This window comes from Arthrobacter sp. Y3225209 (assembly GCF_059090685.1).
In genome coordinates this window covers 56,006-111,706 of sequence record NZ_JBNHFW010000005.1, presented here as the reverse complement: position 1 = coordinate 111,706, position 55,701 = coordinate 56,006, and the positions used below count along the sequence as shown (strand labels likewise).

Genomic DNA, 55,701 nt, shown 5'->3' with positions numbered 1-55,701 from the left:
CTCCCGGTTGCAGGGCCGGCGCCAGCAGGCGTGGGATGAACTTTCGGACCGCTTCGTGGTGGACGTGCCGCGTGATGAAGCAGACACCTCCGTGCACCCGGACTATGTCTTCGACGCCACGGCCGAGTTTGGCCGCACCGCTCCCCTCGTCGTCGAGATCGGGTCCGGCCTTGGCGAGGCAGTCACGCACGCTGCCGAGGCAAATCCGGACAAGGACTTCCTGGCCGTGGAGGTCTATCTGCCGGGTCTGGCGCAGACGCTGCAGCGGATCGGGCAGAAGGGCCTGACCAACGTGCGGGTGGTCCAGGCCAACGCGCCGGAGGTGCTGACCACCATGCTGCCCGCCGGGTCCGTTGACGAGGTCTGGGTATTCTTCCCGGACCCCTGGCACAAGACCCGCCACCACAAGCGGCGCCTGGTCAAGGAATCCTTCGCCGAACTGGTGGCGCGGGTCCTGGTTCCCGGTGGCACGTGGCGCCTGGCCACGGACTGGTCCGACTACGCCGTGCAGATGCGCGAGGTCCTCGATGCCTCTTCCCTGTTCGGGAACCTGCACGCCGGTGAGCGGGCCGGGGCGGACAGCCCGCTGACGCGGGTCCGCCGGGAAGGTCTGGAAAACAAGGCCCCGGAGGACGACGTCGATGAGCGCGGTGGGTGGGCCCCCCGCTTTGAGGGCCGCACGCTCACCAGCTTCGAGAACAAGGCGCACCAGGCAGGCCGGCTCATCTTCGACCTCGCCTACCGGCGCGTCTAGCGGCGCCTAGCCCGGCTCCCCCGCGGGTACGGCCGGGTTTACGGCGGCCACCGCGTCCGCATAGCGTCCCTCCGTTTCGGCAAAACGAAGGAATTTCACGGCGTCGACCAGGATTTCCCGGGCGTCGGGCTGTGCCTCGAGCAGGGCCATGACTTCGTCGGCGAAATCGTCGAGCGGGAGGTAGCGCTCGTTCACCGACCCGCCGGGCATCAACTCGGTCTGCACCGCCGGCGGCACCAGCTCAATCACCTGGACCGGGGTATCTGCCAGCTGCAGGCGGATGGTTTCGGTGAACCGGTGGATAAAGGCCTTCGTGCCGTTGTAGGTGGGCGTGGACATCAGCGGTGTGTGGGCCAGACCTGACGAAACAGTAATGATCGCGGCCTCCTCCCGGGTCTGCAGCTGCCCGATGAATGCTGCCATCAGGTGCAGGGGTCCGTTGATGTTCGTGTTCACCATCCGCTCGGCGCGGGCCAGGAACCCACCGTCGTGGACGTCCTCCGGTGCCATGATTCCCGCCATGGCGATCAGGACATTCAGCTCCGGATACCGTTCCAGCACCGCATCCCGGGCCGCCGGCACGGAGTCCGGGTCCGTGGTGTCAATAACCACGGTACCGAAGCCGTGATCGGCAGCGAGCTCTGCCAGGACGTCGGTCCGCCGCCCGCCGATGATGACTTTGTTGCCGGCAGCCTGCAGGCGGAGGGCCAGCGCGAGGCCGATGCCGGAGGTGGCGCCGGGAATGAAGATGGTGTTTCCGTAAATGTTCATGCTCCAAGTCTTGGCCGGGCGGCCGACGGGCGGCAGAGGAGCGTTTGTCGTAGGATTCCCGGTCCCTGTATGGAACGGCTGCGGTGGATCATGATGGAGCCATGGACCGCGCCGCACTCGCCGATTTCCTGAAGTCCCGCCGGGACGCACTGCTGCCCGAAGACGTGGGACTCTCCCCCGGCCTGCGGCGCCGGGTCTCCGGGCTGCGCCGGGATGAGGTTGCCCTCCTGGCGGGCATGTCGGTTGATTACTACACCCGGTTGGAGCAGGCACGCGGCCCCCAGCCGTCGGAGCAGCTGCTGGGCTCCCTGGCACGGGCCCTGCGGCTCAGTTATGACGAGCGGGACTACGTGTTCCGTCTGGCGGATCGGAATCCTCCGCTTCGGACCTTCCCGGATACCCACGTGACGCCCGCCCTCCTGCGGGTGCTGGACCGGCTGGAGGATACGCCGGCCCTCATCCTTTCCGCGCTTGGGGAAACGCTGGCCCAGAACCGGCTCGCCAAGTTGCTGTTGGGCGACCATTCGCGGTTTACCGGCCACGCCCGCAGCAGCGTTTACCGCTGGTTTACGGACCCCGCCGAACGCAGCATCTATCCGGCAGGTGACCAGGAACGGCAGGGCCGGGCGCAGGTTGCCGGGTTGCGGGTCGCCGTTTCCGGCAACACTGCGGGAGCACGGGACGTGGTTGAGGCGCTGCTGCACCGCTCCCGGGAGTTTGACCGGATCTGGAAGTCCCACGCGGTGGCCACCCGTTTCGCCGACCATAAAACACTCCTGCATCCTGAGCTGGGCGAAATCGAGGTGGACTGCCAGACGCTGTACAGCGAGGATCGCGGGCAGGCGCTGCTGGTGCTGACCGCGCCCCCACGCAGTGAAGGGGCACAAAAGCTCGGCCTGCTCGCCGTCATTGGCCAGCAGCGGTTCACGCCGGATCGCTGATACCCTGCCCGGCCCCGCTGGTGTCTCCGGGTGGCCTGCTGTGCAAGGGTGACGGCTTTTACCGCCGGCTCTGCCGACGCCGGTTTGCCCCAGCCGTACCGGCCGCAGGAAACTGGGGGTACGGGCGGCAGCAAGCCGTCCGCCGTCCAGAAGGAATTCCCCCATGCATGAACCGAGCGATCCGCGCGTCGGCCTGTACATCGACTTCGACAACATTGTGATCTCCCGCTACCAGCAGCTGCACGGCCGCAACGCGTTCCAACGTGACGGGATCCGCAACTTCGACAAGACCAGCAGGGACGCGGATCCGGAGGTCGCTGCCCGGCTCGCCGCGGCCACCGTGGACTTCAACGCCATCATCGACTTCGCCGCGTCCTTCGGCACCCTGGTGGTTAACCGTGCCTACGCGGACTGGTCCGTGCCGGTCAATGCCAGCTACCAGCGCCAGCTGATGTCCCGGGCCGTGGACCTCACGCAGCTTTTTACCACCACCACCCGGGGCACCAAGAACGGCGCCGACATCCGCCTCGCCGTGGACGTCGTCGAGGACCTTTTCCGCCTGCCTGACCTCACGCACATCATTATTGTGGCCGGGGATTCGGACTACATTGCCCTGGCACAGAAGTCGAAGCGCCTTGGCCGGTTTGTTGTAGGCATTGGTGTCGCCGGGTCCACCAGCACCTCCCTGGCCGCGGCCTGTGACGAATTCGAAGACTATGATTCCCTGCCCGGCATTGTGAAGGCGGAGGCAGCACAGGCCGCTCCGGGATCATCACCATCCCCGGCTGAGGCCGCGATGGACCAGACCCCCAGCAAGGCGCGCAAGCTCACCGTAGTGCCCATGTTCTCGCACACCGAGGATGCCCGTTTCGAGGAACCGGACGTCGCCGAGGACATTGATCCGCGGACGCTCGCCACGGAACTGCTGGTCCGGGCGCTGAAGATCGGCCATGCCAAGGGCGATGACGAATGGCTGAACACCGGCACGGTGAAGAACCAGATGCGGCGGATGGACCCGTCCTTCAACGAGAAGCCGCTTGGCTTCCGTTCCTTTACCGACTTCCTTTCCTCACACAGTGACCTGGTGGAACTGGACGACGACGGCCCGCAGCGGCTCATCCGGCTTCGGCCGGACGCCGGCGCCCGGGAATAGCAGCCGGCCCGGCCGGGGTGGGCCTGCAGCCTTTGCCGGTCCGGCAACGGGGTTTGCAGCCCGGCCTCCGGGCGACGCATGCTTCAAGGTATGGAACCGACTCAAGATCCCGCCGCCACACCGGACCCGGCAACCGTTCAGGAAGACTGGGACCAGCGATACGCCGGCCGGGATGCGCTGTGGAGCGGTGAGCCCAATGGCGCACTTCTCACCGAGGTTGCCGGCATGGCTCCGGGGCGGGTGCTCGACGTGGGCTGCGGCGAGGGCGCGGATGCGCTGTGGCTGGCGGCCCGGGGCTGGGACGTCACTGCACTGGACGTTTCACGTGTAGCGCTGGACCGGGCCGCCCGTCAGGCCGCCCAGCGGTCCCTGCAGGTGACGTGGCTGCACTCAGGCCTGGTTGAAGCGGACCTTCCGGCCGGAGGCTTCGATCTGGTCTCGGCCCAGTATCCGGCGCTGCTGCGCACGGGGAATAATGCCGCCGAGCAGGCGCTGTTGCATGCGGTCGCCCCCGGCGGTGTCCTTCTGGTGGTGCATCATGCGATGCCCGCCGTTCATGAACCGCAGGACCAGGCTCCCGTCGACATGCGCGCCTACGTCCTGCCCGGCGATATTGCTGCCGCCCTGGACGGGGACTGGGCGGTGGAGGTGAATGAGACCCGCCCCCGGAGCGTCACGGCCGGCGCCGGAGCGCACCACGTCGAGGATGTGGTCCTGCGGGCACGGCGCCTGCGCTGACCCGTCGGCCCGCTACGCCCTGGCGGTCACCTCACAGCAGGGACATGCTGCCCTTCAGGCAGCACCGGACCCAAGGTGCAGGGTTACGGTGTCACCGGCCCGCAGCATCCCGGTGCGCAGCACATGGGCCTGCAGGCCGAGTTCGGCCCGGTGATGCGCACCCAGCACCTTCAGTGCCTTCGCCCCCGCATCGACGCCGGCCTGGGGCTGGTCGACCATAACGCAGCGCGGCATGCCCGGCCCCAGCTGCAGGAGCACCTCCGGGCCCAGGGCCAGTTCGGCACCTATCCAGGCGTCCTCGGTGAATACCCGCTCCGGACCGGTATCAATGATGATGTTGGCCCGGAAGCGGCGCTCGTCCACCTGTGCGCCGGTGAGGTCGTCCAGGGCGGCAAGGGAAGATGTGGTTAGCAGGTGCAGCGGAGTTTCGTCATGGTGCTGCACCGTGGTTTCAGGCTGCACGCGAAGCTCGCGGCCCAGGGCTGAGCTCAGGGCAGTGGATGCCGCCGGCTCATCGACCCGGTAGGACCGCCCATCGGGGCCGGTCAGCAGCGGCACGCCGTCCTCCGCGGTGCTGGAGGACCATTGCATCAGACCGGGCACCAGCCGGAAGCGGCGGGTGCGCTTGCCGCTGGCAATCCCGCCGTCGTTCGTATAAACCGCCCAGCGGCGGTCATCACGCAGGCCTCGCCGGGTGACCTCGACGGCGGCCAGCGCCTCGCCTGCGGTTGATTTGACCGGGTAGCGGTACAGCGCGCGCACGGTACCGACCGGACTTCCCATCTGTCGCATCCGGGCATCATCTCATGCCGCGCGGGGTGGTGCTGCGAACGTGCTGCAGGCCCTCAGAGCGACTGGATGTAGCCTTCTTCGGCGTAGTTCCGGTCCGCAGACTTGCCGGCCGGCAGTGCGCGGAGCCTGCCGCTGCGCTGCATCAGGGACACAAGCCCCAGCTGCTGCACCGAGCCCGGAGCCGCCGGCGGCCGCTGCCCGCGGCTCAGGGTCACCACATCGCCGGCCCGGCCGGCCGCGAAGACACGGCTGCGGTCCGAGGTGTGGCGGCGGGCAGTCTCCAGCTCGGAGGAAAGCTCGCTGACCCGCTGCCGCAGCCCGGTGACCTGGTTCTGCAGCTCCATGATCCGTTTGATTCCCTCCAGCGAGACACCCTCCTGGGAGAGTTTCTGGACCTCGCGGAGCAACTCGATATCCCGTTGGGAATACCGGCGCGACCGCCCGGGCGCCCGGCTGGGCCGGACTATTCCGAGCCGGTCATATTGCCGGAGGGTCTGCGGATGCATCTCCGCGAGCTCAGCGGCAACGGAGATCACAAAAATAGGCGCGTTGACGTCTATGCCCATTGTTCCTCCTTCACTGCTGGTTGAAATCCTAACCCCGGCGGGTCAATCCGCCGGGGAGCCGGCTAGAGCCGCGCCTTGGCGGCGAGCCCGGCCCGGGGGTCCTCACCCTTGGTGGCCTCGGCAAACGCCTCCACCGCGGCCTGGGCCTCTTTGTTCAGCCGTGAGGGCACGGCGACGTCCACGGTGACCAGCAGGTCGCCGTTGCCCTTGGACGTGTGCACGCCGCGGCCCTTGACCCTCAGTGTCCGGCCGGACGGCGTACCGGCGGGTACCTTCAGGCGCACGGTATCTGAGGTCAGCGTGGGTACCTCAATGGTGGCGCCCAGTGCGGCCTCCGGGAAGGACACCGGAACGTGGATCCGGATGTTGTTGCCGTCGCGGACAAAAAAGTCGTGCGGGGTGACATGCACGGTGACCATCAGGTCCCCGGCACCGGCGGCGCCGGGCTGTCCCTTGCCGCGCACACGGATCTTCTGTCCGTCCTTGACGCCGGCCGGAACCCGGACCTCCACTACTTCTCCGCTGGGTTCGCGGAGGCCGATCACGGTGCCGTTAATGGACCCCGCGAAGGAGATGGTGGTGCTGGCTGTCCGGTCCGCGCCTTTGCTGGGCGGCGGGGCGCCGAAGCCTCCGCCACCGAAACCGCCGCCGCCGAAGAGGTCGGCGAACTCCGGCGGGATGTTGCTGCCGCCGGCGTTGAACGTGGTCCGCCGGCCGCCGCCGCGGGCGGTCTGGCCGAACAGGTCCCCGAAGATATCCTCGAATCCTGCGCCGCCTGCTCCGCCGCCGCCCGGGGCACCGCCTGCAGAGAATCTGGCACCGCTGCCCATTGCGCGGATGGCATCATACTGCTGGCGTTCCTCTGCGTCGGAGAGCACCGAGTATGCCTCGGAGAGATCCTTGAACATCCGCTCCGCGTTGGCGTCACCCTGGTTCTGATCAGGATGGTATTTCCGTGCCAGCTTGCGGTAGGCCTTTTTGATGTCGGCGTCTGACGCATCCTTGGGAACACCCAGAATCTTGTAGAAGTCCTTATCGACCCAATCCTGACTAGCCAATTGGCGTCCCCTTTCTTGTGCACTGATCCCGCGTCGCTGCCGTTTGAGCCGGCCGACGGGCTTACTGCCGGCCCTGCTGCGGGACCTGCCTATGGAAATGTCCGGGGCTGCCTTCAAGGGCAGCCCCGGACACTGTGGAACTACTGTTCCGGAACCGAAACAATCACCTGCGCGGCACGCAGGACCCGGTCGCCGGACTTGTAGCCGGCGCGCAGGATCTGTGTGACCGTATCAAACGTGACATCGGCGCTCTGCTGCTGGATGAGTGCCTCGTGGATATTCGGATCGAACTCCACTCCGGTCTCGTCGATGCGGCTGAGTCCGTACGTCTTCAGCGAGTTTTCCAGCTTGGTGGCGATGGCGGCGAACGGTCCCTCCGCCAGGTCACCGTGCTGGCGTGCGGCATCGATGTCATCCAGGACGGGCATCAGCGTGTTCAGCACACCGATGACTGCCATTTCCCGGGCAACGTCGCGGTCCCGCTCCACCCGCTTGCGGTAGTTCACGTACTCGGCCTGCAGGCGCAGCAGGTCATTGCGCAGTTCCGCGGCTTCGGGCGAACCCGTATCCGCAGGCTGTGCCGGTACGTCAGCGTTGTTCAGGATCTGCTCGGCCTGGGACAGTGCGTCGCCGTCCGGCCCGGCGGCCGGGGAGGAAACGCCCTCCCCGGCTGCCGCTGCATCCTGCTGTGCTGCTTCATCCGGCGCGGACTGGTCCTGGCCGCTGATCGGCTCCTCGCCTTCGGGGGTGTTCCCGTGCTCGTTTCCAGCAGCCATGGTTACTTCTTCTCTTCGTCGTCGACAACCTCGGCGTCAACGATGTCTTCATCGCCTGCACCGCCGGCTGCCGCGCCGTCGCCTGCTGTGCCGTCGGCCGCACCCGGAGCGCCTTCGGCACCCGCAGCGGAAGCCGAAGCGTAGATCGCTTCGCCGAGCTTGGTCTGGGAAGCCTGCAGCTTCTCAAACGCGCTCTTGACCTCGTCGTCGTTCTCGGTGCCTTCGAGCGCCTTCTTCAGCGCGTCGACGTCGCCGCGGACCTCGGTCTTGACGTCTTCGGGCAGCTTGTCGTCATTGTCGGTGAGGAGCTTGTCCACCGAGTAGGCGAGCTGCTCTGCCGAGTTGCGGACGTCGGCTGCCTCGCGGCGCTTCTTGTCCTCCGCAGCGTGCTCTTCGGCTTCACGGACCATCCGGTCAATGTCGTCCTTGGAGAGCGAGGAGCCGCCGGTGATGGTCATCGACTGCTCGGCGCCGGTGCCCTTGTCCTTGGCGGACACGTGCACAATGCCGTTGGCGTCGATGTCGAAGGTGACCTCGATCTGCGGGACACCGCGCGGAGCCGGTGCAATACCGGTCAGCTCGAAGGTGCCCAGCGGCTTGTTGTCCCGGGTGAACTCACGCTCGCCCTGGAAGACCTGGATGGCCACCGAGGGCTGGTTGTCATCAGCCGTGGTGAAGGTTTCGCTCCGCTTGGTGGGGATGGCCGTGTTGCGCTCAATCAGCTTGGTCATCACTCCGCCCTTGGTTTCGATACCCAGGGACAGCGGGGTGACGTCGATGAGGAGCACATCCTTGCGCTCGCCCTTCAGCACACCGGCCTGCAGTGCAGCGCCCACGGCGACGACCTCGTCCGGGTTGACGCCCTTGTTCGGCTCCTTGCCGCCTGCCAGTTCCTTCACCAGTTCGGAAACGGCGGGCATACGGGTGGAACCGCCCACGAGGATGATGTGGTCGATGTCGGAAACCTTGATGCCGGCTTCGGCGATGACGTCATTGAACGGCTTCTTGGTGCGGTCCAGCAGGTCCTTGGTCAGGTCCTGGAACTTGGCACGGGAGAGGTGCTCATCCAGGTGGACCGGGCCTTCGGGAGTGACCGAGAGGTACTGCAGGGAGATGTTGGTGGAGGTGGCGGAGGAGAGTTCCTTCTTGGCCTGCTCCGCGGCTTCCTTCAGGCGCTGCAGGGCGATCTTGTCCTTGGACAGATCCGCACCCTTGGCCTTGGCCTGGCCCAGCAGGTAATCAACAATGCGCTGATCCCAGTCATCGCCACCGAGGCGGTTGTCACCGGAGGTGGCGCGGACCTGGATGGTGGAGAACTCGTCCTCATCCTTGCCGACTTCGAGCAGGGAGACGTCGAACGTACCGCCGCCGAGGTCGAAGACGAGGATCAGTTCATCTTCCTTGCCCTTGTCCAGGCCGTAGGCCAGGGCTGCAGCGGTGGGCTCGTTGACGATGCGCAGCACGTTGAGGCCGGCAATTTCGCCGGCTTCCTTGGTGGCCTGGCGCTCTGCGTCGTTGAAGTAGGCCGGAACGGTGACCACGGCGTCCGTGACCTTTTCACCCAGGTAGGACTCGGCGTCGTTCTTCAGCTTCATCAGGATACGGGCGGAAATTTCCTGGGCGGTGTACTTCTTGCCGTCCACGTCCACGTTCCAGTCAGTGCCCATGTGGCGCTTGACCGAAGCGATGGTGCGGTCAATGTTGTTGACGGCCTGGCGCTTGGCGATTTCACCGACCAGAACCTCGCCGGACTTGGCGAAGGCAACAACGGAGGGTGTGGTGCGGCCGCCTTCGGCGTTGGCGATGACCGTGGGCTCGCCGCCTTCCAGGACCGAGACAACCGAGTTGGTGGTTCCGAGGTCAATACCTACTGCACGTGACATATTTGCTTCCTCTTTCCTTGGAAAAACCCGCATCTTCCGTGACGTCAGCGGACCGGACCCCAGGCGGGGAGCCCCTTCCGACATCGCGGCAGTGCAATTGAGCGTTCTGGACTCAACTCTACTCAGCCCTGATTCTTTGTCAACAAACTTGAGCCTTCCGCACTCAACTTCGCCCGGGGGTCTTGCGTGACACGGTATGACGCCTGCATACCGGCCGTCCGGCGCGGGCGGTAAGGTCCTGCTATGGGTCCCGAAACGTACTCCCACGGCCATCACCGCAGCGTGGTTGCTGCCCACGCGGTCCGCACCGCGAAGGACTGCGCCGCGTACCTGCTGCCCGAACTCCAGCCGGGCATGAGCGTGCTCGACGTCGGCTGCGGGCCGGGAAGCATCACCGCGGATTTCGCGGCATTCACCGCTCCGGGACCCGTGACGGGCCTGGACCAGTCCGAAGACGTGCTGACACAGGCCCGCACCCTGGCTGCCGAACGGGGATTGCAGAACACCACCTTTACGGCCGGAAACGTGTATGACCTGGACTTCCCGGATGAAACCTTTGACGTGGTTCATGCCCACCAGGTGCTGCAGCACCTGATGGACCCGGTGGCAGCCCTGCGCGAAATGCGCCGGGTCACCAAACCGGGCGGCCTGGTGGCAGTGCGAGACGCCGATTTCCACGGCATGAGCTGGTATCCCGCCTCGCCCGCCCTGACGGAATGGATGCAGACCTACCAGCAGATTGCCCGCGGCAACCAGGCCGAACCCGATGCCGGCCGGCACCTGCTCTCCTGGGCGCTGGAGGCCGGGTTCACCGACATCACCCCGTCCTCCTCCAACTGGCTTTACGCCACACCGGAACAGCGTGCGTGGCATGCCGGTTCCTGGTCCGAGCGGGTCCTTCAGTCCGCGTTCGCCGAACAGGCGCTGGAACGCGGTTTGGCGGATCAGGCGGCGCTGGAACGCATCTCGGCCGGCTGGCAGGCGTGGGCGGAGGCGCCGGACGGCTGGTTCCTGATGCCCTGCGGCGAGTTGCTGGCGCGCGCCTAGCCCGCACGTCCATCCGGCTGGGCCCGCGGTTTGTGCGTAGGGTTTAAGCCATGTTCCGCATCCAGACCGTCTGCACGGGAAACATCTGCCGCTCCCCCATGGCCCAGTTCGCCCTCGACCGCGCCCTCACCGGCGCCGGCGCCAGGGTGGCCGTGGATTCCTCCGGCCTCACCGGATGGGAAGCAGGCAAGCCCATGGACACCCGGGCAGCCGCGGAACTGCGGCGGCACGGCTACCCCGACGCCGGGATCTCAGCATTCCGTGCCCGGGAGTTCCAGCCCGAATGGTTCAGCAGCCTCGACCTCATCCTGGCCATGGACTACGGGCATTACCTGGAACTCTCGCTGCAGGCACCCACCGCGGCGGACCGCGCCAAGGTGATGATGCTGCGGGCCTTCGATCCCGCCCTGCAGACCTCCGCGGGCCGCCCCGAACCCTCGCCCGGGCTCAGTATCGAGGACCCCTGGTACGGGAACCGGAAGGACTTTGAAACCGCGTACGCGCTGATCGACGCCGCAGTTCCGGGCGTAGTGGACTACGTGGCGTCCCTGCATGCGCACCGGCCCGAAAGCCGTGATGAGCACTGAGTCTTCGCTACGCACAGCCCCTTCCCCCCTGCTCATCGCCGTTGACGGCTTCTCGGGGGCCGGCAAAACCACCCTGGCCACCGAAGTGGCCGCTGCCCTCAGCAGCCGCGGCTCCGTTCGCCTGTTCCACCTGGAGGACATTTATCCCGGTTGGGACGGGCTGGAATCCGGTATGGCCTATTACCGGGAGCGCATCCTGCGCCCGCTCTCCCGCGGGCTGCCGGCACACTGGCAGGCGTGGGACTGGGATACCGGCCGGCCCGGCGCCGCGCGGGTCACCGAGCCCGCCGACGCCGTCGTTCTCGAAGGCGTCGGGGCAGCCCACCGCGAGGCCCGCGCCCTCCTGGACACCGTTGTGTGGGTGGACGGCGAGGAAGCCGTCCGCAAGCGGTACGCCCTTGACCGCGACGGCAGCACGTATGCCCCGCATTGGGAGCGGTGGGCGGCGCAGGAACGCCGCTGGGCCGCCACCGATGATGTGCCTGCCGCTGCTTCCCTGACCGTGCGGATGGTTGGCGCAGGCGCAAACCCCGCGGCCGCACTCGGCCAGGTGCTGGCACAGCTGTCCGGCGCCGACCCGGCGGGCGCCGCCGGATAGGGTCCGCGCAGACACCCGGAAGGGTTACTGCAGTGTCGCGGTCAGGCGGGCAACGTTGTCGATGTAGCGCTGCCAGACGGGACGGCCCACCCAGTTCTCCAGCAGCAGTTCCTTGGACAAGGCACGGTAAGTGTCCTCGATCCGGCGCATCTGCTCCACGATGGTGCCGTCAAACATCATCACGGATACCTCAAGGTTCAGGGAGAAAGACCGCATGTCCATGTTGCTGGAGCCCAGGACAGCCACCTCGTTGTCGATGGTGAAGTGTTTGGCATGGAGCACCAGCGGCTTGGGGTACTGGTAGATCCGCACCCCCGCTTCCAGCAGCGCCTCGTAGTAGGAGCGCTGGGCGTGGTCCACCAGGAACTGGTCGCCCTGTTCGGAAACGAACAGTTCCACGGCCACTCCGCGCTGGGCAGCCGTGGTCACGGCATACAGCAGGGTGTCGTCGGGGACGAAGTAGGGGCTGGTGATGGAGATCCGGTCGGAGGCCGAATAGATCAGGGAGGCGAAGAGGCGCAGGTTGTTTTCCGTGCTGAAACCGGGACCGCTGGGGACCACCTGGCAGGTGACGTCACCGGGATCGAACGTCCACTCGTACAGGCTCAGTTCCCGTTCCAGGTTCTCATCCGTTTCGGCGTTCCAGTCCGTGGCGAAGACAACGTTGAGTTCATCCACCACCGGCCCTTCCACGCGGGCCATCAGTTCCACCCAGTTGCGTCCGGAACGGCGGTTTTTGGCTTTGTGGTAGGCCGGCTCCACCAGGTTCTGGGACCCGGTGAACCCCACCGCGCCGTCCACCACCAGCAGTTTCCGGTGGTTGCGCAGGTCCGGGCGGCGCCAGTGTCCGCGGAAAGGTTCAATGGGCAGCATCCGCCGCCACTGGATGTCGCTGCTGCGCAGCTCCTTCAGGAGCTTCCGGTAGCCCTTGACCCGCAGCGTGCCGATGTGGTCGAAGAGGAGCCGGACGGTCACCCCGCGGCCCGCTGCCTCTTTCAGTGCATGGAAGAAGTCCCGGGTCACGGCGTCGTACCCCATGATGTAGAACTCCACATGTACGTAGCGGACAGCCTTCTCCACTGCGCGGGTCATCTCCTCGATGGACGCGTGGTAGTCCCGCTGCAGTTCCACCTTGTTGCCGTCCAGCGTGGGGAAGGAGCCCAGCCGGCGGTTGAGCTCGGCGGCGTTGAGCACCCATTCAGGCCCGGCATAGGTGCTGACTTCGGTTTCCAGTTCCTTGGTGTTTTCTCGGACGGCACGGTTGATTTCGGCCTGCCGGCGCACCCGCTGTTCGGAAAGCCGGTGGTTGCCGAACAGGGAGAACAGAATGATTCCGGGAATGGGAAGGAAGAAGATACACAGCAGCCAGGCCATGGCCGTGGTGGGGCGGCGGTTGCCGGGAACCACACCCAGCGCAATGATCCGGATGGCATAATCCACCACGGTCAGTACGACCGTTATCCACCCGGACGGGTCCAGGCCGGTCAGAGACCAGTACACACTCAAGCTCCTCCCAGCAGCCGCACCTGTGAACAGCCTATCTGTACGGCGGCCCGGCCGGGTCTTTGTGGCTAGGCTGGTGGCATGACTGTTCTGGTTTTCCTGGATCCTGCCTACCCTGACGGACGCCCGGCCGACGCCGGTGTCCCGGCGCTGATGATCAATGACCTCGGCGTCACGCGCGGCGACGGGATCTTCGAATCCCTGCTGGCGGTGGACGGCGTACCGCGCAAACCCGATGCCCACTTGGACCGCCTGGGTTCCTCCGCGGACCTGCTGGACCTGCGGATTCCGGAGCGTGCCGCCTGGGAGCGGGCCATTGCCACCGCGTTGGCGCTGCATGCCGGGGATGCGGGTCCCACGGGACGGGCCGCGGTGAAGCTGGTGGCCACCAGGGGTGTTGAAGGCGCCGGGGAAGCTACCGCATGGGTTCAGGTCACGTCCGCACCGGACAATGCGGCGCAGCAGAAGGACGGCATTCGCGTGCTGCTGCTGGACCGCGGCTATGACAGTCTGGCCGCATCCCGGGCGCCATGGCTGCTGCTGGGAGCCAAAACCCTGTCCTACGCGGTAAACATGGCCGCTTTGCGGTATGCCAGGGCCAACGGTGCGGATGACGCCATCTTCACGTCCTCCGACGGCAAGGTCCTGGAAGGTCCAACCTCCACGGTGGTCCTGGCTACCGAACGCAACGGGGTGCGGACGCTGCTCACGCCCGAGCGCCGCTCCGGCATCCTGGCCGGAACCACTCAGGATGCACTGTTCAGGGCGGCTGAGGCTGCCGGCTGGGAGCTGGGCTACGGTCCGCTGGTCCCCGAGGACCTGTTCCAGGCCGACGGCGTCTGGCTGGCTTCCAGCATCCGGATGCTGGTGCCGGTCCGTTCCATCGACGGACGCGGGCTGCCCTTCTCCGAAACACTGAACGCCGAACTGGTGAAACTGGCGGACGCAGCACTGTAGCCGCGTCCGCCGGCGTCCCGGCTCCGCGGCGCTAGGTCAGGATGAAATTGAAGGTCCCTGCCGCCACGGCGGCCGCGACAGCTCCCGCTGACACGGCCAGGCCGGCACCGAAAACCGCCGCATCCACCCCGCTGAATGTGGAAGACCTAGCCCAGGTCCGTTCCGCTGCCCCGAATCCGCGGGCCTCCATGGCCACGGCCAGACGGGTGGCACGGCGGATGGCCTGGACCAGCAGGGCCACCGACTGCCCGCCGAAACCCTTGAGCCGGGCGGCGGCACCGGTATCCGGTCCGGCCCCGCGGGCATGCCGGGCGAGTCCGAGCGTGCGCCACTCCTCCACCAGCAACCCCACCAGCCGCATCGCTGCCAGGGCTCCCAGGACAAAGCGGTGCGGCAGCTTCAGCTTTTGCGCCAGCGCATCCGCCAGGTCCGTGGGATCCGTGGTGGTCAGCAGGTAAATACCGGGCAGGGCAATGGCCAGGCCGCGCAGTCCGATCGCTATTCCGGCGGCCACGGACCCGGAAGTGAAGACCAGCGGGCCGGCCTCCAACAGCACCGTGCCGGTCTTTTCCGCCAGCAGGGCCGTACCCCACGCGCCGATGAGCGCGGCCACCAGCAGGGGCCAGGTCCTCCGGATCAGGGTGGCGATCCGGATGTGCAGCAGCGGCAGCAGGGCAAGCTCGGCCGCCAGGACCACGGTGGAACTTACCCAGTCCACGGTGACGAGGACAGCCAGGGTCAGCAGCAACGCGGAGGCCAGTTTGGACAGCGGATTTGCGCGTTTCAGCAAGCTGCCGCCCGGCCGTGCGGGTGCCGCGGCGGTGCCGTCCGGCCGTACCTGCACCCCGCTCACGGGTTCACCTGCACTGCGGCAGCCGGTGTCGAAGGAAGCTCGGTCACAGCGCCGTCCGCCACGCGCAGCGTCCGGGACGCGAGTGCCTGGACGAACTCAGCATCATGCGTCACGGAGACCACGCACTGTCCCTGTGCCAGCTGACCACGCAGCAGCGCCACCAGCTCGGCCCAGGTGCGGGCATCCTGCCCGAACGTCGGTTCATCCAGCAACAGGATCCGCGGCGCGGTGGCGAGCATGGTGGCCACCGACAGCCGGCGTTTCTCCCCGCCCGAAAGCGTGAAGGGGTTTGCCTGCAGCAGGTGGTCCAGCCGCAGGCGCTGCGCCAGTTCATGCACCCGGTCCAGCGTTTTCCCGTCGGTTTCCCTGCCTACGCGCCGCGGACCGAACGCCAGTTCATCCAGCACAGTGGCCGTAAGGAACTGGTGCTCCGGTTCCTGGAATACCGTTCCGATCCGTTCCACCAGTTCCCCTGATTTCCAGCGGAAAGGTTCGCGCCGGGCGGCGCCGGCCAGCTCCGCTGCCGCCTCGAGCGTGCCGGTATGCGGCCGGAGCAGGCCGCCCAGTGTCAGGGCCAGGGTGGATTTTCCCGCGCCGTTGGGCCCGGTGATCCCTACCGCGGTGCCGGCCGCCAGGCTCAGATCCGCCCCGGTGAGCACGGGCGGCCCGGTATTCGTCCGGCTCACTGCCAGCCCGCGCGCTGAAAGCAGCAGGCTTCCGTCACCACGGCCGGGATGCCAGGAGGCCCCCGAGTCCTCCGGTATCTCCGGCGCGGTCCCGGGCAGCCAGATGCCGGCCGCGGCAAGGGTTTCGCGGTGCCCGGGATCACCCAGCACCTGGCCGGGCGGGCCGTCCGCCAAAACCCCGCCACCTGCGGCCAGCACCACCACGCGGTCCACCAGCTCGGCCCACACCTGGACCCGGTGTTCCACCACAATGAGTGTGGCCCCGGTGCGGTCCAGTACCCGGCCTACGGCGTCGCGGATCTCCACAACGCCCGCGGGGTCAAGGTTGGCCGTGGGCTCGTCCAGAAGCAGCAGTCCCGGTTCCATGGCCATCACCGAGGCCAGGGCAAGGCGCTGCTTCTGTCCGCCGGACAGGGCCGCCGTCGAGCTTTCCAGCGGCACCTCCAAACCGACGTCGGCCAGCGCCGCACGCACGCGCGGCCAGATCTCCCCGGCGGGCACGGCCAGGTTTTCCGCCCCGAAAGCCACCTCATCCCCCACCCGGGACAGCACGGTCTGGCTGTCCGGGTCCTGCAGGACCAGTCCGGTCCGGCCACGGGAGGCAGGATCGGACGGATGCGCGCCGTCCACCGCGAGCGTGCCGTGCTCCACGCCGCCGGTATCCGGTCCGAGAACCCCTGCCAGGGCGTGCAGGACAGTGGATTTCCCCGCACCGGAAGCACCAAGCAGCAGCACCCGTTCGCCGGGGGAAATGGTCAGGTCCAGTCCGGACACCGCCGAGGCGTTGCGGCCGCCATGCCGCCAGCCCCAGCCGCGGGCAGTGACAGCGGCCGGCCGGGCCCGGGAACCGGACGGCGCAGGGGAACCGGACGGCGCAGGGCTGCGAAGGGCAGCCCGGCTCCGTCCGGCTTTTCTGCCAAACAGCACGGCTACGCCTTTCCGGTCTGTCCCGACGCGAAGGGGGCCAACGCACCCGTCCTGGCCAGCGCCCGCACCGCGAGCCAGGAGAGTCCGCCGGCAATCACCGCACCCGAGACCGCAGTCAGGATGACGTAGAGCAGCTGCCACTGCGCTGCCCATTCCAGGTTGTAAAGGATGTTTTCACTCAGTCCCAGGAACACACCGGAGCCGAGGCCCGCCAGCAGCGCCACGGGCAGCGTGAACCGACGGTAAAGGAAGATCAGGAACACGAGTTCGGCACCCAGTCCCTGGATAAAACCGGAGAGCAGCACGGAGAGGCCGAACTGCGTGCCCAATACACCGGAGACGGCTGCGGCCAGCATTTCACAGTAAATCGCCGCGCCCGGTTTGCGGATGATCAGCGCGCCAAGCACCCCGGCAATCAGCCAGCCGCCGGTATAAAGTCCGGCCAGCGGCGGAAACGCCGCCGTCAGTGCGCTGACCCCGGCATAGCCGAGGGACCATGCCCAGAAAATAACGCCTACCGCCACGGCGAGGACGGAGGCCACAACAATGTCCACCACCCGCCAGCGACGGTTGGACGCGGCAGGGCGTGCCGGGGGGAGCTGGTTGGCGGACGGTGCCGCTGCTGAATAACGGTCTTTCAATGGATATCCTCCTGTGAATCAGGAGGGGAGGGACGGCCGGTATACCGGCACAGCTTCCCGCCCGCACCGGCGGCTGCCGGCCCGTTGCGGGAAGATTCCCTGAGCTCTCGACTCCCTTCGCCGGTACTAACCGGATCAGGTTCGAGGGTCTGCGGATGTCCGCACTCTCAGCGCCCGTCACCCAGATCCGTTGGACCTGCTGCGGGACGGCGCTCCCCTGTCGTATGTTTGCGGTTCCACTCTACACACGGGCTCCGGATCTACACAGGCATCAGCAGATCCGCGTGTTCCACCGGTACCGTAGGGTTAGGGAAATCGCCCGAAGCTAGGAGTTACTCATGAACCTGATCCTCAAACTGCTGGGAACCGGCGCCAGCATTCTGTCCGGAATCGTCGCCGCCAAGGCACTTGATTTCATCTGGACCAAGGCCACGGGCAACGAGCCGCCCAAGGATGCCGAAGGAAGCCTGGAAAACAGCCTGCGTTCGGCCGTGGCGTTTGCCCTTGTCTCCGGTGCGGTCAGCTCCGTCATCCGGGTGCTCACCAACCGCGGTACACAGCGTGCCATCCAGCGTTACAAGAAGACGCCGGAAGTCGTCTAACCCGGTTTGCCGCCAGGCCGGCGGAACCGCGGCGCTCAGCCCTCGGGGTTTTTCCCCGGGCGCTGGGCGTCTGTGGTTAAGTCGCCCGCAGCTGCGCCGTCGCGGGCCCGCAACAGTTCATCGTCGTCGAGCTCTCCGGTGTACATGTCCGCTTCGGCGGCGGTCCCGTCCGGATCGTCATCCACCAGCGGGTCATCCTCGTCATTTTCAAGAGCCTGCTCCTCCTCCGCCTCTTTCAGCAGCCGCTGGGCGCGTTCGACGACGTCGTCAAGCTCGTCGATCACCAGCAGTTCCGGGCGCAGGTGCTTGGTCCGGTAGCCTGCCCGGCCCACCATGTGGGCGGATACAGGTGCGGTCAGGAGCATAAAGATCCAGGCGACGGCGAGGACCGGTAGGAGTTTCCAGCTGCGGAATTCCACGGCCATGGCCAGCAGGAACAGCAGCAGGCCCAGCACCTGCGGCTTGGACGCAGCGTGCATCCGGCTCAGCAGGTCCGGGAAGCGCATCAGGCCGATGGCCGCAGCCAGGGACATCAGGGCACCGCCGAGCATCAGCACGGCGACAATCACGTCATACACGGTCTCTTCCATTGCCTACCTCCTGTCCGTGACAAAGCGGGCAACGGTTACGGAGCCGATAAAGCCGACCAGTGAAATGGCCACCAGCAGCGCCAGGTAATCAAGGTTGCGGTAAACAATCATGTCGGTGGCTAGGGCTGCGCCGACTATGGCCAGCAGAACGTCAGCCGCCAGCACACGGTCCAGGATCGAGGGACCCTTGGCGATGCGGTAAATGGCTCCTGCACCGGCCACGGCCAGCATGAGGCTCACGGCCACCACTGCTGCGGTCATCATGCCTGTCCTCCGATCTTGCGCTGCCGCGCCTCTGCCGTCTCGGCACGCAGTGCTTCGAGTTCCTTCTTGGTGCCCATTGTGCGGATCAGCCACGCCTCGGCATTGAGCACCTCGGTACGCGCTTTCTCTGCCTGTTCCGGGGTGGAAACGTCCAGTGCGTGCAGGTACAGCGTGGATGTGGAGCGGTCGACGTCGACAATCAGCGAGCCCGGGATCAGCGACAGGGCGTGGCCGGTGGCGGTGACCAGCAGGTCGGAGCGGCTGCGCAGCTTCACCCCGATCACCCCGTTGCGGATCCGCGGCCCGCGGACCAGCGCAAGCCAGAACACGTGGAAACTGGCATGCACGAGTTTGTAGAAGAAACGGCCGGCAAAGACCAGCGCGTACAGCGGGTTGAACCGTCCGCTGAGCTCAACCGGCGGCAGGTAGAAGATGTTCGCCACGATAAAGGCGATCACCGCCCCGAAGATCAGGTTTCCGGCACTGAAGTCCTGCCACAACGCGCCCCACAGGAACACCAGCCAGATCAGCAGCGGCAGTTCCTTCAGGAGCGGAACGCGGGCGCGGTTGCGCATGGGCGCTTCCTTCGTCATTCTGCGGCCCCCTCTCCCAGCACTGCTTCGATATAGGGCGTGCGGTCCAGCAGGTCCCGGGCCGCATTGTCGCTGAGCGAGAACAGCGGTCCGGCGAGGACGGTCAGCGACACTCCAAGCGCCACGAGTCCGACGGTGGGGTACACCATGGTCCGCGGCAGCAGGTCCACGGAATCGCGGGAGGAGAACCGGCCGCTGGTGATCTCGCTGACGTCTTCCGAGTTCCGCAGCCGTGATCCGTCCGGGCCGGTAGCCAGCAGGATCGGGTCCGGGTGGACCGCGTCCTCGGGGGTCCGCCAGAATGCCCGGTTCCAGACCCGTGCCATCACCAGCAGCGTCAGCAGGCTCGTTGCGGCACCGGCAGCCACCAGCAGATAGGCCAGCGGGGTGCCCAGCTCAACGCCGGCCTGCATCAGGCCAAGCTTGCCGAGGAAGCCGGAGAACGGCGGGATGCCGGCGAGGTTGATGGCCGGGATGAAGTACAGCACGGCCAGCAGCGGTGAGAGCTTGGCGAGTCCGCCCAGGCGGTCCATGTTGGCCGTGCCACCGCGCCGTTCAATCAGGCCGGTGACCAGGAACAGCGAGGTCTGCACGGTGATGTGGTGGACCACGTAGAACACGGCGGACCCGATGCCAACAACCGAAGCGACCGCCAGACCGAACACCATGTAGCCGATGTGGCTGACCAGGGTGAAGGAGAGCATACGTTTGATGTCCGTTTGCGCCAGTGCACCGAGGATGCCCACCAGCATGGTCAGGCCCGCCACCACCATCAGCAGCGTGTTGATCCGGTCCCCCGGGAACAGCAGGGTTTCGGTGCGGACCATGGCGTAGACCCCTACTTTGGTCAGCAGCCCGGCGAACACGGCGGTCACCGGGGCCGGCGCGGTGGGATAGGAGTCCGGCAGCCAGAAGGAGAGCGGGAAGACCGCCGCCTTGATGCCGAAGGCCACCAGCAGCATCAGATGGAGCATCATCTGTGTGGCGGGATCCAGCTCGCCCAGCTTCAGTGCAAGGTCCGCCATGTTCACCGTCCCGGTGGACGCGTAAATCATGGCAATGGCAATCAGGAAGAGCAGCGAGGAGACAACACTGACCACCACGTAGGTCACGCCGGCCCGGATCCGCGGAGTTGTTCCGCCCAGGGTCATCAGGACATAACTGGCGGTGAGCAGGATTTCGAATCCGACGTACAGGTTGAACAGGTCACCGGCAAGGAAGGCATTGGAAACGCCGGCCACCAGAATCAGGTACGTCGGGTGGAAGATCGAGATGGGTCCGTCTTCGTCGCCGTCGGCCATGCCCTGGCCCGCGGCGTAAATCAGGACGGCCAGGCTGATCGCGGAGGAGACTACGAGCATCAGTGCCGAGAACTGGTCCACCACCATGGTGATGCCGAACGGTGGCAGCCAGCCGCCGAGGTTTACGGCCACCGCGCCGGTGTTCCAGACGGAGAGCAGCAGGATCACTTCCAGCACCAGGGTCACAGCCAGGATGCTGACACTGACCACCCGCTGGGAGCGCTGGTGCCGGATCAGGATGAAGGCCAGGGCTGCGCCGAAGAACGGCAGCACCACGGCCAGTGGGGCAAGGCTTGCTGTGTTCATCGGTTCACCTCCGGTCCGTTCGTTGTTGTGTTTCCCCGTTGCGAGCCTGCGGCCTCTTCCGCCTCGTCCGGCGGAGTGAATTCCGTGGTGTCCTCGGGGACGTCCGCGTCATCCTCGGCGTCAAAACTGCTCTGGCTGGCCACGCGGCGGTCCTCAATATCGTCCTGGACCTCGTCCTGGCGGCCCAGCACCCAGGACCGGTAGATGATGCCAAGCATGAAGGCAGTCACCGAGAAGGAAATGACAATCGAGGTGAGGATAAAGGCCTGGGGCAGCGGATCATTGTAGGCGTCCGCCGGCAGATCCTTGTTGAACATGGGGGCCAGCCCCGCCGGACCACCGGTCGCCAGCAGCAGGATGTTGGTGGCATTGGTCAGCATGGTCAGGCCCAGCACCACGCGGGTAAGGCTGCGTTCCAGCAGCAGGTAGATCCCGGCTGCGTAGAGGGCGCCCATGACCAGAAGGAGGGTGAGGTTGACCGTCACCGTGCCACCTCCTCTTCGCCGGCCCGTGTTCCGGTGGTGTCGCCGGCGTTTTCGTCCGCACTAATGATCTGGGGTTCCTCCACTATGGTGTCCTCGTCATCCCTGTCACCTTCGCTGCGCTCGTCGATCTCCGAGCCCAGGCTGCGCAGGACGTCCAGCACGAGTCCCACCACAATGAGGTAGACGCCGATGTCGAAGATCGTGGAGGTGACGAACTTGACCTCCCCGAAAATCGGCCAGGTGAACTTGATGATGGCGCTTTGCAGGACCTGTCCGCCGAAGAACAGCGGCGCTGCGGCGGACAGGGCGGCGAGGCCGAGGCCACCGCCGAGCAGGGTTCCGGCGCTGACGGGGCTGGCTTCCGCCAACTCGAACCGGCCGCCGGCCAGGTAGCGGATGGTCAGGGCGAGCCCTGCCATCAGGCCGCCCGCGAATCCGCCACCGGGGGCATTGTGGCCCGCGATAAGCAAGTAGACCGAGAAGATGATGACGGAGTGGAACAGCAGCCGCGTGATCACCTCGAAGATGATGGAGCGCCGTTCCGGGGCAAGCGTCCGGCCTGCCACCAGCCAGGCCTCGCGGCCAACGTTGGAGAACTTGCGGGCCAGAGCCAGGGTGGCCTGGCGCCGGCCCGTGGAGGCAAAGTGCTCCCGGCCGCGGTCCACCGAGCCGCTGGCAACCCCTTCAGCCCGGCGCCGCTTGTCGCCGCGGCCGCGGACAAAGATCAGGGAGGCCAGCCCGGTGGCGGCAATGGCCAGCACGGAGATCTCCCCGAAGGTGTCCCAGGCGCGGATGTCTACCAGCGTGACGTTAACAATGTTGTTCCCGCCACCGATTTCGTAGGCCAGCTTGGGGAAGTCCAGGGAGATGGGCGTGGCCACCCGGGACGCCATGGCGGTCATCGCGAAAATCACCATGCTGGCACCGAAGGCAATACCCAGGACGGCCCGCAGCAGCCGGTGCCGCTTCGGTTCGCGCTTCCACAGGCGTGCCGGCAGGGACCGCAGGGCCAGCACAAAGGCCACCAGCACAATGGTTTCGACCAGCATCTGGGTGAGGGCCAGGTCCGGGGCCCCCTGCAGCGCGAAGATCAGCGCAATGCCGTATCCGCTGACGGAGACCATCAGCACGGCGAGGAAGCGTTTGCTGGCCCGGGCGGCGGCAACGGCGCCGAGGATCACTGCTGCGCCGATCACGGCCTGAAGGGGATTGTCGTACAGCCGGAAATCCTGCGGCATGGGTGCGGCACGAACCAGCAGCGCCGACAGCGGCGTCACAATCGCCATGGACAGGATGACGAAGAGGTAGAAGGACAGCGAGCCTCGCTGGGTGCGTCCGGTGACCCAGACGGCGACGTCGTCGAGCACGCCGATGGTGCCGCGGTAGGAACGCTCCGCGTCCAGCGGGAAGGCAATGTCCCGCTGGAAGGACTCCACGTTCCGGCGCAGCAGGAACAGTGCAACGCCGGCAGCAATGGTCAGTCCGGTCAGCCCGAGGGCCGGCGTCAGCCCGTGCCAGAGGGCCAGGTGCGTGGGCGGGCCGTCAGCCGGGAACAGGTCGGCGTAGGAGGCAATCGCGGTATCCAGCGGTCCCGGCCAGAGACCAAAAACCACGGTGGCCGCGGCGAGGATGGCCGGCGCGGCGAGGAAGGACCAGGAAACCGCTTTGAACGGGGTAGGTGCGCATCCGCCCTTGGTGGCGAAGGCACCCCAGATGAAGCGCGCACTGTAGGCGAAGGTAAGGACGGAACCGATAACGACGCCGGCCAGCAGGATCCAGCCCGCGAAGGTGCCTTGCTCCTCGCCATAGTGCACGTAGGTCTCGTACACGGATTCCTTCGCCACGAAGCCCAGGAACGGCGGGATGCCTGCCATGGAGGCGGCGCCGATGACGGCAACCACCGCCAGTTTCGGCGCAGCGCGGAAGATGCCGGAGAGTTTGCGGATGTCACGCGTTCCGGCCTGATGGTCAATGATTCCCACCACCAGGAACAGGGTGGCCTTGAAGAACCCGTGGGCAAGCAGCAGGCCCATTCCGGCCACCGCCGCTTCACGGTTGCCCAGGCCCACCACCAGGGTCAGGAAACCGAGCTGGCTCACAGTCCCGTAAGCAAGGATCAGTTTGATGTCGAACTGCCTCAGCGCGCGCCAGCCCCCCAGCAGCATGGTGAGCAGGCCCAGGATCAGCACGATCGGGTGCCACAGCAGGGTCTCGGAGAAGCCGGGGGCCAGCCGGGCAATCAGGTAGATACCGGCTTTAACCATGGCGGCGGCGTGCAGGTACGCACTGACCGGGGTAGGTGCGGCCATGGCGGCCGGCAGCCAGAAGTGGAACGGCACCAGCGCGGACTTCGAAACGGCACCCACCAGCATCAGTGCGATGGCCACGTTGACGAGCGTGCCCTGGGAGACCAGCTCCGGGGCCTGCGCCAGGATCTCGGAAATCCGGTAGGTCTGTGCCGCCGAGCCGAGCATGATCATGCCCACCAGCATCGTCAGCCCGCCGAAGGTCGTCACGATCAGTGCCTGCAGTGCCGCGCGGCGCGCTGACAGGCGGTGCGCCGCGTAGCCGATCAGCAGGTAGGACAGGATGGTGGTCAGTTCCCAGAAGATGAACAGCAGGATGAGGTCATCTGCCGTAACAAGGCCGAACATCGTCGCTGCGAAAGCCAGCAGCTGCGCGCCAAAGGAACCCATCTTCGGATCATTGGGCCGGAAATACCGGGCGCAGTAGAACAGGACCAGCGCGCCAACGCCGAGGATAAGGATGGAAAGAACCGCGGAAAGCGTGTCCATCCTGAACGCCAGCTCTACCCTGAGGTCAGGGATCCACGGAATAGTGACTGACGGGGGTGCGTTCGGGGCACCCGAGGCAAGCGTCTGGTCAGCACCTGTGTACCGGGGGAAGGTGGCCACCAGCCAGATGAAGGCGGCGGCAGGGAAGGCCGCAAGAACGTAGAACGCCGACCGGCCCACCTTCCGGAACAATAAGGGCGCAACCAGTGCCACCGTAAACAGAACGGTGAGCACAAATAGCACGATGATCTCCCGGACTCTCTTGTCGATGTTGCAGCGTTACAGAGCTGTAGTTATCAGGCTGTACTTATCAAGGGGCGGTCAAGGTCGGTCTATACATTCTACCCATGGCATAGACGCCACTTCCTATTCGGGCTCTTCCGCACCCGGGGGCACACATCCGCGCGGCGGCGTGGAATACACGGGAAAACCCCGGTTGCGGTTAGGCTCTGCGCATGAGTCTCAGCACACACAAGGAGCCCGCGGTGGCGGCGCCCTCCCCGCAACCGGCACGCTGGAAGCAGGTGCTCGCCTGGGCCTCCTGGGACTGGGGATCCGCTGCCTTCAACGCGGTGATGACCACCTTTGTGTTCACCGTCTACCTCACCTCCTCCTCCTTTGGCGATACGGACGAGAACTCGGCAGTGCTCGGCGCCGCCCTGGCTATCGCCGGTGTGGCCGTCGCCCTGTTTGCCCCCGTTACCGGACAGCGCTCCGACGCCGGCGGCCGGCGCCGCAAATGGCTGACCATCAACACGCTGCTCACCTGCGCCCTGATGGCCGGGTGCTGGTTTGTCCTCCCCTCCCCCAATTACCTGATCCTCGGCGTGACGCTCATTGCCCTCGCAAACCTGTTCTTCGAATTTGCGGGCGTGAACTACAACGCCATGCTCCGCCAGATCTCCACCCCGGCATCCGTGGGCAGAATCAGCGGGCTCGGCTGGGCCATGGGTTATGTGGGCGGCATCGCCGCCCTGGCACTGGTTCTGGTGGGCTTTGTCCAGCCCGACGTCGGCTGGTTCGGTGTCACATCCGAAGACGGACTGAACCTGCGGTCCGTGGCCCTGTTCTCAGCCGTCTGGTTCCTGCTTTTCGCCCTGCCGCTGATGTTCGCGGTCCCCGAGGTGCCGCGCCAGGAAGCAGTGGCCCGGCTGGGTATCATTGCCTCCTACAAACTGCTCTTCAAGCGCATCCGGTCCCTGCTCAAAAGCAGCCCCCACACCATCTACTTCCTGCTCGCCAGCGCCGTCTTCCGTGACGGACTGGCCGCAGTGTTCACTTTCGGCGGAGTCATCGCGGCCGGCACCTTCGGATGGGAACTGTCCGAGGTGATTATGTTCGCCATCTTCGGCAATGTGGTGGCAGCAGTGGGATCCGTGATCGGCGGATTCCTGGACGACCGTGCCGGCCCGAAGGCCGTTATTGTGGGCTCGCTGATCGGACTTATCCTGGCCGGCACCGCCGTCGTGGTGCTGGGACCGGGCGACCAGGACATGCTTGGCCTGCAGTGGACAGGGGACACGACCTTCTGGATCTTCGGCCTGCTGCTCTGCCTGTTTGTGGGGCCTGCGCAGTCAGCGTCGCGGGCGTTCCTTGCCCGGCTTGCCCCGGAGGGTGAGGAAGGCGAACTCTTCGGCCTCTATGCAACCACCGGCCGTGCCGTCAGCTTCCTGGCACCCACGCTGTTCTCCGCCTGCATCGTGATCTTCGGCGCGCAGCGCTACGGAATCATCGGCATTATTGCCGTGCTGCTGGCCGGCCTGCTCGTGCTGCTGCCGGTGCGCTCCCCGGCCGCCGTCGGACACCCCGGCAAGGGCTCCGACGGCGCCCGGCATAAAGGCAACCGCTAGGAGGAAGCGCGGACTTCCGTCTGGCCGGCGGCGCTGACCGCGGCGTCGTCGGCCACATTGGTGCGGTGGAAGTTCAGGTGGCTGCGCGACGCCGTCGGACCACGCTGGCCCTGGTACCGGTTGCCGTACTGCCCCGAACCGTAGGCAAACTCCGCCGGCGAGCTCAGCCGGAAGAAGCACAGCTGGCCGATCTTCGACCCGGGCCAGAGCTTGATCGGCAGCGTGGCCATGTTCGACAGCTCCAGGGTGACATGCCCCGAGAAGCCCGGGTCGATAAAGCCTGCGGTGGAGTGCGTCAGCAGCCCCAACCGGCCCAGCGAGGATTTCCCCTCCAGCCGTGCGGCGATATCGTCCGGCAGCGTGACCTGTTCGTAGGTCGAACCCAGCACAAACTCGCCGGGGTGGAGGATGAACGGCTCGTCCGGTTCCACCTCCACAAGGCGGGTCAGCTCCGACTGGTCCTGCGACGGATCAATGTGGGCGTATTTGTGGTTATCGAAGAGCCGGAAGAACCGGTCGATGCGCACATCGACGCTGGAAGGCTGGACCATTGCGGGGTCATACGGGTCCAGGGCGATCCGGTTTTCGGCAATCTCGGCTCGGATGTCACGATCAGATATCAGCACTCTTCAAAAATAGCGCATACCCCTAGCGCCCGATCTCCGTACGGACGGCATAAAGCTCCGGGAAGAACGTGAGGTCCAGTGCCCGCCGGAGGAAGCCCGCACCGCTGGAACCGCCGGTGCCGCGCTTCATGCCGATAGTGCGTTCCACGGTCTTGAGGTGTCGGAAACGCCACAGCTGGAAATTGTCCTCCAGGTCCACCAGCTCCTCGCAGGCCTCATAAACATCCCAGTTCGCCTCGTGGTTCTCATAGACGTATTTGTAGACCTCCAGCAGCGACTGGTCGTAGACATGGGCCTTGCGCACATCCCGCTGAAGCAGGGCAGCGTCCACCGCGTAGCCGCGGCGGTGCAGATACCGGATGAACTCGTCATAGATACTGGTCTCCCCCAGCAGCCCCGACAGCAGTGCCTGCGCCTGCGGGTCAGCGGAGAATACTGCGATCATTGACTCGTTCTTGTTCCCCAGCAGGAACTCCACGGCACGGTACTGGTAGGACTGGAACCCGCTGGAAGCCCCGAGATCTCCGCGGAACTGCGCATATTCGGAGGGGGTCAGGGTTGCCAGTACGGACCACTGCTCGGTCAGCGAGCGCTGGATGTGCTTGATCCGGGCAATCCCCTTCATTGCTGAACGAAGGTCATCCTCCTGCAGCCGGGACCGCACGGCCAGCAGCTCATGCAGGACCAGCTTCAACCACAGCTCCGAGGTCTGGTGCTGGATGATGAACAGCATCTCGTCGTGGTGCTCGGGCCGGCTGACCGGATGCTGCGCAGAAAGCAGTTCATCCAGTGCAAGGTAGGACCCGTAGCTCATCTTGTCGCTGAAATCCCGTTCAATACCAGCTTCAAGGCTGCGGGTGTTCTCGTTGGCTTCCATGCCCACCACGGTATCCGCTGGGTATGCCAGACTTGGGGTTTTGACCCCGATCTTTCCAAGGAGTCCCAGATGGAACCGGACAATACTCCCGACGTCCCCGCAATGCCGCTGGCCAACGAGGACGCACCCGCCCCAGGCGCAGCCCTCGAGGAAGCCGTCAAAGCCGGCCGCGAGGGACGCCTCTCCAACCGTGAGGTCATGTCCGTGATCTGGACGTCCGAGCTGCTCAGCGTGGGCCGGCTGGCAAAGGAGGACGATTCCTCCTCCTTCCAGGCACTGGTGCTCAAGGCCCCCGATTCCGAGTATTCCGTGGCCGCCGTGTTCTCCACTGCAGACCGGATCCCCCAGCAGCTGCGCGAGGCGGCACCGGTGGTCGTCAAGGCTACCGGCGAGGCCACCATCCGCAGCATCGCACCCGGCTACGGCATGGCACTGAACCCCGGGCACGACGTCGGCATGGAGATCGGCCCGGACGTGGTGGCGTCGCTGACCGCCGCCTATGACCAGGCTGCCGAGCAGGCGGCACAGGAAAATTCAGTGCGTCCGGAACGCCCCGGGACGGACGGCTAATCCACCCCGATAAGGACCGAATCGGGCAGGTTGGGTTGCGTTATGGCCATTTGATGGCATTTTGCGGTCTCAGCCCTTGAAGTGTCAGTGACGGGGCCTACGCTGGTGATCCTCACCAGGAGGGCTGACAAATGACCAACTCACGCGTGACACATTCAATCTGTTCCATCGTTCCGCCGTATCTGCTGACCCGTCTCGCCGCCGCGGAAGACCCGGGCCGGGCTGCAGCAGCCGCCGCCGCGCGTCGCACCCTGACCACCCTCGGAACCGTCGAAGCGGCCCGGTCCCTGCCGCACCCGCCCCCGTCCCGCAGCACGGGGACCGCGTTCACTCCCACTCTGCGACGCATCGTCTCGGATGCCCTTGGCCAGGAGGAGCTGCCCGGCACCCCGGTGCGGTCCGAGGGGCAGCCCGCAACCGGAGACGCCGCGGTCGACGAAACGTATGAGGGGCTCGGTGCCACGTACCACCTGTTCAGCGATGCCTACGGCCGCTCCTCTGTGGACGGCGCCGGGCGGACGCTGGAAGCCACGGTGCACTACGGCCGCGACTACGACAATGCCTTCTGGGACGGGTCCCGCATGGTCCTCGGGGACGGCGACGGCGAGGTCTTTGAGCGCTTCAGCAAATCCCTCACCGTAATCGGCCATGAACTTGCACATGGATTCATCCAGTACACCGCGCAACTGGAATACCGGGACCAGTCAGGTGCCCTGAACGAGTCCATCGCCGATGTCTTCGGCGTACTGGTGGAGCAGAAGCTGCTGGGCCAGGAAGCCGGCCAGGCGAGCTGGCTGGTGGGCGAGGGCCTGTTCACCGACCATGTGGGCGGGCAGGCCCTGCGCTCACTCAAAGCACCCGGAACGGCGTACGACGACGACGTGCTGGGCAAGGACCCGCAGCCCGGATCCATGGACGACTACGTCCGCACGGCAGCGGACAACGGCGGCGTGCACATCAACTCGGGCATCCCCAACCGCGCCTTCTACCTGGTCGCAGCCGCACTGGGCGGGTATGCCTGGGAACGCGCAGGACAGATCTGGTACGACACCATTACCGAGCCCAATTTCCCGGCCGACGCCACGTTCGCAGTCTTCGCGGCTGCCACCCTGACGGCCGCCGAAAAACGCTACGGAGCGGGAACCGAGGAAAGTTCTGCTGTTCAGTCCGCATGGAAAGAGGTTAACGTCATGGTATGAGACTGGTAGTAGTGCGCAGCGGCGGCTTCGCGGGAATGCAGCGTGAGTGGAGCACACAGGTCAGCCCCGAGGAAGCACGGGACCAGTGGCTGCCCCTCCTGAGCGAGCCGCCGGAGACTGCGGATGACGAACCGGACCGCTTTACCTACGAGATTTCCGTCGGTCCCGCAGCGGTGACCATTCCCGAGCGCCAGGTCAAAGGCCGGTGGCGCGAGCTTGTGGAACGTGCCCGCAGCGGGGCACCCGTTGACGCGGCTGCGGCGGAGGAGCCTTCTGACGCCTCCCCCGAAGGAAACACACACCGTGCCGGCCCGGACACCGGCGGGAATAAGGGGTAAGTGACCGGGCGGGCCGCTCCGCCCAACGCGTAAACGGATCAGCCCGGCGCGTAAGTTCGGCAACCGCCCGCTTCCATGTAAAGTAGGGAACTGTGCCGGAAATCTCCGGCGCTGCGGGCGTAGCTCAATGGTAGAGCGCTAGCTTCCCAAGCTTGATACGCGGGTTCGATTCCCGTCGCCCGCTCCACAGCACCGGCCGGGGTCCCCGCAGAGCCGGCTCCCTCCCCCGCCAATCCCACGGCAGCCTGTCAAGAGCGGGGCTCGAACTCTCCTGTGATCGGCGTAGACTTGTCCGCGATGAACCGGAAAATGTTTAAGTCCAAGATTCACCGTGCAACGGTGACCCATGCAGACCTGCACTATGTTGGGTCCGTAACGGTTGACCTCGACCTGCTCGAAGCCGCGGATATCCTCCCCGGCGAGCTCGTCTCCATTGTCGACGTCGACAACGGCGCCCGGCTGGAAACCTATACCATCGCCGGTGAGCGTGGCTCCGGGGTGCTGGGCATCAACGGCGCCGCCGCCCACCTGGTGCATGTCGGCGACACAGTCATCCTGATTACCTACGCGGACATGACCACCGACGAAGCCCGCTCCTTTGTGCCGACAGTGGTCCACGTGGATTCCTCCAACCGCATCCTGGAGCTGGGAACCGATCCGGCCGAAGCAGTCACGGAAGGGACCGAGCGTCCGCCGCTCGCCCTGAACAACACCCTCGTCCAGGGCAACACCCCGGACATCGCCACCGCCGGATAAGCGCAGCCGGTGCTGGGGGTACTCACCGGATTCGCCGTTGTCTGGCTCATCATCCTGACCGGCTATGTCATCGGCAGGCTGGGGGTGCTGGGCGAGAACGCGCAGACAGTCCTGAGCCGCCTGGCCTTCTTCGTCGCCTCGCCGGCGCTGCTCCTGACCACCCTCAGTGAAGCGGATCTGCACACCGTGTTCTCACTGCCCCTGCTTGTGGCCGCCGCCAGCGCACTGGCCACAGCCGGGCTGTATGTGCTGGTGACCCGCTGGTGGCTGAGGCGGCCGGTGCCGGAACTGCTTGTCTCCTCCATGTCGGCTTCGCTGGTCAACGCCGCGAACCTCGGGTTGCCCATCTGCGTGTATGTGCTCGGGGACGCAGCGTACATTGCCCCGGTCCTGATTTTCCAGCTCGCCTTCTTCACGCCGCTGTTCCTGATGATGCTGGATTCAGCCACCAGCGGCCGCCGCACGTCGGCCACCGTTTTCGCCGGGCAGGTGGTTCGCAACCCGATTGTGGTCGGCTCCCTGATCGGCCTCCTGCTGGCCGCCACCGGCACCCGCCTTCCGGAGATCATCCACGAACCGGTAAGCCTTATCGGCGGTGCCGCTGTGCCCGCCATGCTGCTGGCCTTCGGCCTCTCCCTGGTGGGCTCCCGCCCGATGAACGCCGACGGCGGACGCCGGGTGGACGTTGCCCTCGCCTCCGGGTTCAAGCTGGTACTCCAGCCCCTGCTGGCATACCTGCTTGCCCGCTACCTGCTTGGCATGGACGGGCACCTTCTCTTTGCCGTAGTAGTGACGGCAGCCCTGCCCACAGCGCAGAATGTGTTCGTAGCCGCCGCCAGATACGGACAGGGCGTCCTCGTTGCCAAAGACACCGTGCTGATGACCACCGTGGCTTCCCTGCCCATCCTGGTTCTGGCTGCAGCCCTGCTCGCCTGAACCGCATTTCGGCTACCCGCTTTTGTGTGGCGTAAATTACGATCAGGGCATATGGTCAAATCAAAGGCTGCTTAGTGTTGCGGCCCGTCCGCTGTCCGTCAGCGGATGCCTACGACGAGGTGGAGGCACTGTACCGATGCCAAAGGATGCAAGACACTGGTGGCGCTCCCGGAAAGGGGCCCGGTCCGCCGTCGGCGTTGCCCTGGCCCTCGGTGCGACTCTCCTGACCGGCTGCGGATCCGATGAGGGCGCAGCACCAACACTGACTTGGTACATCAACCCGGACGCCGGCGGACAGGCCGAACTGGCCAAACAGTGCAGCGACGCATCCAACGGCGCCTACACCATCGAAACATCCCTGCTCCCCAACGACGCCGCTTCGCAGCGCGAGCAGCTGGCACGGCGCCTGGCTGCCGGGGATAAGTCAATGGACATCATGAGCCTGGACCCGCCGAACGTCCCGGAGTACGCGGAACCGGGCTATCTTGCCCCGGTTCCCGACGACGTCGCAGAGCGCACTACGCAGGGGGTCCTGGAAGGTGCCCTCGCGGGAGCGAAGTGGAAGGACGAAGTGGTGGCCATCCCGTTCTGGGCCAACACGCAGATCCTCTGGTACCGCAAATCCGTGGCTGAAGCCGCAGGGCTCGATATGAGCAAGCCGGTGACCTGGGACCAGATCATCGAAGCCGCGAAGAGCCAGGACAAATACATCGGCGTGCAGGGGGCACGTGCGGAGTCCATGACCGTCTGGGTCAATGCCCTGGTGGCATCGGCCGGCGGCACCATCGTGGAGAATCCCGATGCCTCTGCCGATGAAATCCAGCTTGGCCTCGACAGTGATGCCGGCAAGCAGGCGGCCGAGGTGGTCTCTACCATTGGCAAGGAAGGACTCGGCGGGCCGGGCCTGCCCACCCAGACCGAAAACACGTCCATGGTCCAGTTCCAGGGCGACCAGGGCTCCTTTATGGTGAACTATCCGTTCGTCTGGCCTGCCACCAATGCATCGGTGGAGGAAGGCGCGCTGCCGGAGTCCCTCATCGATGACATTGGATGGACGCTGTTTCCGGCCATGAACGAGGGTGAGGACACCGCTCCCCCGCTCGGCGGCATCAACCTTGGCGTGGGTTCCAGCAGCCAGCACCCGGACCTGGCCTACGAGGCCATCGAGTGCATCGTGTCGCCGGAAAACCAGGCCCAGTACTTTGAGACCAACGGCAACCCGCCCTCGAATGAGGCGGCCTATGAGACTCCGGGGATCGAAGAGACCTTCCCGATGGCCCCGACCATCCGGGATTCGCTCGAGCTGGCCGTACCGCGCCCGCAGACCCCGTACTACAACGAAATCTCCACCGGTATCCAGCAGACGTGGACTCCGCCGAGCGACGTCAATCCGGATACCACCCCGGCCACCAGCCAGGAGTTCATCACTGAGGTCCTTCGAGGGGAGAAACTGCTGTGAGCACATCCATAGATGCGGTCCGGAACACCCCGGCCGAAGCAGCACCGCGCAAACAGCCCCTCAGCGACCGCGCCAAGGCTGAACGGCGGCTTGGTTTCTGGCTGGCGGGACCGGCTTTCATCATCATGCTGGCGGTCACCGCCTACCCCATCCTGCTGGCACTGTGGGACTCCCTGTTCAAATACCGGCTGACGGCCCCGGACGACCGCGCATTCGTCGGTCTGGGCAACTACGCCACCATCCTCACGGACGGGCTCTTCTGGCGGGATCTGGGTGTGACGGTGCTGATCACGGTGATCACGGTGGTGGTGGAACTCATCCTGGGTTTCGCGCTGGCACTGGTCATGAACAGCGCACTGAAGGCCGTCCGTGGCTGGCTCCGAACCGCCATCCTGGTGCCGTACGGCATCATTACCGTTGTTTCGGCCTTCGCCTGGTTCTACGCGTTCGACATCAACTCCGGGTACATCAACAGCTGGTTCAGCTGGGTGCCGGGCATAGATCCGGACCTGAACTGGTTTGCCGACACCTGGACGGCCCTGTTTGTCATCATGGCATCGGAAATCTGGAAAACCACCCCGTTCATCTCCCTGCTGCTTCTGGCCGGCCTGGCCCAGGTGCCCGGGGAGCTGACCGAAGCTGCGGAAGTGGACGGCGCCACCTGGTGGCAGCGGATGTCCAGGGTCATCATCCCGAACATGAAGGCCGCCATCATGGTTGCCGTGCTGTTCCGGGCACTGGATGCCTTCCGCATTTTCGACAACGTCTACATCATGACCAACGGCGCGTACGGTACCGAGGTGCTCTCACTGCTGGCCTACCGGACCTCGATCACGCGCCTGGAGATCGGCATGGGGTCCGCCGTGTCCGTCCTGCTGTTCATCTGCGTCATCATCATCTGTTTCATCGCCATCAAACTGTTCAAAGTGGACCTTTCCGGCGCACGAGGGGGTAACTAGTGAAGTCCTCACCAGTCAAACGGCGGGTCATTTGGACCATCATTTCGGTCCTGGTCATTCTCTACGCGCTCTTCCCGGTGGCCTCGATCTTCGCGACCTCGTTCAAGCTCCCCAGTGACCTGACCTCCGGGACCTTCCTTCCCACCAACTGGTCAACCAGCAACTACGAGCAGATCCTGGTGGGCGACGCCCAGGGACTGTTCCTCAGTTCGCTCCGGAACTCGATCGGCATCTGCCTCATCGCGACGTTCATCGCGGTCATCCTGGCCACGCTGTGCGCGTACGCGATTGCCCGGTTGGACTTCCCCGGTAAGAAACTAGTCCTGACCACCGCGCTGGGTGTTTCCATCTTCCCGGTGATCTCCATCGTGACCCCGCTGTTCAACCTGTGGCGCAACATCGGCCTGTACGACACCTGGCCGGGCCTGATCATCCCCTACCTGTCCCTGACCCTGCCGATCTCCATCTGGACGCTCGCAGCGTTCTTCCGGCAGATCCCGTGGGAGCTGGAGCAGGCCGCACAGGTGGACGGCGCCACCACGTGGCAGGCGTTCCGCAAGGCCATCGTGCCCCTGGCTGCGCCGGGTGTTTTCACCACCGCCATCATCGCGTTCTTCATCGCGTGGAATGACTTTGTGTACGGCATCTCGCTGACCTCAACAGAGGCTGCCCGCCCCGTCCCGGCAGCGCTGGCGTTCTTTACCGGGGCGTCACAGTTCGAGGAGCCCACCGGTGCCATCTCCGCGGCAGCCATCATTGTCACCATTCCCGTAGTTGTCCTGGTGCTGGCGTTCCAGCGCCAAATCGTCTCCGGTCTAACCCAGGGCGCCGTCAAGGGCTAGCGCCCTTCGGCATCCGGACTCAGAAAAGGATCCCTAACCATGGCATCTATTACGCTCAACCACCTCGTCAAGAAGTACGGCGACGGTTTCCCGGCCGTCAACGACGTCAGCCTGGACATTGCCGACGGTGAGTTCATCATTCTGGTGGGCCCCTCCGGCTGCGGCAAGTCCACCCTGTTGCGCATGATCGTTGGCCTGGAGGACATCACCTCCGGAGACCTGCTGATCAACGGCGAACGCGTCAATGACAAGGCACCGCGGGACCGCAACCTGGCCATGGTGTTCCAGAACTACGCGCTGTATCCGCACCTGACCGTGTACGAAAACATCGCCTTCCCGCTTCGCCTGAACAAGGGCAAGTACAAGGAGGAGCAGGTCAAGAAGCTGGTGACCGATGCGGCCGCCACCCTGGAGCTGACCGACCACCTGGAACGCAAACCCGCCAACCTTTCCGGCGGGCAGCGGCAGCGTGTGGCCATGGGCCGTGCCATCGTCAGGCAAGCTGATGCCTTCCTGTTCGACGAGCCGCTGTCCAACCTGGACGCCAAACTGCGCGGACAAATGCGGTCCGAAATTGCACAGATGCAGCGCCGGCTGGGAACCACCAGCGTGTACGTCACCCACGACCAGACCGAGGCCATGACGCTCGGTGACCGGGTGGCCGTACTCAAGAAGGGCGTCCTGCAGCAGGTGGCTTCTCCCCGGGAACTCTATGAACAGCCGGTCAACCTGTTTGTGGCCGGTTTCATCGGTTCACCGTCCATGAACTTCCTGCCGGCCACCCTTGAAAACAATGTGTTGAAGACCGCGGTGGGTGACATCCGCATCCCCGAGGAAAAGGCCGCCAAAGCCGCCGGCAAAAAGGTGGTACTGGTCGGGATCCGCCCCGAGTTCTTCGAAGATGCGTCCCTTGTGGAGGAGAGCAAGCTGCACCACGGGTCCACGTTCACCGCACCGATCACCCACACCGAGTGGCTTGGCAACGAGCAGTACGGGTACATCCACTTCGATCCGACCCCCGAGGTCAGGGAGCTGCTCGACAGCCTGGCCCGGGATATGGATGCCGACGAGCTGCGCCCGCAGGTGGTGGTGACCCTTGACGCCGCCAGCCGGATCCGCGGCGGCCGGGACGCTGAGCTGTGGCTGGACACCCGCAAGGTGCACCTGTTCGATCCGGAGACAGGGGAGAACCTGACCCGCGATGCGGACGCCGGCGCCCGCCTGACCGAGGAAGCCAACGCCGCCCGGGCCGAGGAAATCGCGGCCGCACGTGACGAGGTTCCCGCCGCTTCCTAACGACGCCTGGCCCACCTGACACGAAGGCCGGAGCGGGACACCGATCCGGCCTTCGCCTGTCAGGACAGGTAACGTAATACCGGTGCAGGGAACATCACCGGTAATCAAGGCAGTGGCCGCATGGCTGCTAGCCCTCATGCTCACTATCGCCGCCGCCATCGTGGCGGTCTATTTCGTCAATGCCAAGGCTTACGGGCCCGAGCAGCATATCCACGACTATGTCCGGACGCTCACTGACGGTGACGGCGGTCAGGCCCTGGGTCTGCTCCACGCCGACGTCCCGGAGGCCAACGCCGCATTGCTCGACGACGACGCCCTCCGCGCATCTGTCGAGGGGCTGGCCATATCCGGGTTCGGCGACGTAAAGGACATCGGCGAGAACCGGGTCGAGGTACCCGTGACCTACACCTACGGGGACACGGAGGAAACCGCCACCTTCGTTCTGGAGAACACTGGCAAACGCTGGCTGTTCTTCGATACGTGGGATTTCGTTCCCTCGACACTGCCCACCGTCCAGATCACTGCCCCCGTACTGCGCGAAGCGTCGCTGAACGGTGTCCGGGTCACGCTGCCCGAGGGCAGCAACACCTTCGCCGCCTTCCCGCTCTCGCGGGTGGCCGCCTCATACAAAAGCCAGTACCTGGCTGCACCGGAAGAGTCCGCGGTGGTCACCGCCGAGTCCGGACGGCAGCTCACGCTGGCACCCGAAGCCACCGATGAACTGCTCTCAAAGGTGGACACGGGAATCCGTGAATTCCTGGACGGTTGCACGGCCGAAGACCGCCTGGCGCCGCCCGGATGCCCGTTCTACCACCTGACCAATAACCGGGTGGAGCAGCCCATCAAGTGGAGCATCGCCAGCTATCCGGAGGTGGAACTGACGCAGGCAGAGGGCCGCTGGATCCTGAGCCCGCTGACCGGCACGGCCCGGGTCACTGCCACCCAGGTGGATCTGTTCACCGGCGACAAGAGCCCGCTGGTAGCCGAGGAGGAATTCACGTTCAACGCCGCACTGCGGGTGGACGGCGAGGATGTAACCCTCAGCCCGCAGGTGAACTGACAACCCCGGCAGCGCAGCACCGCATGCCATAACAAAACCGCCCCGGCCATTTACGGCCGGGGCGGTTTTGTTCTACGTTCGGTTCCGCGGGGGGTCAGTCCAGTCCGCGCAGGTCCAGGACCAGTTCGGATTCCCCGCCCGGGGTGATCACAACCGGGATACCCCAGTCCTGCTGGTACATGTGGCACGCAGCGTGGTCGGGGATCTCTCCGCCGGGCTCGCCGTCGCAGGCCGCCGCACGGGCAGTGATGTGCAGGACGCCTTCGGTAACCGTGTCGGAAAGGACGATGTCCCGGGTCAGCCCCGTGGCCGTGCCGCCGCCGGAGACGAGCAGCTCTTCCGGGGAGGCGGAGATCTTCAGCTGCGTGGGGTCACCCCAGCGGTCGTCGAGCTTCTGTCCCTTGGGAGCTGCGAAGCGGACGGTGAGGGCCATCGGGCCGGCCTCCACGGCGGTCTTGGGGCGCTGTGTCTGGCGGGCCCCCTCGTCCACGGACTGGGCTTCCTTGGGGATCGGCAGCCGGAGCAGCTGATGCCGGTTGGATTCCACCACAATAAGCAGGGGCTCCCCGGCACTGCTGTCCACCAGGACATCCGAGGGTTCGGAGAGGCCGCGGGCCAGGGTGGAGACGGTGCCGGTAGCCGGGTCGTAACGGCGCACCGCGCCGTTGTACGTGTCGGCGATGGCTACGGAACCATCGGGCAGCACTGCAACGCCCAGCGGGTGCTGCAGCCGGGCGGCAGCTGCCTCACCATCACGGAACCCGAAGTCGAACAGACCGGCACCAACCGCGGTTTCCACCGTGACCCCGGCGTCGCTGACCGTGAGACGGCGCAGGGCCGACGTTTCGGAATCAGCCACCCACAGGTTGCCGTCGGCGTCTTCGGCCAGCCCGGAGGACTGGGCAAACCAGGATTCAGCCGCCGCTCCGTCGAGCAGGCCCTCCAAGCCGGTGCCGGCGAGGACGCTGACCGCACCGGTGAGAGGATCGAACGCGAAGATCTGGTGGGTGCCGGCCATGGCGACCACCAGGCGCTGCAGCCGTGCGGACCACACAAGGTCCCACGGCGAGGAGAGTGAGACCTTCAGCGGGTCCGCGCCGAGCAGATCCGAAGCATCCGCCGGAGCACTGTCCGCGAGGCCGGGTACCGCGGGCTCAGCGGATTCGGCAGCTGAACCGGCCTTGGTCTGGTTCCCGGCATCGAGCAACCTTTGCACGCCGTTGCCGGCGAGGGTGGATACGGTGCCCGTTTCGAGGTTCACGCCGCGCAGGCGGTGGTTCACGGTGTCCGCGACAACGACGTCGTACCCGGCCTGTTCCGCCACTGCAGCGGGCAGCAGGGCCACACCCTGCGGTTCATTGAACTGTGCAGTACCGGCGTCGCCGTCGGCCCAGCCCTTGGTCCCGTCGCCGATGACCCGGCGGACGGTAGTGAGATCCGCCTCCAGTTCCACGAGGCGGTGGTGGCCGGTGTCTGCCACCAGGAAAGTGCCGCCCGGCAGTGCCGTGACCTTGCCGGGGAAGCGCAGGTCACCGGCAGTAGGCTCTGCAGGCACGTAGGGGCCGTCTCCGCGGTGCAGGGTGCCCTTGGCCTCGTGTTCCTCCACAAGCTCGGCTACAAGCGATTCCAGGCCCGCTGCGTGCCCTTCACCGGACAGGTGCGCCACGATGTAGCCCTCCGGGTCCAGCACCACGAGGGTGGGCCAGGCGCGGGCGGTATAGGCCTGCCAGGTGACCAGCTCGGGATCATCCAGCACCGGGTGGTGGATTTCGTAGCGTTCCACGGCCGCAGCCAGCGCTACCGGGTCAGCTTCATGCTCGAACTTGGGCGAATGCACGCCCACGGTGACCAGCACATCGGAGTACTTCTCTTCCAGGGGCCTCAGCTCGTCCAGCACGTGCAGGCAGTTGATGCAGCAGAAGGTCCAGAAATCCAGCAGCACGATCTTGCCGCGGAGATCTTCAAGGGTCAGCTGCCGGCCGCCGGTGTTCAGCCAGTTCCGGCCCTCAAGCTCAGAGGCCCGCACCCGGTATCCGGCGCGCACGGTTTCAGTCATTAACGATCTCCTTGGTCCGGGGTCCTGGCATCACGCTGCGCCAGGTTTGCAAACATGTTGTTGTAAGCAGCGAGGTCGGCATCATTATTCCGCTCCGCTGCGCGGTCCGAGCGGCGGGTCTCCCGCGCATCGGACTTGGACCACTGATACGCGACACCGATGGCGACGAAGAGGGTCGGGATTTCGCCGATCCCCCACATCAGGGAACCGCCCAGCTGCTGGTCCTCCAGCGCGGAGAGACCCCATTCCCGGCCCATATTGCCGAAGTAGGAGGCCTGGATCAGCGAGGTTCCTCCCATCACCGCCACACCGAAGAAGGCATGGAAGGCCATGGTGGCCAGCAGGATGACCAGGCGCAGCGGGTACGGTGCCCGGCTGGGCAGCGGATCAATCCCGATCATCGTCAGGATGAAGATGTAGCCCGTGAGCAGGAAGTGGACCACCATCAGTTCATGGCCCACGTGTTCCCGCAGGGCAAATCCGAACAGGTCCGAGTAGTAGAAGACCACAATTGATCCGGCGAAGTTCACGGCAGCGAAGATCGGATTGGTGATGATCTTCGAGTAGCGCGAATGCACGCCGATCAGGATCCATTCACGGATACCGCGGGTGCCGTCCGGCCGCGGAGGAAGAGCTTTGAGCGCAAGGGTTACGGGGGCGCCGAGCACCAGGAACAGGGGAACCACCATGGTCAGGGCCATGTGGCCGAGCATGTGGGTGCTGAACAGGACCATGCCGTATACCTGGGGTGCACCGCAGGTGATGTAGAACAGGGCCACCAGGCCAACGAGCCAGCAGATGGTCCTTAGCACCGGCCATTTGTCTCCGCGCCGGCGGACCTTGACCGCGCCGATCAGATAGGAGGTGGCGAGGGTGAGGATGATGGCCACCCAGAGCCAGTCCGGCCGCCACTCGGTCAGGTAGCGTTCGGGCGTCAGCTCGGGCGGAAGGTCGTAGCCGGTGAGGATCCGGGCCGGGGAGGCATCCGGGGGAAGCTCTTCCGAGCGCGGCGGCGCGGTGCGGCCCAGGGCCACGGCAACGCCGGAAACGGCGCCCATCACCGCCAGTTCCACGGCGATCAGCTGCCACAGCACGCGCTGGGCTGAAAGCTCACCCTTCGACCCGGGGACGGCGGCGGTGCCCGTCGCGGCTGCTGACGGCGTGCGCGCCGGGTTGGCGCCGGCAAGCCGGGGAATGATCCAGCGGCGGTGCATCAGCCCCAGGAGGCCCAGCAGGAGCGTCAGTGCGGCCTTGGTGATTACCAGTGCGCCCCATTCCGTGGCGAGCTGGTCCAAAGAGGTAATACGCAGGGAGGCATTAACGACACCGGAGAGGAAGACGAGCGCAAATGCAAAACCGGCCAGTGCGGAGAACCGGGTCAGGACTACCCCGGTAATGGATCCGAGCTGCCGGGAGATCACGGCCAGCACGATCATGCCGCCGATCCAGAGGCAGACGCCGAGCAGATGCAGACCGATGGAATTCACCGCCGCGCTGTGGTCATCACCGCCAGCCGAGTGCCCGATCAGGGCCGTGGGCAGGAGTGCGCCGGCGGCGAGGATACCGGTAAAGGCCAGCATGTTCAGGGACCGGACGCCGAAGGACAATGCGGTGACAACGGCCGCAATAATACTCACGGCCAGCCAGGCCCGCCCGGTGGCGAAGTCCGTCAGGAAGGACGCCAGACCGGATGTGTAGGTGGGGTCCCCGCTCAGCGGCAGCCCGGAGACGTCGGAGTAGGTGAACACCATGACTGCCAGCGCCGACAGGGTCCAGATGACAGCGGCCGCCGAGGTCAGTGTCAGAGTGCGCGTGAAGGCCGGATGTTCCGGTTCCGCCGATGCCGTCCGCTCCGTGGCGGACTTGCGGCTGCGTTTGTAGTTCAGGTTCTTGGGCAGGATGGCCACGGCGAACACCAGTGAGCCGATCACTGCGGCCATGGAGACGTTCTGCACCGCTTTGGCCACGGGCAGCGCCCAGCGTGTCAGTGCACCGGGATCGCCCAGCTGTGAGGCGCCTGCTGCGCCGGTGAAGAGCAACGCAGCCGCCAGGGCCATGAGAACCAGGGCCCCGGCCGCCGCCAGCCAGCCGTTGCGTACCGCTGGAACGGCGTTGCCGCTCCCGCTCGGGGCAGCGGATTTGTCCCGGCTTCCGGCGTTCGGGAGCAGCGAACTGCCTGCGGAGCGGTCGGTCTGGGTTTTGGCGGATTTTGGCACAGTACCTATTCTCTACCCGCTGTAAAAATAGGGCCAATCATTGTTGCCCCTCTCACGGTAAACGGGTGGGTCCGGTACCTGTCCCGGCCCCGGGACAGCGGAAGGGCCGGCATCGACGATGCCGGCCCTTCCGTTACTGCGGCATCCTGCCGCTGTGGTTACTACTTCTTGGAGACAGCAGCCTTCAGCTTGGAGCCGGCGGTCAGCTTGACGCTGTGGCCTGCCGGGATCTGAATGGTTTCGCCGGTCTGCGGGTTGCGGCCCGTGCGTGCGGCGCGGTCGGTGCGCTCAACTGCCAGCCAGCCCGGGATGGTGATCTTTTCGCCGTTTGCAACGGAGGTTGCGAAGATGTCGAAGACGGCATCCAGCACGCCGTTGACTGCGGTCTGGCTGTTGCCGGACTTTTCTGCAACTGCGGCAACAAGTTCACTGCGGTTCATAGCCAATTTATGTCCTCCTGGACTCTGGGATTACTCGTGCGGAAACGCGGATGCGAAACCGCCGCTGTTCGAAAACTTACCAGCTTGCACCCCCAACTCCTGCAAAAACCCCTGATTTTAGGGGATTTTTCGGGTTTTTAGGCTTGAAAACGCGCTTTTTCTGCCTTCCAGCGCATCGATCAGGCCGCCGGCGCCCAACGGCTCGCCGATCCGTACGGCGGCACGCCGTGCCCCGCCGCCGGGCCGGTCCGGCGGCGTTAAAGACAAAAGGACGGCTCCCGTTCAGGGAGCCGTCCTTTTTCAGCCGGTGATTACCAGCTGGACTTCTTGATACCCGGCAGTTCGCCTGCGTGGGCCATGTTGCGGAAACGCACGCGCGAGATACCGAACTTCTGGAGGGTACCGCGGGGGCGGCCGTCAATCTGGTCGCGGTTGCGAAGGCGGACCGGGGAAGCGTTGCGCGGGAGCTTCTGCAGGCCGAGGCGTGCAGCTTCGCGGGCTTCGTCGGTAGCGTTTTCGTCTACCAGGGTCTTCTTCAGTTCGAGGCGCTTTGCAGCGTAGCGCTCAACAACGACCTTGCGCTGCTCGTTGCGGGCAATCTTGGACTTCTTTGCCATTCTTAGCGCTCCTCACGGAATTCGACGTGCTGGCGGATCTTGGGATCGTACTTCTTCAGAACCATACGATCCGGATCGTTGCGACGGTTCTTGCGAGTTACGTAGGTGTAGCCGGTGCCCGCAGTGGACTTCAGCTTGATGATCGGACGTACGTCCTTATCTTTAGCCACTACAGCTTCACACCCTTCGCGATCAGGTCGGTAACAACAGCGTCGATGCCGCGGATGTCAATCGTCTTGATGCCGCGTGCAGAAACCTGCAGCGTCACGTTGCGGCGCAGGGACGGAACCCAGTAGCGCTTCTTCTGAATATTCGGGTCGAACCGACGCTTGTTGCGGCGGTGCGAGTGCGAAATGCTGTGACCAAAGCCGGGGATGGCTCCGGTTACCTGGCAGTAAGCTGCCATGATCTCTCCTCCAGTTGTAGTAAATATGACGGTCCTCAAAAAACAGACACAAGGCCAAAGCGCCTAAGCACCTGCCATAAAGAGCGTCCCGCCACCAGTTTTGACACCGTTATTACTGCGACTTTCCGGAGGTTGACCTGGCGGGGTGAGATCCAGCCGAAGTGCCTCGCCGCGGGGAAGACGGTGAAGTTCAGGCAGCCGAACGGGGAAACCCGGCTCGACAGCCTTCAATTCTAGGTTTATACGGGTGGCCACGCAAATGTTCAGCTGTCCGCACGGGGCAGGCAGATTAACACACGCATGACTTAACGCCTCTCTATCCTAGGGCCATCCGGCGTTTCGTTCAAACTCGCAGATACCCGGGTGCCGGCCGTCACGACGACGGCGGGTCCACCTTTGAATCCCGGGCCACCACTGCCACACCCTTCTCCGGATCTTCATGCGCGCCGTCCAGTTTCCGCCCTGCACCGATCACCGCCCCGGAATCCACCACCAGGTTGGCCAGCCGCGCGCCGGAACGCACCGTAACACCGTCCAGGAGCACGCAGGAATCCACCTCCGCCCCGGCCTCGACCACGGTCCCGGCGCTGAGGACGCTGCGGCGAACCGAACCGTCCACACGGGCTCCGGGGGCGAGCAGGCTCTCCCGCACCGCCGCGTCCCGGCCTATATAGGCCGGAAGCCGCCGCGGGCTGGCTGACAGGATAGGCCACTGCTCATCATCGAAGTCCAGCCCGTGGCCCTCAATCAGGTCCATGTGTGCCTGATGGTAGCTCTGCGGAGTACCCATGTCCCGCCAGTACCCCGGCAACCGGTGCTCCACCACCTTTGTGTTTTCCACGAGGTACGGGATGAGCTGGTCGCCGTAGTCCTCCAGCTGTCCGTCACGCTTCACCAGCTTCTCCAGTGAGTCCAGCAGGACATCGGCGCTGTACAGGAAGATTTCCGCAGCCACGAGATCGGTTGCCGGCTTTTCGGGTTTGTACTCGAATCCGGTGACGGCGCCGTCGTCGGACACTTCGACCACACCATGGTCGCCTGGATTGTGCTCAACCCGGGTGGTGACGACGGTCAGTGCCGCGCCGCTTTGCTGGTGGGTCTGCACCACATCCCGGAAGTCCAGGCGGTAGAGGTGGTCGGCACTGAGGACCAGCACCAGGTCGGGATCGAATTCCCGGATGTAGTCCACCTGCCGGTACAGGGCATCGGCGTTGCCCTGCGCGAAGCCTTCCCCCTCACCGCCCTGGAACGGAGGGAGCACACGCAGGCCGCCGTTGGTACGGTCCAGGTCCCACGGGCGGCCGCTGACCAATTGGTCATTCAGCGACTGCGGTTTGTACTGCTCCACGATCCAGACATCACCGAATCCGCTGTTATGCAGGTTGGAGAGGGAAATGTCGATGAGGTTGTAGGAGCCGGCAACCGGCATGGCCGGTTTGGCCCGGTGATCAGTCAGGCTGCCCAGGCGCCCGCCGGTGCCGCCGGCGAGGATTACGGCCAGGATTCGGGGAAAGCGCATGCTTTGGTGCCTCTCGTCGTGCCGTCTGCGATACCTACCACGCTAACAAGGACGGACACCGGAGCCGTAACCGCTAGGGTGCCTGGTCCGGGCCAAGGATGCCGTTCTCCGGGTCGATCCGGGCCAGGATCTTTTTCCCGACACGTTCCAGGTCCGCCACGTCAGCGGCAGTAAGGCCGTCGAAGACCGCATCCCTCACGGATGCCACGTGGTCCGGGGCCAGTTCCACCAGGGCGGCCATTCCCTCATCCGTCAGCGCCGCCGTGGTGACCCGGGCATCCTCCGGAGAGGGCGTTCGGGACATCCAGCCGCGTTGTTCAAGCTTTTTGACCACGTGTGAAAGCCGCGACAGGGAGGCATTGGACCGGGCTGCCAGTTCGCTCATGGGCAGGCTCCGCTCCTCCGCTTCGGAGACCATGGCCAGGACGTGGTAGTCGAAGAGAGTGATGCGCGCCCGGCGGAACAGGTCTGTATCCAGGACTGCGGGGAGCCGGCTGGACACCGCGTACAGCGCCAGCCAGGCCTGCCGTTCCTCTGCGCTTAGCCAGCGCGGTGCATTCTCAGTCATAACGGCCCTCGTCTCGATCAAAACTTTACGCTTCAATCATCTCAGGTCCGGGACCGTCATGGAACCAGGATCCGGGGGCCGGCAGCGCGCCTTAACCGACAGCGCCGCCGAACCATCCCTGGAGAGGAACGGTCCGGCGGCGCGTGCCGGATGCGGCCGGTAAGCGGCGGGAGCTTAGCGCTCGGCGGGCTCGGCGGGCTTGCTGCCCAGCGTGTCGAAGGGCAGCGAATCGACGTCGAGCAGCGGGTTCTCGTCCTGTCCCGCTACCAGCTCGCGGGCTTCGGCATTGCTGTCCACGCTGGGCATGGACCCGGGCATCGGGCGGTTCGCTGATTCCTTCATGATGCCCACGGCAATGGCGCCGGCGACGGAGGTGAACATCAGCCAGTAGGCGGGCATCATGTCATCACCGGTGAGCGTGATGAGCCCCTGCATGATCAGCGGCGCGGTGCCGCCGAAGATGGCAACGGCGAAGTTGTAGGAGATGCCCATGGCACCGTAGCGACTGGCCGTCGGGAAGAGGGCCGGCAGCGAGGACGCGAGGTTGGAGACATAGAAGGTCACCGGCACGGCCAGCAGCGCCAGCCCCAGCAGTGTGGTGGCGATGGGCCCCTGGTCAATCAGCACAAACGCCGGGATGGCCAGGACGATGGTGGATCCGGCACCCATCCAGAGCACCGGGCGGCGTCCGATACGGTCCGAGAGCCGGCCGGTCAGCGGGATGCACAGGGCCATCAGCACCAGGACGGGAATGGTCAGCAGCGTGCCGTGCAGCGGGTCGTAGCCCTTGGAGTCCGTCAGGTAGGAGGGCATGTAGGAGGTCAGGGCGTAGCCCACCGTGTTGGCCGCAGCCACCAGGACCATGGCCAGCACAATCGGGCGCCAGTAGGAGCGGAAGATGCCGAAGGTACCCAGTGCCTGGGCGTCTGCAGCGGAGCTGTTGCCCTCTTCCTGCGCGTCCAGGGTGGCCTGGAAGGCCGGTGATTCCTCGATCTTGAGACGGAAGTACACCGCAATAGCACCCAGCGGACCGGCAATCAGGAACGGGACCCGCCAGCCCCAGTCCAGCATGGCCTCTTCCGAGAGGCTCAGCTGCATGATGGACACAACACCGGCACCCAAGGCAAAGCCCATGTAGCTGCCAAGGTCCAGGATGCTGGCCAGGAAGCCACGGCGCTTGTCCGGCGCGTATTCGGTGACGAAGGTGGTGGCACCGGCGTACTCGCCGCCAGTGGAGAAGCCCTGGAGCATCTTCATCAGCACCAGAAGGACCGGCGCCCAGAAACCAATGGTGGCGTAGCCGGGCAGCAGGCCGATGGCGAACGTGGACGCGGACATCAGCAGCAGTGTGATGGCCAGTGTCTTCTGCCGGCCCACCCGGTCTCCCAGGCGTCCGAAGACCACTCCGCCAAGCGGACGGGCGAGGTAGGTCGAGGCGAAGACGCCAAGGCTGAAGAGCAGCTGCACGTCCTTGTCGGCGTCGGACATAAAGACGGCACCCATGGTGACGGCGAGGTAGCCGTAAACACCGACGTCGAACCATTCCATGGTGTTACCGACGACGGTGCCGCTGACGGCTTTTTTCAGCATGGATTTGTCTACAACATTTACGTCATCAACCTCGAGCCGGCGGCGGCGCCGGGACGGGAAGCGCGGCTTTTTCGCCGTTGTTGCAGACGGTGCGTCCGGGGCCTCGGAAATATGGGGTGGTGCATCTTTCGGCATGTCGGTCTTCCCTCAATTTGAAGTCAGCGGCTGTGAACAGAAGCAACCGCGCGGCGCACAGTTGTGCCGGGCAGACCTACAAGTTTAGAAAAATGCACTCCCCCTGCCGAATTGAAAGCCGGTTTTTAGCCCTTTTAGGTAGCCATCCACCCGGCCGCTTATCAGATAACACGCGGACTTATTTTTAATTCTGTGAGTTGGGGCACACCGGCCCGATCAGGCGGGCAAAGGAGGCTGAATCAGCTCCGGATAGCGCGGGCTCAGGTTGTCTCCGGAGGAGACGCCACGGAGGCGCCGGCTGACCCACGGGCCAAGATATTCGCGTGCCCACTGGGCATCCCGGCGCAGCTGTTCCACCCGGTTCCGTGAGCGCTGTTCCTCCAGTTCCGGAAGGTCAATGGCGTCGGTGCTGCGGAGCACTTCGAGGACCTTCTTGGCAGTCAGCATGTGGCCCGCCGGAGACATGTGCAGCCGGTCCACCGCCCAGTAGCGTTCGTCCTGCAGGATCTTCATCCGCCAGTAGTCCACCAGTACGGCGTCATTCTTATCCACGATTTCCCGGACCAGTTCGTTATAGAGGGCTGTCCGGCCCCGTGTCCGGCCGAAAACCGGCGACTGGCCGGAGTCGAATCCGGTGAAAACAAGGACCGCCGCGCCGCTGGAGCGCAGCTTGGCAATTCCCCCGTCGTAGGCATCAACTATTGCGTCGATATCCACCTTGGGGCGCAGGATGTCATTCCCGCCGGCATACACGGTGACGAGGGTGGGTGACAGGGCGATCGCGGCGTCCACCTGCTCATTCAGGACCTGGTGCAGTTTCTTGCCGCGGATTGCCAGGTTGGCGTAGCCCCACGAATCATCGGCGAGCACCAGCTGCTCGGCCACGCGGTCCGCCCAGCCGCGCACGCCGTTGGGACGGGACTCGTCCTCGTCCCCCACGCCTTCCGTAAACGAATCCCCCAGGGCCACATATCGCTGCGTAAAAGTCACCACCACAGCGTACAAGCAACCAGCCGGGGACAGGGCCGGGGCCGGCACAGCGCCTCAGTCCGTTGCGCCGGATCCCCGGTTAGACTCAGAGCCGGTACTAGTTCGCCTGCTTACGATAAGGACCCCATGACCAGCCAAGAGACCCCGGCCCGCCAGCGCGCCGCTGTCATTGTGAATCCAATCAAGAAAACGGATTTTGACGTGCGCGTGCGGGTGGCTGAAATCTGCGCGGATGAAGGCTGGGACGAGCCGCTGTTCTTCGAAACCGAGGAAGACGATCCCGGGCATTCGATGGCACGGAAGGCCATGGAGGCCGGCGTTGACCTGGTGATCGCTGCCGGCGGTGACGGCACCGTGCGGTGCGTTGCGGCGGAACTGGCCGGCACCTCGTTCGCGATGGGCCTGCTGCCGCTGGGCACGGGCAACCTGCTGGCGCGGAACCTGGACATCGGCGTGGATGACCCTGAGCAGGCTGTCCGCGCCGCCCTGAACGGAACCGAGCGGCGCATCGACGTCGTCCGTGTGACCGTGGATGAGTCGGTGGACAGCGACACCTTCCTGGTTATGGCCGGACTGGGGTACGACGCCGGCATGATGGCGGACACCCGGGACGTGCTGAAGGACAAGATCGGCTGGCTGGCCTACGTTGACGCCGGGATCCGCAACCTGCCCGGCAAGCCCGTGAAAACCACCATCTCAATTGACGGCGGCAAACCCATCCACCGCCGGCTCCGCAGCGTGATGGGCGGGAACTGCGGCAAGATCACCGGCGGTTTGGAGATTTTCCCCGGCGCGAAACTGGATGACGGGCTGCTGGACATCCTGACCCTGGCCCCCAAAGGCAAACTGGGCTGGCTGGGCGTGATCTCGGGCCTGCTCCGCCGCGGGAAGGGAAGCAGCACATCGGTGGAGTACTACCAGTGCAAACGTGCCGAGGTCTGGACAGAGTCTCCGCTGGACTTTGAAATGGACGGCGACCATCTGGGGACGGCCACCCACATTCTCTTCGAGACGGACGCCGGCGCCCTGCGCATCCGCATGCCGCACGGCAAGAAGGACCCGGCGGTGCTGACTAATCCGGAACCCTGACGGGCCGGCTACAGCCAGCCCATCGGATCTTCGTAGTCCCCGTGCCGCAGCACTTCAAAGTGCAGGTGCGGGCCGGTTGAGTTACCGGTGCTGCCTACACCTCCTACCACCGCGCCGGCGTCAAGGTTCTGCCCCACGGAGACATCGATGCTGTTCAGGTGGTTATAGGTGGTCTGCAGCCCGTCACCGTGATCAACCACCACACGCAGTCCCCCGCCGCCGGTGGTGTGCCAGCCGGCTTCAACCACCGTCCCGCCGAGCATGGACTTCACCGGGGTCCCGGTGACCGCACCGAAGTCCGTGCCGGTATGGAACTCCATGTAGCCGGGTGCCAGCGGATTGATGCGGTCACCAAACGGGGAAGTAACCACCATGTCATCCACCGGGGCCACCGGGCCCGGCTCTGCAGGGGCGGCAGGCTCGGGGGCGGGAGCGTCATTGACGGGAGGTTCGGCTGCGGGTTCAGCGGGAGGGGCAGCAGCCGCGCCTTCGCCGGCCTCGCGCCCGGCATCGGTGTCCAGTGCGGTCACCATAGCCTGGCGTTCAAGCTTTAGCTCCGGCTCTGCGGTGGCCGCGGTACCGGCAACCACCCCGGACAGGGCGACGGCGGCGGCCACCCCCAGCGCACCGGTGCGGCGGTTGGGCGTGTCATGATCCTGAAGCCAGGCCCGGGTCCTGCCCCGCAGCGCCTTGGCGCGGACACGCAGCTGCTCGGCATCAGCGGCAAAGTCACGGGGTTTCCGCAGTGCGGCGTGCTCGCCCGGCGGACGCCGCTCCAGCAGGTCGGCAGCCCGGTTCCGGAGGTTTTGAACCGTGCGCAGCATCATCCGGGAGGAAACGGTTTCATATGCTCGTGCGGGTTCCAAAAAGTGCTCGGTCAACAATCACCTCAGTGTGAGTATTGGTCAAGGACTCTTTTGTCCCCGGACTCCTGTGTCGGGGACCGGTGGGAGCCGCCCTAATTCCCGCAGGCGGCACCACTTCCATGGTAGGAAATCCACAATGGCTGTGTCCGCCTTTTGTGGCCAATCCCAAACTCCCGGGTGACCTGCTGCGTTTCCTCCTGTGGCCGCCCTCTCACAGCCTTCCTTTACGCGCCTCCGCAAACAGCAGATACCCGAGATAGGCGCTGCCCAGCGCAGCGGTGAAGATTCCGACCGGCAGCGACGCCGCACCGAATTCAATGTGCTGGACGGCGAAGTCCGAGAGGGTCAGCACCAGTGCGCCCACCAGCGCCGGAGCCACGACACCGGGAGCAGACGTCCGCAGCAGCCGCAGGGCAATCTGCGGCGCCACCAGTGCCACGAAGGCCACCGGCCCGCAGACGCTGACAGCCGTCGCTGCCAGCACCACGGCCAGAATCACCGCCAGGGTTCGGGTCCGGTCCACCCGGACACCGAGGGACTCGGCCAGCTCATCCCCCATGGCGACGAGGTTCAGCCGCCTTTGCAGCGCGGCCGCCAGGGGCAGCACCACCAGCAGCGCAAGGCCAATGTTCGCCGCGTGGGACCAGGACCGGGAGGCCAGCGACCCGTTGAGGTAGAACGCCAGTGTCTGGGCCTGCTGTTCACCCAGCGTTGTCATGGCCAGCGAGGTCAGGGCTGAGGCCACGGCTGAGATACCGATGCCTGCGACGATCATCCGTCCGGGCCGGGCGAACCCGCGGCCGGTGCTGAGCCAGACCAGCGCCACGGCCAGGCCGCCGCCAAGGATGGCAGCAACGGGAACGGGCACGTATCCGGGCCACAGGGCGGTGGCCGCTGCCCCGGCGGCAGCCCCGCTGGTCAGGCCCACTACTTCCGGGCTGCCCAACGGATTCCGGGTCACCGTCTGGAAGAGTGATCCGGCCACCCCCAGTGCCATGCCGGCGCCAACGGCGGTCAGGAACCGGGGTCCGCGCAGGCGTTCAAGGACAAAGGCAGCACTCCCCTCCGGTGGGGAGACGGCCAGGGCAAACAGTTCCTGCCAGTCCAGGCCCAGCTGGCCGGCGGTGAGCGTAAACGCACCTACCAGGGCAACGGCAGCGGCCAGGAGGATGGAAAGGACCAGGCTGCGCCTGCGGTACCTGAAGCTCAGCTTCCGTCCCCATCGGAGCGTGGATACCGCCGGCGGGTTCCGGACCGGGCTCATGCGACTGCCCGCATCCGGCGCACGGCCAGGATCAGCAGGGGTGCACCCAGCAGAGCGGTCACCACGCCGGTGAGCACTTCGCCGGGCCGGGCGACGAGGCGTCCCAGGACATCGGCGAATAGCAGTAGGGACGGCCCGGCCAGGAGGCTGAGGATCAGCAGCCAGCGGTGGTCCGGACCGGTAAGGCTGCGCACAATGTGCGGCACCGCGAGTCCTACGAAACCTATGGGCCCGACGGCGGCAGTGGCCGAGGCGCACAGCAGCGTGGCCGCCAGGGCCCCGGTGATCTTGGCTGCCTGCGGGCGTACGCCCAGCGAGGCGGCAGCCTGCTCGCCCAGTGCCAGGGCATTCAGGGACCGGCCGGTGGCCAGCGCTGCCACCAGGCCCACCAGGAAGAACGGAAGAATGTCCCGGGCCTGTTCCAAGGTGCGGCCGCTCAGGGAACCCACCGCCCAGAACCGGTAGAGGGAGAAGACGTCCGGGCGGGTAAGGGCGATGGCCTGGATATAGGACATCAGCACTGCGGACATCACGGTTCCGGCCAGCACCAGCCGTACCGGTGAGGAACCGCGCCGGCCCGAGGCCAATCCGTACACCACCAGGACGGTAAGGACTGCGCCGGGCAGGGCAATCCACACGTTGGCGCCGGTGGCTCCCACGCCGAAGAAGGCCATACCGGTGACCACGGCGGCTGCTGCGCCGGCGTTGATGCCCAGGATGCCCGGGTCGGCCAGCGGATTGCGGGTCAGCCCCTGCATGATCACCCCGGCAAGAGCCAGGGCGGCCCCTGCCATGATGCCGAGGACGGTGCGGGGAATCCGGCTGGCAACGACGTCGTCGGCGTAGGAGCTGCCCGTGCCGTTGAGCTCCGCCCAGAGGGAGGCTGCCACTTCGGCGGGTCCCAGCTGGTGGGCACCTACCGCAAGGCTCGTTAGCACTGCTGCTGCCAGCAGTGCTGTTCCGGCAGCGAGCAGCACTGTCCCGCGGGCAGGGCCCACGGGACCGCGCGGGGTAATACGCCCGGCGGCCGGTGCACCTGCACCGGCCGCCGCCGGGTCCGCGGTTTCCGCCGGAACCTGCAAGGGGGTGGAACTAACCGACCTTGGCAACTGCTTCTTCAATCATCGGCTCGAACCGATCAAGGACCCACGGAACACTCAGCGGGGTGAGGAAGCTGGAGGCCATTCCCACCTGGCGGTCCAGGTTGCGAACCACGGAGCCGCGCTCGACGGCGGGAATCTGGGCGAAGAGTCGCTGCTCCTCGGTGCGCTGCTGCTCGGCTTCGTCGTTGTACCAGGTGAACAGCACATCAACGTCGTTGAGCTTTCCTGCGTTCTCCAGGCCGAGTTCCGACGTGAAGCTTCCTTCGGAGGAGGGAATGTCCTTCACCTCCGGTGCCACTGTCATTCCCAGTGCAGTGAGCAGGTCAACCCGTGCGTCACCCTCGTTGTAGAGCACCAGGGATCCCGGGGCGCCGCCGCCCCAGACGTAGGCGAAGCTCTTGCCGGCAAAGTCAGGGTGCTCGGCGGCACTGTCCGCCAGGGACTGTTCGATGCCTGCCACCGCTTCCTTTGCGGCGTCCGGCTCGCCCAGGGCCTTGCCGATCACGGTGATCTGGTCATCCCAGTCAATGTTCCAGGCCTTCTCCGGGTAAGCCACGGTGGGTGCCAGGTCATTGAGGATGTCGAAGTCCTCCTGCGTGATACCGGAGTTCGGGGCCAGGATCAGGTCCGGTTCCAGCGCCACAATGGCATCAATGTCAATGTCGGTGCCGCCGGTGAAGGTGGCCGGAAGGTCATCGCCGCGCTCCTGGATGGCTTCCGTGACCCAGGGGTAGTTCCCGTGTTCATCGTTGCCCCAGCTGACTTCCTCCACGCCCACGGGGGTGGTGCCCAGCGCGACGGCGGTGTCCGCGGAGCCCCAGCCGATGGTTACTACCCGTTCCGGCTTGGCTTCGATGACGGCCTCGCCCAGCGCGGAGTCAACGGTTACCGGGAACTGGCCGGACGCCTGGCCGGAGTCCTCCTGCGCCGTATCCCCGGCTGCGTCGGCACCGCAGCCGCTCAATGCCAGCAGGAGAGCGGGAACCGCCAGCAGAGCGGCGGCTTTCGGGGCACGTTGCATGAATTTTTCCTCTCAGAAGTCCGGCCCGCCGAGCGGCGGGCCGGTAATAAAACACAAAACGGTGGAAGCGGAAGGCGGCACGGAACGGGCGTTCCGCTGACGCGGCTAGGACTCGGCGCGTCCCTTGCGCCAGTAGCCCATAAAGGCCACCTGCTTGCGGTCGATGCCGACATCGCGGACCAGATAGCGGCGCAGTCCGCGGACCACGGCTGCTTCACCGGCAATCCAGGCGTAGAACGGCAGGGCGCCGGAAGGGGTCCCCGGGTTAGGTGAAGCCTGCACTGCGGCCTGGTCCAGTCGCTGCGGGGTTTCCCAAAGGATGGTTTCATCCACGTTGATTTCCTCGGGCTCGGTCAGCGTCCGGGTCCTGAACGGGAGGCCGTCCGCCGTTTCCACCGAGGCCCAGCCGGGCAGCGCCACGGACTGCCGTACAGCGGCGTCCAGCAGTTCCCCGTGCGGGCGGGAGCCGCGGGCCAGCCAGATGATCTGCACCCCGGAGGCGGTGGTAACGGGCTGCCGGTCCGCTGAGGAGGGAATCTCCATCAGGGCGTGGCCGGTGACGTCTGCGGGAAGGGATTCCAGAATGGAGGTAATCGCGGGGACGGCCGTTTCATCACCTGCCAGCAGCACGTGCCGGGCCATGCCGGGACGCCATTCGATGCCGCCATAGGATTCTGCCGTCACGCAGTGGGCACTGTTGGGGCCGATGATGCAGACCCGGTCTCCGGGCTGTGCGGCAGCGGCCCAGCTCGACGCCGGCCCGCCGTTGCCCTCGTCGTCGAAATGGAGCACGAAGTCCACGTCGATCTCCGGTTCCGGTCCCGAGCAGCGGGCGCCGCGCACGGTATAGGTACGCATGCAGCCGCGGGTGGCCGGGTCCAGCTTGAGCCAGTCCTGGTACCAGCCCGCTTCCAGGGTGGAGAGGTCCGGCAACGGCAGGGACGTGCCGTCGTCGTCCACACAGGGCACAATCACCTTGATCCGCAGATCGTGGGGGTCGCCCTGGACACCGAACTCGGCCAGCCTGTCGCCCGCAAACGTAATCCGCCGGAAGTTGGTGCCCAGCTGCACCGTCCGCTTGACCTCCACGTCAAAGGACATAACGGCCCCGGCTGCCTTGGCACGCCTGGGCCGGGCCGGGGTACTGACGGCAGCAGCTGTTGCCCCGTTGGCGGACGCGTGGCTCATGATGCTGCCTCCATGGATTCGTTGATGCTTGAACGGTGGTCACCGGGGTTGGGCAGGTATCCCTGCCTGACATCCGGTTCCGCTTCCGGCACGGTGCTGTGGTGGCGGCCCAGCGGGACCACCATTGGCGTTCCGGAGACCGGATCCGGGATGACCCGGGAAGCCAGGCCGAAGACGTCGCGGACCAGGTCCTCGGTCACGACGTCGGCAGGGGTGCCCTCTGCGGCGATCCGCCCGTCCTTCATGGCCACCAAATGGTCCGCATAGCGGGCGGCCAGGTTCAGGTCATGCAACACAATGGCCACGGTGGTGCCGGAGCGCCGGTTCAGGTCGGTGATCAGGTCCAGCACCTCGATCTGGTGCGTCACGTCCAGGAACGTTGTGGGTTCGTCCAGCAGCAGGATGTCCGTTTCCTGTGCCAGTGCCATGGCAATCCAGACCCGCTGGCGCTGGCCGCCGGACAGCTCGTCCACGTTCCGCGACGCCAGCTGCTCGGTCTGTGTGGCGGCCAGGGCGGCGGCGACGGCGGTGTCATCCTCCGGTGTCCACTGCCGGAACCAGCCCTGGTGGGGATAGCGCCCGCGCCCCACCAGGTCCGCCACGGTGATGCCTTCGGGTGCGGTGGGGGTCTGCGGCAACAGGCCCAGAGTGCGGGCGACCTGACGGCTGGGCAGGCTGTGGATGTCCTTGCCGTTGAGGTAGACGGTACCGCCGGTGGGCTTCAGCAGCCGGGCAAGCCCGCGCAGCAGGGTGGACTTGCCGCAGGCATTGGCCCCCACGATGATGGTGATCTTTCCCGCGGGCAGCTCCAGCGAGAGTGATTCCACCACCTTGCGCTCGTCATAGCCGAGCTCCAGTTTCTGTGCGGAAAGCAGGTTCTCCATGTCAGCCTCCTTGGCCTACGCGGTTGGACGTGACCAGCAGCCACAGAAGGAAAGGTGCGCCCAGAGCGCCGGTGACCACGCCTACGGGCAGGGTGACCCCGGGGATGAGGTTGGCGCCGGCAAAATCGGCGGCGAGTACGATGCAGGCGCCCACCAGCCCTGCGGTCAGCAGGGTGGTTTCCCCGCGCATCAGCCGGCGGGCGATGGGTCCGGACAGGAACGCCACAAAGGCCACCGGCCCGGCAGCGGCCGTAGCGACGGCGGCCAGCGCCACGGCCACGATGATCAGTGCCAGCCGCGCTGTTTCGACCCGGATGCCCAGGCCGGCGGCGGCGTCGTCGCCCAGTTCCAGGCCGCGCAGGCTGCGCGCAAGCAGGGCCGCAGCGGGCAGCAGCACCAGCAGGGAGCCGGCAAGCACTGCTGCACGGTCCCAGCTGCTGTTGTTCAGGGAACCGTTCAGCCAGACCAGTGCCTCGGAGGCGGTACGGATATCGGTGCGGGTGAGCAGGAAGCTGACCAGTGCCTGCATCACGGCGGCGAAGCCGATGCCCACCAGGATCAGCCGGTACCCGGCCACTCCCCCGCGGCGTGCCAGCAGGTAGATGGCCAGGGCCACTGCCAGTGCCCCGACCAGCGCTACGGCGGACACGGTGGTCCCGGCAGCACCGAACAGCACAATGGCGGCAACGGCGCTGGCGCTGGCTCCGTAGCTGATGCCGATCACGTCGGGACTGGCCAGCGGGTTGCGCAGCAGGGTCTGGAAAACGGCTCCGGCAATTCCGAAACCCACCCCAATGAGGGTGCCGATGACTGC

55 protein-coding genes, 1 tRNA gene, 1 pseudogene and 1 riboswitch (2 of these 58 only partly in view) are annotated in these 55,701 nt (G+C 65.7%); of the genes and pseudogenes, 22 read left to right on the top strand and 35 right to left on the bottom strand.

Annotated elements, in window-relative coordinates:
• A protein-coding gene (gene trmB / locus AC5RVB_RS05175) for a tRNA (guanosine(46)-N7)-methyltransferase TrmB (protein ID WP_227902596.1) crosses the window boundary here: on the top strand, positions 1-754 show its 3' portion. 92 nt of this gene lie to the left of the window's left edge; the window shows 754 of its 846 coding nt (coding positions 93-846); its start codon lies beyond the left edge, outside the window; its stop codon occupies positions 752-754.
• 6 nt (positions 755-760) lie between these two features.
• Here the strand turns inward: trmB and AC5RVB_RS05170 are convergent, their stop codons facing one another.
• Positions 761-1,525 carry an SDR family oxidoreductase gene (locus tag AC5RVB_RS05170; protein WP_494142138.1) on the bottom strand — a complete coding sequence of 255 codons (765 nt, stop codon included), beginning with the start codon at positions 1,523-1,525 and terminating at the stop codon, positions 761-763.
• Between the two features lie 101 nt (positions 1,526-1,626).
• Between AC5RVB_RS05170 and AC5RVB_RS05165 the strand changes: the two genes are divergently transcribed.
• The 3 genes from AC5RVB_RS05165 (at position 1,627) to AC5RVB_RS05155 (ending at position 4,357) form a co-directional block, all read left to right on the top strand.
• Positions 1,627-2,466, top strand: a complete 840-nt coding sequence (locus AC5RVB_RS05165) for a helix-turn-helix transcriptional regulator (RefSeq protein ID WP_494142137.1) — start codon at positions 1,627-1,629, stop codon at positions 2,464-2,466.
• Positions 2,467-2,629: 163 nt separating this feature from the next.
• Positions 2,630-3,619, top strand: coding sequence for an NYN domain-containing protein (locus tag AC5RVB_RS05160; RefSeq protein ID WP_227902603.1), 990 nt, complete (start codon positions 2,630-2,632; stop codon positions 3,617-3,619).
• Positions 3,620-3,709: 90 nt separating this feature from the next.
• The gene (locus AC5RVB_RS05155; RefSeq protein ID WP_227928541.1) at positions 3,710-4,357 is read left to right on the top strand and encodes a class I SAM-dependent methyltransferase; all 648 of its coding nucleotides are present in this window, start codon (positions 3,710-3,712) and stop codon (positions 4,355-4,357) included.
• A gap of 54 nt (positions 4,358-4,411) precedes the next feature.
• Here the strand turns inward: AC5RVB_RS05155 and AC5RVB_RS05150 are convergent, their stop codons facing one another.
• The 5 genes from AC5RVB_RS05150 to dnaK form a co-directional block, all read right to left on the bottom strand.
• Positions 4,412-5,140 (bottom strand): MOSC domain-containing protein, encoded by a 729-nt coding sequence (locus AC5RVB_RS05150; RefSeq protein ID WP_494142136.1) that lies wholly within the window; start codon positions 5,138-5,140, stop codon positions 4,412-4,414.
• Between the two features lie 62 nt (positions 5,141-5,202).
• Complete coding sequence (locus AC5RVB_RS05145) at positions 5,203-5,715, bottom strand: heat shock protein transcriptional repressor HspR (protein ID WP_227902609.1); 513 nt, start codon at positions 5,713-5,715, stop codon at positions 5,203-5,205.
• A gap of 62 nt (positions 5,716-5,777) precedes the next feature.
• Positions 5,778-6,773, bottom strand: a complete 996-nt coding sequence (locus tag AC5RVB_RS05140) for a DnaJ C-terminal domain-containing protein (protein ID WP_494142135.1) — start codon at positions 6,771-6,773, stop codon at positions 5,778-5,780.
• A gap of 140 nt (positions 6,774-6,913) precedes the next feature.
• Positions 6,914-7,549: a nucleotide exchange factor GrpE gene (locus AC5RVB_RS05135; RefSeq protein WP_494142134.1), complete on the bottom strand. Its 636-nt coding sequence runs from the start codon at positions 7,547-7,549 to the stop codon at positions 6,914-6,916.
• 2 nt (positions 7,550-7,551) lie between these two features.
• Entirely contained in the window at positions 7,552-9,432 is a 1,881-nt protein-coding gene (gene dnaK / locus AC5RVB_RS05130) for a molecular chaperone DnaK (RefSeq protein ID WP_494142133.1), read from the bottom strand.
• A gap of 243 nt (positions 9,433-9,675) precedes the next feature.
• Here dnaK and AC5RVB_RS05125 point away from each other — a divergent pair, with 243 nt between their 5' ends.
• From AC5RVB_RS05125 to AC5RVB_RS05115, 3 genes are read left to right on the top strand one after another with little or no spacing between them, the layout of a single operon-like run.
• Positions 9,676-10,479 (top strand): methyltransferase domain-containing protein, encoded by an 804-nt coding sequence (locus AC5RVB_RS05125; protein ID WP_494142132.1) that lies wholly within the window; start codon positions 9,676-9,678, stop codon positions 10,477-10,479.
• A 50-nt stretch (positions 10,480-10,529) separates the two neighbouring features.
• Positions 10,530-11,066, top strand: a complete 537-nt coding sequence (locus AC5RVB_RS05120; RefSeq protein ID WP_494142131.1) for a low molecular weight protein-tyrosine-phosphatase — start codon at positions 10,530-10,532, stop codon at positions 11,064-11,066.
• On the top strand, positions 11,056-11,664 hold the full coding sequence (locus AC5RVB_RS05115) for a nucleoside/nucleotide kinase family protein (RefSeq protein WP_494142130.1): 609 nt from the start codon (positions 11,056-11,058) through the stop codon (positions 11,662-11,664). Before AC5RVB_RS05120 ends, AC5RVB_RS05115 begins: the two co-directional genes overlap by 11 nt.
• Positions 11,665-11,688: 24 nt before the next feature.
• Here the strand turns inward: AC5RVB_RS05115 and cls are convergent, their stop codons facing one another.
• Complete coding sequence (cls, locus tag AC5RVB_RS05110; protein ID WP_227928534.1) at positions 11,689-13,164, bottom strand: cardiolipin synthase; 1,476 nt, start codon at positions 13,162-13,164, stop codon at positions 11,689-11,691.
• A gap of 84 nt (positions 13,165-13,248) precedes the next feature.
• Here cls and AC5RVB_RS05105 point away from each other — a divergent pair, with 84 nt between their 5' ends.
• Positions 13,249-14,124, top strand: a complete 876-nt coding sequence (locus AC5RVB_RS05105; RefSeq protein WP_227928533.1) for an aminodeoxychorismate lyase — start codon at positions 13,249-13,251, stop codon at positions 14,122-14,124.
• 31 nt (positions 14,125-14,155) lie between these two features.
• Here AC5RVB_RS05105 and AC5RVB_RS05100 read toward each other — a convergent pair whose 3' ends face one another.
• From AC5RVB_RS05100 to AC5RVB_RS05090, 3 genes are read right to left on the bottom strand one after another with little or no spacing between them, the layout of a single operon-like run.
• Complete coding sequence (locus AC5RVB_RS05100; RefSeq protein ID WP_494142129.1) at positions 14,156-14,977, bottom strand: energy-coupling factor transporter transmembrane component T family protein; 822 nt, start codon at positions 14,975-14,977, stop codon at positions 14,156-14,158.
• Entirely contained in the window at positions 14,974-16,590 is a 1,617-nt protein-coding gene (locus AC5RVB_RS05095; RefSeq protein WP_494142128.1) for an ABC transporter ATP-binding protein, read from the bottom strand. Before AC5RVB_RS05095 ends, AC5RVB_RS05100 begins: the two co-directional genes overlap by 4 nt.
• A 2-nt stretch (positions 16,591-16,592) precedes the next feature.
• Complete coding sequence (locus AC5RVB_RS05090; RefSeq protein ID WP_227928669.1) at positions 16,593-17,147, bottom strand: ECF transporter S component; 555 nt, start codon at positions 17,145-17,147, stop codon at positions 16,593-16,595.
• A 179-nt stretch (positions 17,148-17,326) separates the two neighbouring features.
• Positions 17,327-17,460, bottom strand: a riboswitch (TPP riboswitch).
• 109 nt (positions 17,461-17,569) lie between these two features.
• On the opposite strand from AC5RVB_RS05090, the gene AC5RVB_RS05085 reads away from it, so the two are divergent.
• Positions 17,570-17,833 (top strand): DUF4235 domain-containing protein, encoded by a 264-nt coding sequence (locus AC5RVB_RS05085; protein WP_227902630.1) that lies wholly within the window; start codon positions 17,570-17,572, stop codon positions 17,831-17,833.
• A gap of 221 nt (positions 17,834-18,054) precedes the next feature.
• On the opposite strand, the pseudogene mnhG reads toward AC5RVB_RS05085, so the two are convergent.
• The 6 genes and pseudogenes from mnhG to AC5RVB_RS05055 form a co-directional block, all read right to left on the bottom strand.
• A pseudogene (gene mnhG / locus AC5RVB_RS05080) lies at positions 18,055-18,423 on the bottom strand (monovalent cation/H(+) antiporter subunit G); the annotation flags it as partial.
• A 3-nt stretch (positions 18,424-18,426) separates the two neighbouring features.
• Entirely contained in the window at positions 18,427-18,684 is a 258-nt protein-coding gene (locus tag AC5RVB_RS05075) for an MrpF/PhaF family protein (protein ID WP_423723626.1), read from the bottom strand.
• Positions 18,684-19,262, bottom strand: coding sequence for a Na+/H+ antiporter subunit E (locus AC5RVB_RS05070; RefSeq protein ID WP_227902636.1), 579 nt, complete (start codon positions 19,260-19,262; stop codon positions 18,684-18,686). The genes AC5RVB_RS05075 and AC5RVB_RS05070 overlap by 1 nt, the downstream gene beginning before the upstream one ends.
• A 14-nt stretch (positions 19,263-19,276) precedes the next feature.
• On the bottom strand, positions 19,277-20,887 hold the full coding sequence (locus AC5RVB_RS05065) for a Na+/H+ antiporter subunit D (RefSeq protein ID WP_227902639.1): 1,611 nt from the start codon (positions 20,885-20,887) through the stop codon (positions 19,277-19,279).
• A complete protein-coding gene (locus tag AC5RVB_RS05060) occupies positions 20,884-21,372 on the bottom strand; it encodes a Na(+)/H(+) antiporter subunit C (protein ID WP_227902642.1) in 489 nt (162 codons plus the stop codon). Before AC5RVB_RS05060 ends, AC5RVB_RS05065 begins: the two co-directional genes overlap by 4 nt.
• The gene (locus AC5RVB_RS05055) at positions 21,369-24,410 is read right to left on the bottom strand and encodes a Na+/H+ antiporter subunit A (protein ID WP_227902645.1); all 3,042 of its coding nucleotides are present in this window, start codon (positions 24,408-24,410) and stop codon (positions 21,369-21,371) included. Before AC5RVB_RS05055 ends, AC5RVB_RS05060 begins: the two co-directional genes overlap by 4 nt.
• 212 nt (positions 24,411-24,622) lie before the next feature.
• Between AC5RVB_RS05055 and AC5RVB_RS05050 the strand changes: the two genes are divergently transcribed.
• Positions 24,623-26,017 carry an MFS transporter gene (locus AC5RVB_RS05050; RefSeq protein WP_227902648.1) on the top strand — a complete coding sequence of 465 codons (1,395 nt, stop codon included), beginning with the start codon at positions 24,623-24,625 and terminating at the stop codon, positions 26,015-26,017.
• On the opposite strand, the gene dcd is transcribed toward AC5RVB_RS05050, so the two are convergent.
• Positions 26,014-26,643: a dCTP deaminase gene (gene dcd, locus AC5RVB_RS05045; protein WP_227902649.1), complete on the bottom strand. Its 630-nt coding sequence runs from the start codon at positions 26,641-26,643 to the stop codon at positions 26,014-26,016. The genes AC5RVB_RS05050 and dcd overlap by 4 nt on opposite strands.
• Before the next feature lie 22 nt (positions 26,644-26,665).
• The gene (locus AC5RVB_RS05040; RefSeq protein ID WP_227902651.1) at positions 26,666-27,520 is read right to left on the bottom strand and encodes a tryptophan 2,3-dioxygenase; all 855 of its coding nucleotides are present in this window, start codon (positions 27,518-27,520) and stop codon (positions 26,666-26,668) included.
• Between the two features lie 69 nt (positions 27,521-27,589).
• Here AC5RVB_RS05040 and AC5RVB_RS05035 point away from each other — a divergent pair, with 69 nt between their 5' ends.
• From AC5RVB_RS05035 to AC5RVB_RS04985, 11 genes are all read left to right on the top strand, one after another.
• Positions 27,590-28,090, top strand: coding sequence for an SseB family protein (locus AC5RVB_RS05035; RefSeq protein WP_227902653.1), 501 nt, complete (start codon positions 27,590-27,592; stop codon positions 28,088-28,090).
• Between the two features lie 131 nt (positions 28,091-28,221).
• Positions 28,222-29,289: a M4 family metallopeptidase gene (locus AC5RVB_RS05030; RefSeq protein WP_494142127.1), complete on the top strand. Its 1,068-nt coding sequence runs from the start codon at positions 28,222-28,224 to the stop codon at positions 29,287-29,289.
• The gene (locus AC5RVB_RS05025; protein WP_494142126.1) at positions 29,286-29,627 is read left to right on the top strand and encodes a protealysin inhibitor emfourin; all 342 of its coding nucleotides are present in this window, start codon (positions 29,286-29,288) and stop codon (positions 29,625-29,627) included. Before AC5RVB_RS05030 ends, AC5RVB_RS05025 begins: the two co-directional genes overlap by 4 nt.
• Positions 29,628-29,740: 113 nt before the next feature.
• Positions 29,741-29,814, top strand: a tRNA-Gly gene (locus AC5RVB_RS05020).
• Between the two features lie 110 nt (positions 29,815-29,924).
• Positions 29,925-30,383, top strand: a complete 459-nt coding sequence (gene panD, locus AC5RVB_RS05015) for an aspartate 1-decarboxylase (protein ID WP_227928519.1) — start codon at positions 29,925-29,927, stop codon at positions 30,381-30,383.
• Positions 30,384-30,392: 9 nt separating this feature from the next.
• Positions 30,393-31,319 carry an AEC family transporter gene (locus AC5RVB_RS05010; protein WP_494142125.1) on the top strand — a complete coding sequence of 309 codons (927 nt, stop codon included), beginning with the start codon at positions 30,393-30,395 and terminating at the stop codon, positions 31,317-31,319.
• Positions 31,320-31,455: 136 nt separating this feature from the next.
• On the top strand, positions 31,456-32,778 hold the full coding sequence (locus AC5RVB_RS05005; RefSeq protein ID WP_494142124.1) for an extracellular solute-binding protein: 1,323 nt from the start codon (positions 31,456-31,458) through the stop codon (positions 32,776-32,778).
• Between the two features lie 8 nt (positions 32,779-32,786).
• A complete protein-coding gene (locus AC5RVB_RS05000) occupies positions 32,787-33,737 on the top strand; it encodes a carbohydrate ABC transporter permease (protein WP_423723628.1) in 951 nt (316 codons plus the stop codon).
• Positions 33,737-34,579: a carbohydrate ABC transporter permease gene (locus AC5RVB_RS04995; protein WP_227902665.1), complete on the top strand. Its 843-nt coding sequence runs from the start codon at positions 33,737-33,739 to the stop codon at positions 34,577-34,579. The genes AC5RVB_RS05000 and AC5RVB_RS04995 overlap by 1 nt, the downstream gene beginning before the upstream one ends.
• Before the next feature lie 39 nt (positions 34,580-34,618).
• A complete protein-coding gene (locus tag AC5RVB_RS04990; protein WP_227902666.1) occupies positions 34,619-35,875 on the top strand; it encodes an ABC transporter ATP-binding protein in 1,257 nt (418 codons plus the stop codon).
• Between the two features lie 82 nt (positions 35,876-35,957).
• Positions 35,958-36,935 (top strand): hypothetical protein, encoded by a 978-nt coding sequence (locus AC5RVB_RS04985; RefSeq protein ID WP_227928517.1) that lies wholly within the window; start codon positions 35,958-35,960, stop codon positions 36,933-36,935.
• A 94-nt stretch (positions 36,936-37,029) separates the two neighbouring features.
• Here AC5RVB_RS04985 and AC5RVB_RS04980 read toward each other — a convergent pair whose 3' ends face one another.
• From AC5RVB_RS04980 to AC5RVB_RS04935, 10 genes are all read right to left on the bottom strand, one after another.
• Positions 37,030-38,991, bottom strand: a complete 1,962-nt coding sequence (locus AC5RVB_RS04980) for an NHL domain-containing thioredoxin family protein (protein WP_290244037.1) — start codon at positions 38,989-38,991, stop codon at positions 37,030-37,032.
• Positions 38,991-41,048 carry a bifunctional copper resistance protein CopD/cytochrome c oxidase assembly protein gene (locus AC5RVB_RS04975; RefSeq protein ID WP_494142150.1) on the bottom strand — a complete coding sequence of 686 codons (2,058 nt, stop codon included), beginning with the start codon at positions 41,046-41,048 and terminating at the stop codon, positions 38,991-38,993. Before AC5RVB_RS04975 ends, AC5RVB_RS04980 begins: the two co-directional genes overlap by 1 nt.
• A 320-nt stretch (positions 41,049-41,368) precedes the next feature.
• Positions 41,369-41,653 carry an HU family DNA-binding protein gene (locus AC5RVB_RS04970; protein ID WP_269436319.1) on the bottom strand — a complete coding sequence of 95 codons (285 nt, stop codon included), beginning with the start codon at positions 41,651-41,653 and terminating at the stop codon, positions 41,369-41,371.
• Between the two features lie 305 nt (positions 41,654-41,958).
• Positions 41,959-42,264: a 30S ribosomal protein S14 gene (gene rpsN / locus AC5RVB_RS04965; RefSeq protein WP_227902692.1), complete on the bottom strand. Its 306-nt coding sequence runs from the start codon at positions 42,262-42,264 to the stop codon at positions 41,959-41,961.
• A 2-nt stretch (positions 42,265-42,266) separates the two neighbouring features.
• Complete coding sequence (gene rpmG / locus AC5RVB_RS04960; RefSeq protein WP_013602737.1) at positions 42,267-42,434, bottom strand: 50S ribosomal protein L33; 168 nt, start codon at positions 42,432-42,434, stop codon at positions 42,267-42,269.
• Positions 42,434-42,670 carry a 50S ribosomal protein L28 gene (rpmB, locus tag AC5RVB_RS04955; RefSeq protein WP_146360594.1) on the bottom strand — a complete coding sequence of 79 codons (237 nt, stop codon included), beginning with the start codon at positions 42,668-42,670 and terminating at the stop codon, positions 42,434-42,436. The genes rpmG and rpmB overlap by 1 nt, the downstream gene beginning before the upstream one ends.
• 373 nt (positions 42,671-43,043) lie before the next feature.
• Complete coding sequence (locus AC5RVB_RS04950; RefSeq protein WP_494142123.1) at positions 43,044-44,189, bottom strand: glucose-1-phosphate adenylyltransferase family protein; 1,146 nt, start codon at positions 44,187-44,189, stop codon at positions 43,044-43,046.
• A 73-nt stretch (positions 44,190-44,262) separates the two neighbouring features.
• Complete coding sequence (locus tag AC5RVB_RS04945; RefSeq protein WP_494142122.1) at positions 44,263-44,757, bottom strand: MarR family winged helix-turn-helix transcriptional regulator; 495 nt, start codon at positions 44,755-44,757, stop codon at positions 44,263-44,265.
• A gap of 174 nt (positions 44,758-44,931) precedes the next feature.
• Positions 44,932-46,482 carry an MFS transporter gene (locus tag AC5RVB_RS04940; RefSeq protein WP_494142121.1) on the bottom strand — a complete coding sequence of 517 codons (1,551 nt, stop codon included), beginning with the start codon at positions 46,480-46,482 and terminating at the stop codon, positions 44,932-44,934.
• A 216-nt stretch (positions 46,483-46,698) separates the two neighbouring features.
• Positions 46,699-47,472, bottom strand: a complete 774-nt coding sequence (locus AC5RVB_RS04935; RefSeq protein WP_494142120.1) for an SGNH/GDSL hydrolase family protein — start codon at positions 47,470-47,472, stop codon at positions 46,699-46,701.
• A gap of 126 nt (positions 47,473-47,598) precedes the next feature.
• On the opposite strand from AC5RVB_RS04935, the gene AC5RVB_RS04930 reads away from it, so the two are divergent.
• Positions 47,599-48,561, top strand: a complete 963-nt coding sequence (locus tag AC5RVB_RS04930; protein ID WP_227902700.1) for a diacylglycerol/lipid kinase family protein — start codon at positions 47,599-47,601, stop codon at positions 48,559-48,561.
• An 8-nt stretch (positions 48,562-48,569) separates the two neighbouring features.
• On the opposite strand, the gene AC5RVB_RS04925 is transcribed toward AC5RVB_RS04930, so the two are convergent.
• From AC5RVB_RS04925 to AC5RVB_RS04895, 7 genes are all read right to left on the bottom strand, one after another.
• Positions 48,570-49,442, bottom strand: a complete 873-nt coding sequence (locus AC5RVB_RS04925) for a M23 family metallopeptidase (protein ID WP_494142119.1) — start codon at positions 49,440-49,442, stop codon at positions 48,570-48,572.
• A 196-nt stretch (positions 49,443-49,638) separates the two neighbouring features.
• Positions 49,639-50,691, bottom strand: a complete 1,053-nt coding sequence (locus AC5RVB_RS04920) for a FecCD family ABC transporter permease (protein WP_494142118.1) — start codon at positions 50,689-50,691, stop codon at positions 49,639-49,641.
• Entirely contained in the window at positions 50,688-51,773 is a 1,086-nt protein-coding gene (locus AC5RVB_RS04915) for a FecCD family ABC transporter permease (RefSeq protein WP_227928496.1), read from the bottom strand. The genes AC5RVB_RS04920 and AC5RVB_RS04915 overlap by 4 nt, the downstream gene beginning before the upstream one ends.
• 10 nt (positions 51,774-51,783) lie before the next feature.
• Entirely contained in the window at positions 51,784-52,815 is a 1,032-nt protein-coding gene (locus AC5RVB_RS04910) for an iron-siderophore ABC transporter substrate-binding protein (RefSeq protein WP_227928494.1), read from the bottom strand.
• Between the two features lie 105 nt (positions 52,816-52,920).
• The gene (locus AC5RVB_RS04905; protein WP_494142117.1) at positions 52,921-54,003 is read right to left on the bottom strand and encodes a siderophore-interacting protein; all 1,083 of its coding nucleotides are present in this window, start codon (positions 54,001-54,003) and stop codon (positions 52,921-52,923) included.
• Entirely contained in the window at positions 54,000-54,887 is an 888-nt protein-coding gene (locus AC5RVB_RS04900) for an ABC transporter ATP-binding protein (RefSeq protein WP_494142116.1), read from the bottom strand. The genes AC5RVB_RS04905 and AC5RVB_RS04900 overlap by 4 nt, the downstream gene beginning before the upstream one ends.
• 1 nt (position 54,888) lies before the next feature.
• Positions 54,889-55,701, bottom strand: the 3' portion of a protein-coding gene (locus tag AC5RVB_RS04895; protein ID WP_494142115.1) for a FecCD family ABC transporter permease. The gene runs 276 nt beyond the window's last position; 813 of the gene's 1,089 nt are visible here — the last part of the coding sequence; the start codon falls outside the window, past its right edge; its stop codon occupies positions 54,889-54,891.

What these genes read in the sequence shown, in the direction of transcription:
- AC5RVB_RS05170 (WP_494142138.1), bottom strand. Translation starts at nt 1,525, where the DNA reads ATGAACATTTACGGAAACACCATCTTCATTCCCGGCGCCACCTCCGGC.
- AC5RVB_RS05165 (WP_494142137.1), top strand. Translation starts at nt 1,627, where the DNA reads ATGGACCGCGCCGCACTCGCCGATTTCCTGAAGTCCCGCCGGGACGCA.
- AC5RVB_RS05160 (WP_227902603.1), top strand. Translation starts at nt 2,630, where the DNA reads ATGCATGAACCGAGCGATCCGCGCGTCGGCCTGTACATCGACTTCGAC.
- AC5RVB_RS05155 (WP_227928541.1), top strand. Translation starts at nt 3,710, where the DNA reads ATGGAACCGACTCAAGATCCCGCCGCCACACCGGACCCGGCAACCGTT.
- AC5RVB_RS05150 (WP_494142136.1), bottom strand. Translation starts at nt 5,140, where the DNA reads ATGGGAAGTCCGGTCGGTACCGTGCGCGCGCTGTACCGCTACCCGGTC.
- AC5RVB_RS05145 (WP_227902609.1), bottom strand. Translation starts at nt 5,715, where the DNA reads ATGGGCATAGACGTCAACGCGCCTATTTTTGTGATCTCCGTTGCCGCT.
- AC5RVB_RS05135 (WP_494142134.1), bottom strand. Translation starts at nt 7,549, where the DNA reads ATGGCTGCTGGAAACGAGCACGGGAACACCCCCGAAGGCGAGGAGCCG.
- dnaK (WP_494142133.1), bottom strand. Translation starts at nt 9,432, where the DNA reads ATGTCACGTGCAGTAGGTATTGACCTCGGAACCACCAACTCGGTTGTC.
- AC5RVB_RS05125 (WP_494142132.1), top strand. Translation starts at nt 9,676, where the DNA reads ATGGGTCCCGAAACGTACTCCCACGGCCATCACCGCAGCGTGGTTGCT.
- AC5RVB_RS05120 (WP_494142131.1), top strand. Translation starts at nt 10,530, where the DNA reads ATGTTCCGCATCCAGACCGTCTGCACGGGAAACATCTGCCGCTCCCCC.
- AC5RVB_RS05115 (WP_494142130.1), top strand. Translation starts at nt 11,056, where the DNA reads ATGAGCACTGAGTCTTCGCTACGCACAGCCCCTTCCCCCCTGCTCATC.
- AC5RVB_RS05105 (WP_227928533.1), top strand. Translation starts at nt 13,249, where the DNA reads ATGACTGTTCTGGTTTTCCTGGATCCTGCCTACCCTGACGGACGCCCG.
- AC5RVB_RS05085 (WP_227902630.1), top strand. Translation starts at nt 17,570, where the DNA reads ATGAACCTGATCCTCAAACTGCTGGGAACCGGCGCCAGCATTCTGTCC.
- AC5RVB_RS05075 (WP_423723626.1), bottom strand. Translation starts at nt 18,684, where the DNA reads ATGACCGCAGCAGTGGTGGCCGTGAGCCTCATGCTGGCCGTGGCCGGT.
- AC5RVB_RS05070 (WP_227902636.1), bottom strand. Translation starts at nt 19,262, where the DNA reads ATGCGCAACCGCGCCCGCGTTCCGCTCCTGAAGGAACTGCCGCTGCTG.
- AC5RVB_RS05065 (WP_227902639.1), bottom strand. Translation starts at nt 20,887, where the DNA reads ATGAACACAGCAAGCCTTGCCCCACTGGCCGTGGTGCTGCCGTTCTTC.
- AC5RVB_RS05050 (WP_227902648.1), top strand. Translation starts at nt 24,623, where the DNA reads ATGAGTCTCAGCACACACAAGGAGCCCGCGGTGGCGGCGCCCTCCCCG.
- AC5RVB_RS05040 (WP_227902651.1), bottom strand. Translation starts at nt 27,520, where the DNA reads ATGGAAGCCAACGAGAACACCCGCAGCCTTGAAGCTGGTATTGAACGG.
- AC5RVB_RS05035 (WP_227902653.1), top strand. Translation starts at nt 27,590, where the DNA reads ATGGAACCGGACAATACTCCCGACGTCCCCGCAATGCCGCTGGCCAAC.
- AC5RVB_RS05030 (WP_494142127.1), top strand. Translation starts at nt 28,222, where the DNA reads ATGACCAACTCACGCGTGACACATTCAATCTGTTCCATCGTTCCGCCG.
- AC5RVB_RS05025 (WP_494142126.1), top strand. Translation starts at nt 29,286, where the DNA reads ATGAGACTGGTAGTAGTGCGCAGCGGCGGCTTCGCGGGAATGCAGCGT.
- panD (WP_227928519.1), top strand. Translation starts at nt 29,925, where the DNA reads ATGAACCGGAAAATGTTTAAGTCCAAGATTCACCGTGCAACGGTGACC.
- AC5RVB_RS05005 (WP_494142124.1), top strand. Translation starts at nt 31,456, where the DNA reads ATGCCAAAGGATGCAAGACACTGGTGGCGCTCCCGGAAAGGGGCCCGG.
- AC5RVB_RS04990 (WP_227902666.1), top strand. Translation starts at nt 34,619, where the DNA reads ATGGCATCTATTACGCTCAACCACCTCGTCAAGAAGTACGGCGACGGT.
- AC5RVB_RS04980 (WP_290244037.1), bottom strand. Translation starts at nt 38,991, where the DNA reads ATGACTGAAACCGTGCGCGCCGGATACCGGGTGCGGGCCTCTGAGCTT.
- AC5RVB_RS04975 (WP_494142150.1), bottom strand. Translation starts at nt 41,048, where the DNA reads ATGGCCCTGGCGGCTGCGTTGCTCTTCACCGGCGCAGCAGGCGCCTCA.
- rpsN (WP_227902692.1), bottom strand. Translation starts at nt 42,264, where the DNA reads ATGGCAAAGAAGTCCAAGATTGCCCGCAACGAGCAGCGCAAGGTCGTT.
- rpmB (WP_146360594.1), bottom strand. Translation starts at nt 42,670, where the DNA reads ATGGCAGCTTACTGCCAGGTAACCGGAGCCATCCCCGGCTTTGGTCAC.
- AC5RVB_RS04950 (WP_494142123.1), bottom strand. Translation starts at nt 44,189, where the DNA reads ATGCGCTTTCCCCGAATCCTGGCCGTAATCCTCGCCGGCGGCACCGGC.
- AC5RVB_RS04945 (WP_494142122.1), bottom strand. Translation starts at nt 44,757, where the DNA reads ATGACTGAGAATGCACCGCGCTGGCTAAGCGCAGAGGAACGGCAGGCC.
- AC5RVB_RS04940 (WP_494142121.1), bottom strand. Translation starts at nt 46,482, where the DNA reads ATGCCGAAAGATGCACCACCCCATATTTCCGAGGCCCCGGACGCACCG.
- AC5RVB_RS04930 (WP_227902700.1), top strand. Translation starts at nt 47,599, where the DNA reads ATGACCAGCCAAGAGACCCCGGCCCGCCAGCGCGCCGCTGTCATTGTG.
- AC5RVB_RS04920 (WP_494142118.1), bottom strand. Translation starts at nt 50,691, where the DNA reads ATGAGCCCGGTCCGGAACCCGCCGGCGGTATCCACGCTCCGATGGGGA.
- AC5RVB_RS04910 (WP_227928494.1), bottom strand. Translation starts at nt 52,815, where the DNA reads ATGCAACGTGCCCCGAAAGCCGCCGCTCTGCTGGCGGTTCCCGCTCTC.
- AC5RVB_RS04905 (WP_494142117.1), bottom strand. Translation starts at nt 54,003, where the DNA reads ATGAGCCACGCGTCCGCCAACGGGGCAACAGCTGCTGCCGTCAGTACC.
- AC5RVB_RS04900 (WP_494142116.1), bottom strand. Translation starts at nt 54,887, where the DNA reads ATGGAGAACCTGCTTTCCGCACAGAAACTGGAGCTCGGCTATGACGAG.